This window comes from Pseudomonas sp. PDM18, assembly GCF_014852585.1.
Classification (GTDB): domain Bacteria; phylum Pseudomonadota; class Gammaproteobacteria; order Pseudomonadales; family Pseudomonadaceae; genus Pseudomonas.
In genome coordinates this window covers 170,386-226,879 of the sequence record NZ_JACVBX010000011.1, presented here as the reverse complement: position 1 = coordinate 226,879, position 56,494 = coordinate 170,386, and the positions used below count along the sequence as shown (strand labels likewise).

Here is a 56,494-nt window from a genome sequence, read left to right as displayed (position 1 = left end):
TCGCCTTCCGTGAAGGCGCGCTGGTGAAGAAAGGCGACCTGCTGTTCCAGATCGACCCGCGCCCGTTCCAGGCCGAGGTCCATCGCCTGGAAGCCCAGCTGCAACAGGCCCGCGCCAACCAGACCCGTACCGTCAACGAAGCCTCCCGCGGTGATCGCCTGCGCGCCACCAACGCCATTTCCGCGGAACTCGCCGACGCCCGCACCGCTGCCGCCACCGAGGCGAAAGCCGTGGTCGCCGCGACCCAGGCGGAACTGGACAACGCCCGCCTGAACCTGTCGTTCACCCAGGTTACCGCACCCATCGACGGCCGCGTCTCGCGCGCCGAAGTCACCGCCGGCAACCTGGTGAACAGCGGCGAAAGCGTGCTGACCACCCTGGTCTCCACTGACAAGGTCTACGCGTACTTCGACGCCGACGAGCGCGTCTACTTGAAGTACGTCGACCTGGCCCGCAAAGGTGGCCCGGACGCCCGCGGCACCAGCCCGGTGTACCTGGGCCTGACCGGCGAGGACGGCTTCCCCCACCAGGGCCGCCTGGACTTCCTCGACAACCAGGTCAACCCCAAGACCGGCACCATCCGTGGGCGCGCCGTGTTCGACAACGACGCCAACCAGTTCACCCCCGGCCTGTACGCCCGCATCAAGCTGGTCGGCAGCGGCACCTACCCCGCCGCGCTGATCAAGGACGAAGCGGTCGGCACGGACCTTGGCAAGAAGTTCGTGCTGGTGCTCGATAAAGACAGCAAGGTGCAATACCGCGGCATCGAGCTCGGCCCGAAACTCGAAGGCCTGCGCATCGTCCGCAGCGGCCTGGTGAAAGGTGACCGCATCGTGGTCAACGGCCTGCAACGGGTTCGCCCGGGCGCCCAGGTCGATGCCCAGGGTGTCGAGATGGCCAGCAAGGAAACCCTCGCCAACCTCGAGAGCCAGCGTCGCGCGCTGGAGAGCTTCGAGGCACCGAAGGTCGCCGAGAAATCGGCCAAGCCGGTTGCGCCGCGCGGCTGACCCCAACCCGTACGAGTTCTTCGAGGATCCTGCCGAGCGCAGGCCAGGCAAGGCGGAAGACGGTGGGGAAGCGCAGTTCACTGTAGTGAATGAGCATTCCGAACCGGCTTCCAACGCAGCCTGGGCAAGCGCAGGCGGATCGTCGACGAACTCTCCCTGAATTGATGTACCAGGTCCTTCTCCCACCAGGGCCTTGGGTGACCTTTGTCCCGGGTTTGGCGAACGATGCGTTCGCGACAGGAACCAGCCATGAACTTTTCGCAATTCTTCATCCAGCGGCCGATCTTCGCCGCCGTGCTCTCGCTGATCATCCTGATCGGCGGGGCCATCTCGCTGTTCCAGCTACCGATCAGCGAATACCCCGAGGTCGTGCCGCCCACCGTGGTGGTGCGCGCCAACTTCCCCGGCGCCAACCCCAAGGTGATCGGTGAGACCGTCGCCGCGCCGCTGGAGCAGGCCATCACCGGCGTCGAGAACATGCTCTACATGTCCTCGCAGTCCACTGCCGACGGCAAGATGACCCTGACCATCACCTTCGCCCTGGGCACCGACCTGGACAATGCGCAGGTGCAGGTGCAGAACCGCGTGACCCGTACGCAGCCCAAGCTGCCCGAGGAAGTCACGCGGATCGGCATCACCGTCGACAAGGCCTCGCCCGACTTGACCATGGTCGTGCACCTGACCTCGCCGGATAACCGCTACGACATGCTCTACCTGTCCAACTACGCCATCCTCAACATCAAGGATGAGCTGGCGCGCCTGGACGGCGTGGGCGACGTGCAGCTGTTCGGCATGGGCGACTATTCCCTGCGCGTCTGGCTGGACCCGAACAAGGTCGCCTCGCGCAACCTGACCGCCACCGATGTGGTCGCCGCGATCCGCGAGCAGAACCGCCAGGTCGCCGCCGGTTCGCTGGGCGCCCCGCCCTCGCCGAGCGACACCAGCTTCCAGCTGTCGATCAACACCCAGGGTCGCCTGGTCACCGAGGAAGAGTTCGAGAACATCATCATCCGCAGCGGCCCGGACGGCGAGATCACCCGCCTGAAGGACATCGCCCGCGTCGAACTCGGCTCCAGCCAGTACGCCCTGCGCTCGCTGCTGGACAACCAGCCGGCGGTCGCCATCCCGATCTTCCAGCGTCCCGGTTCCAACGCCATCGCCATCTCCAACCTGGTGCGCGAGAAGATGGCCGAGCTGAAGAAGGACTTCCCGCAGGGCGTGGACTACTCCATCGTCTATGACCCGACCATCTTCGTGCGCGGCTCCATCGAAGCGGTGGTGCACACCCTGTTCGAAGCCCTGATCCTGGTGGTGCTGGTGGTCGTGCTGTTCCTGCAGACCTGGCGCGCCTCGATCATCCCGCTGGCCGCCGTGCCGGTTTCGCTGATCGGCACCTTCGCGGTGATGCATGCCTTCGGCTTCTCGCTCAACGCGCTGTCGCTGTTCGGCCTGGTACTCGCCATCGGCATCGTGGTGGACGACGCCATCGTGGTGGTGGAGAACGTCGAGCGGAACATCGGGCTGGGCCTGACGCCTATCGAGGCGACCAAGCGCGCCATGAAGGAGGTGACCGGGCCGATCATCGCCACCGCGCTGGTGCTGTGCGCCGTGTTCATTCCCACCGCGTTCATCTCCGGCCTCACCGGGCAGTTCTACCGGCAGTTCGCCCTGACCATCGCAATATCGACGGTGATCTCCGCGTTCAACTCGCTGACCCTGTCGCCGGCGCTGTCTGCCGTGCTGCTCAAGGGACACCACGAGCCGAAGGACCGCTTCTCGGTGCTACTCGACAAGCTGCTGGGCGGCTGGCTGTTCCGTCCGTTCAACCGCTTCTTCGACCGCGCCAGCCACGGTTATGTCGGTACCGTCACCCGCGTGCTGCGTGGCAGTTCGATTGCGCTGATTCTCTACGCGGGACTGATCGGCCTGACCTACCTGGGCTTCTCCAGCACCCCGACCGGCTTCGTGCCGCAACAGGACAAGCAGTACCTGGTGGCCTTCGCACAACTGCCCGACGCCGCCACGCTGGATCGCACCGAAGCGGTGATCAAGCGCATGTCGGACATCGCCGGCAAGCACCCGGGCATCGAGCACACCGTGTCCTTCCCGGGCCTGTCGATCAACGGTTTCACCAACAGCCCCAACAGCGGCATCGTCTTCACCCCGCTCAAGGACTTCAGCGAGCGCAAAGGTCCGGGCATGTCGGCCAACGAGATCGCCGCCGAGCTGAACAAGCAGTTCGCGGATATCCAGGACGCCTACATCGCGATCTTCCCGCCGCCGCCGGTACAGGGGCTGGGGACCATCGGCGGCTTCCGCCTGCAGATCGAGGACCGCGGCAACGCCGGTTACGAGGAGCTCTACGCACAGACCCAGAACATCCTCAACAAGGCCCGTGCGCTGCCGGAGCTGAACCCGATGTCGGTGTTCACCAGCTACCAGGTGAACGTGCCGCAGGTGGATGCTGCCATCGACCGCGAGAAGGCCAAGACCCACGGGGTCGCGATCAGCGACATCTTCGACACCCTGCAGGTCTACCTGGGCTCGCTGTACGCGAACGACTTCAACCGCTTCGGCCGCACCTATCAGGTGAACGTTCAGGGCGAGCAGCAGTTCCGTCTTGAACCCGAACAGATCGGCCAGCTGAAGGTGCGCAACAACCTGGGTGAAATGGTCCCGCTGGCCACCTTCATCAAGATCAGCGACACCGCAGGTCCCGACCGCGTGATGCACTACAACGGCTTCATCACCGCCGAAATCAACGGCGCTGCCGCACCGGGCTACAGCTCCGGCCAGGCCGAGGCTGCCATCGAGCGCCTGCTCAAGCAGGAGCTGCCCAATGGCATGACCTACGAATGGACCGAGCTGACCTACCAGCAGATCCTCGCCGGCAACTCCGCGATCTACGTGTTCCCGCTCTGCGTGCTGCTCGCCTTCCTGGTGCTGGCCGCGCTGTACGAGAGCTGGGGCCTGCCGCTGGCGGTGATCCTGATCGTCCCGATGACCCTGCTGTCGGCCATCGCCGGCGTGATCCTGTCCGGTGGCGACAACAACATCTTCACCCAGATCGGCCTGATCGTACTGGTGGGCCTGGCGTGCAAGAACGCGATCCTCATCGTCGAGTTCGCCAAGGACAAGCAGGACGAAGGCATGGACCGCCTGAGCGCGGTACTGGAAGCCTGCCGCCTGCGTCTGCGGCCGATCCTGATGACTTCCATCGCCTTCATCATGGGCGTGGTGCCCCTGGTGCTGTCGTCCGGCGCCGGCGCCGAAATGCGCCATGCCATGGGTGTCGCAGTGTTCTCCGGGATGCTCGGCGTGACCTTCTTCGGCCTGTTGCTGACCCCGGTCTTCTATGTGCTGATCCGCCGCTTCATGGAAGCCCGTGAGGCGAAGAAACAGGAACGCGCCGCCCTGAGCCACACGACCAATAACGAGGCCCACCAGGCATGAGCGTCATGACCATCAATGCTGTGAGCAAGAGTGCCGTGAAACTGTTCGTCCCTTCCCTGCTCGCGCTGGCCCTCAGCGCGTGCATGGTCGGCCCCGACTACCAGAAGCCGGACACCGCGCCGGCCCAACTGGACAGCAACGCCCAGGCGCAGAACTACGACCGCACCCGCTTCGAAGACGCCTGGTGGAAACAGTTCGACGACCCAGTGCTGACCCAGCTGGTCGACCAGGCCCTGAAGGAAAACCGCGAGCTGCGCGTGGCCTATGCCCGCGTGCTGGCCTCGCGGGCGATCCGCGACGACGTGGCCAATGACCGCTTCCCCACGGTCACCAGCCGCGCCGAGGGCCAAGTCGGCAAGGGCCAGGTGCCCGGCCAGACCGAGGATCGGGTCAACCAGGAGCGCTATGACCTGGGCCTGGACATGATCTGGGAAGTCGACCTGTTTGGCCGCGTGCGTCGCCAGCTGGAATCCAGCGATGCGCAGAGCGAGGCCATAGTCGCCGACCTGCAGCAGCTGCAGGTCAGCCTGATCGCCGAGCTGGCCGATGCCTATGGGCAACTGCGTGGTGCGCAACTACGCGAGAGCATCGCCAAGAGCAACCTGGACAACCAGCGCGAGTCCCGCGACCTGACCATCCAGCTGCGTGACGCCGGCGTCGGCAGCGAACTGGACGTGCAACGCGCCGAAGCGCGCCTGGCTTCCACCGAAGCCAGCGTGCCGCAACTGCAGGCCGAGGAAGTACGCCAGCGCAACCGCATCGCCACCCTCCTCGGCCAGCGCCCGGACGCGCTGAGCGTGGACCTGTCGCCGAAGAAGCTGCCGGCGATCGCCAAGGCCTTGCCGATTGGCGACCCCAGCGAGCTGCTGCGCCGTCGGCCGGACGTCGCCTCCGCCGAACGCCGCCTGGCCGCAGCCACCGCGGACGTGGGCGTGGCCACCGCCGACCTGTTCCCGAAAGTCAGCCTCGGCGGCTTCCTCGGCTACACCGCCGGCCGCGGTTCGCAGATCGGCTCGTCTGCCGCCAGCGCCTGGGGCGTGGCCCCGAGCATCACCTGGGCGGCCTTCGACCTGGGCAGCGTGCGGGCCCGCCTGCGCGCCTCCAAGGCCGACGCCGACGGCGCCCTGGCGACCTACGAGCAGCAGGTCCTGCTGGCGCTGGAAGAGTCGTCGAACGCCTTCAGCGACTACGGCAAGCGCCAGCAACGCCTGGTATCGCTGGTGCGCCAGTCCGAAGCCAGCCGCAACGCCGCACAACAGGCCGGCCTGCAATACCGCGAAGGCACCGTGGACTTCCTCAACCTGCTGGACGCCGAACGCGAACAGCTGGCCGCCGAGGACGCCCAGGCCCTGGCGGAAGTCGACGTGTATCGCGGCATCGTGGCGATCTACAAGGCCCTTGGCGGCGGCTGGCAGCCGACGCCGGCAGCCTGATCGATCCTCCCCGGTCGGGAATCTCCCGACCTTCTAACCCTGCGGTCTGACGCTCCGGACCGCGGGGCTTTTTTATGCCTGCGACAAAGCGCTACGGCATCGTCACCACCTTCCTTTTGCACGAAGGCAGGATCATCAGCACACTGGCCCCAGAACCTGTCAGAAACCGGGATATCGATCAGCTTTTTCCGATAGCAATCGAAAATAAGCTGAAGCTGATTTGAATTCAGCATTCACTGACGTCAGAAATCAGGGAAATCCGCTCAGTGCATAACAACAAGGTCGAGAGAAGTCCGCCCACGTCCAACCATGCCGAGTTGTGCCAGCTTCTCCTGTGCGTCAGGCGCGGGGACGTCATCCATCCCCAACTCAAGTTACTGCTGGTGCACCTGGGATTTGCCGAACGGCGCGGCCTGCAACTCGCCCTCACGGCCAAGGGCCGGCTCCTGCTGGAGACCTGAACTTGGGCTGAACGCATCGGGCCGCTATGATCCGGACCGGCTTGCCAGGGATCAACGCAGTTCGGTCCTACTCTGGCCTAGACTTTCTATATCGGATCTTTCAGACAAGGACACGCCGTGGACGCCACTGCCCATTTCATCCCGCTGGACCCCACGTCCCTCTTCATCACCCTCGGCATCATCATCTTCGGCATGTTCATGCTGGGCATCGGCTTCACCATCCGCCATCGCCCGGTGGGCGTGTTCCTGATGTGGGTCGGCACGCTGAGCATGCTGTCGATCATCGCCTACCGGATCTACATCGCTACATCCGTGTAACGATGCAGGCAAAAAAATGGCGCCCTCGGGGCGCCATTTTCGTTTCATCCAGCCTCAGTGCTGCATCGCCCGCGCATAGCCCTTGGGCGAGAAGCGCAGGGTCACGCCCAGCATCAGCACCACCGACACCGCCAGCAGGACCCAGGAAGCCTGGAAGCTGCCGGTGCTATCGCGCAGCCAGCCGGTGACGTAGGGCACGATCCCGGTGACGATGAAGCCAATGCCCTGCACGAAGGCCGCCAGGCGCCCGGCCGCGCCGGCGTCAGCGAGGTGATCCAGGGTCAAGGTCAAGCTGAGGGCAAAGCAGGCACCCAGGCCGTAGCCGATCATCGCCACCCAGACGCCCGACAGGTGCAGCGGCGCGCAGATCAGCCCGACGAAGCCGGCGAGCTGGATCAGCAGGCACAGGCACAACCAGCCACGGCGATCCAACGAGCGGCGGATCAGCAGCGGGATGGTCAGCGCGGCGATCACCTGGAAGATGGTCATCAGGCCGATCAGCTGGCCGCTGGCCTGAGCCGTCCAGCCAAGCTGGCGGTAATACACCGGCAACCAGGCCACCATGCTGGTGTAGCCGCCGTTGATCAGGCCGAAGTACAGGGCCAGCAGCCAGGCGCGGCGGCTGCCGAAATAGTGTTGCACCTTCTGTTTGGGCGGCGCGGCCACCGGCGTTTCGCGCGGACGGGCGACGGACCACAGCAGCAGCCCGACAACGGCCAGCAGCAGCCAGGCGCCAAGCCCGTCCTGCCAGCGGTGGAAGTGCTCCGACACCACCGGCGCGAGCACCGCCGCACTGCCGCCGCCAGCCATCAACGATGCCGAGTACAGCCCCATGGCGGACGGCACCTTGTGCGGGAACCAGCGCTTGATTACACCCGGCACGAACGCCTGGATTACCGCCACGCCGCAGCCCGCCAGCACCGCGCTGGCGATCAGAGCGAAGCCGCTGTCCAACAGCAATCGCCAGAAGCAGGCCGCGCCGATGGCCAGCAGGCCGAGCACCATGCCCCGGCTCTCGCCCAGGCGCGGCCCGACCCACGGTAGGCCCAGGGCGAACAGGCCCATGCACAGCACCGGCAGCACCGTCAGCATCGACAGGCCCTGGAAGCCCAGGCCGGTGGCATCGTGGATTTCGGCCAGCAACGGGCCGATGGAGGTGAGGATCGGCCGCAGGTTGATGCCCAGTGCGACGATCACCAGCAGGCCGATCCAGCCGGCGTGGCTGCTCTGCCCCGCCGCTTCACCCTGGGCCGGCAGCGTCATGCCGCGGCTCACGAGCGCTGCTCCTGCCAATGGTTGTAAAGACCCTGTTCACCGCTCGGACGCAGCGCGCGCAGCGGGACCGACTGCCACTGCGGCGGCTGGGTCATCTGCTGGTAGACGGCGGCAGTCGACAGCCCGAAGGGCTCGCCATCGTCGTTGGAATAGGCGAAGTACGCGCCCTCCACCCCGCACAGGTGCATGGCCGCCAGGCACATCGGGCACGGGTGGCCGCTGGCGTAGATCACGCAGCCGTCCAGCCGCGACGTGCCCAGCACCGCCGAGGCACGGCGGATTGCCAGCAGTTCGGCGTGAGCGGTGGGATCGAAATCCACGTGAATGGAATTGGCGGCACGGGCGATCACCCGGCCGTCCTTGACCAGCACGGCGCCGAACGGGCGGCCGCCGGCCTCGATATTGTCGCGGGCCAGTTGCAAGGCCTCGCGCATGAAGACTTCGTGTGACATGGCAGTTTCCAGCGAATCGGTTCGATCAATGCGCGCCGGCTACTTCCAGCATCCTGGCGATGGTGGTCTGGTTGCGCTGGCGGGCGTGTTGCAGCGGCGTGACGCCGTCGTTGTCGGCCAGGTTCAGGTTCGCCCCGGCTTCTATGAGTTGTTTCACGATGGCCTGGTGACGCGGGCCGCCGTCGCTGAGCAGGATGGCTTCGAGCAGCCCGGTCCAACCCAGCTTGTTGACGTGATCGGGATCGACGCCGGCCTTGAGCAGGGCCGCCACCACCTCCACATGGCCGCGCTCGCAGGCCGGGATCAGCGCCGTGCCGCCGTAGCGGTTGGTGCTGCGCAGTTCGGCGCCATGGGCCAGGGTCAGCTGGAGGATGTCCAGGTGCCCCAACGCGCCGGCCAGCAGGTAGGCGCTGTCATGGATGCGGTTCTGCCGGTTGACGTCGGCGCCAGCGGCAATCAGCAGCCGCGCGACTTCCACGCGGTTGCGCACAGTGGCCAGCAGCAGCGGCGTATTGCCCTGCCCGTCGATCACATCCGCCGGTACGCCGCGTTTGAGCAGGGCCGCCACCTCGGCTTCGCGCCCGTCGCTGGCCGCGCTCAGCAGCGCGTCTGCGGCGGCGCGGCTGTGCACGTCCTCGGTCTGAACAGTTGGCATATCCATAGGCGCTCCCCCGTGATGGCTGTCGTGCCTCTAATCAATGCAGCCAGTATGACGAAGGGATGTTCTATGCTGAAATTAAATAGAAACATGACTTTCAGTGGGAATCTCAATGCTTGACCCCAACCTGCTGCGCAGCTTCGTGATGGTGGTGGACGCCGGCAACTTCACCCGAGCCGCTGAGTTGCTGCACCTCACCCAGTCCACCGTCAGCCAACAGATCCTGCGTCTGGAGCAAAGCCTGGGCTGCCGGCTGCTGGACCGCAGCCAGCGCCAGGTTTTGCCCACCGAACAGGGCGAGCGGCTGCTGGGCTACGCGCGGCGCATCCTCGAGCTCGGCTCGGAGGCGCGCGAGGCGCTGAGCAGCGAGCACAGCGAAGGCGTGCTGCGCCTGGGGATGCCGGAGGACTTCGCCGGCGAACGGATGATGCCGCTGCTGGCGGCCTTCAGCGCGGAACGCCCGAGGCTACGCCTGGAAGTCTCCAGCGGCCTGAGCCAGGAGCTGCTGCGCCAGTACCGCAGCGGCGAGCTGGACCTGGCGCTGGTCAAGCAATGGGGCGCGGACAGCGACTGCCTCGCTCACTGGCCTGAACCGCTGGCCTGGCAGGACAGCGCCGCCACACCCGCTGCCGGCCGTGACCCGCTTCCGCTGGTGGTCTTCCCGCTGGGAGCGCTGTATCGCCAGGAGATGATCCACGCCCTGGAAGCCAGCGGCCGGCGCTGGCGCATCAGCTACAGCAGCGCGAGCCTGGCAAGTCTTTCAGCGGCTGTTGCCGCAGGCATGGGCGTCAGCCTTCTGCCCCTGCGCGGCCGCCAAGAAGGCCACCGGGTGCTGACCGCCGAGGAAGGTTTCGCACCTATCGAGGGACTTGAGCTTGCGCTCTATGCACGCCCTGAACTGGGCAGCGCGGGGCGCAGCCTCTGCGAGCAGCTGCGCGCTCTGTGTGCGCAGCTGGCGACACCTACGCCGGAGCGTTGAGGCGTTCGAGGAACTGTTCAGCCGGCACCGGCTTGCCGAGCAGGAAGCCCTGCAGCGAGTCGCAACCCAGGCGGGTGAGGAAGCTCTGCTGGCCGGAAGTCTCCACCCCTTCGGCAACGATTCGCAGGTCCAGCGCCTGGCCCAGGGCGACGATCGCCGAGACGATGGCGGCGTCGTCGCTGTCCTGCTCCAGGTCGCGGACGAAGCCGCGGTCGATCTTCAGCTCGTTGGCCGGCAGGCGCTTGAGGTACAGCAGGCTGGAGTAACCGGTGCCGAAGTCATCGATGGACAGATCCACGCCCATCTCCGACAGCTTGCCGAGTATCTCCAGGCTGGAATCGGCGTCGCGCATGGCGGTGGTCTCGGTGATCTCCAGCGTCAGGCAGCGCGCCGGCAACTGGTGGCGCTGCAACGCGTCAGCCACCGACTGCACCAGAGCCGCATGGCAGAACTGCAGCGCCGAGAGGTTCACTGCCACGCGCCAGTTTTCATGGCCCTGCAGGTACCACTCGCGCATCTGCCGGCAGGCCTCGTCCAGCACCCAGTCGCCGATGGGGATGATCAGCCCGGTGCGCTCGGCCAGGGCGATGAAGGTGTCGGGCATCAGCAGGCCACGCTGCGGATGCTGCCAGCGCAGCAGCGCCTCGGCGCCAATGGGCTCACCGCTGGCGGCGAACTTGGGCTGGTAATGCAGGATGAACTCGCGGCGTTCCAGGGCTGCGCGCAGGTCGTGCAGCAACTGCAGGTGATTGCGCGCGTTGGTGTTCATCGACTGCTCGAAGAAGCTGTAGCCGTTCTTGCCATTGCCCTTGGCGTGATACATCGCCGCGTCGGCATTGCGCAGCAGTTCGTGCTGGCTGGCGCCGTCGCCGGGGTAGACGACGATTCCGATGCTGACGGCGATGCGCAATTCCTGCCCGGCGATCTGGAACGGCTGGGCCAGCAGGCTGATCTGCTGCCCGGCGACGGTCACCGCGTCCTCGGCTTCGGCCAGTTCGGCGAGTACCACGAACTCGTCGCCGCCGATGCGTGCCACGGTGTCTTCGCTGCGCAGGCTGTCGCGCAGGCGCTGGGCCACGGCCATGAGCAGCAGGTCGCCGACATGGTGGCCGAAGGCGTCGTTGACCGGTTTGAAGCCGTCGAGGTCGAGAAACATCAGCGCGAAGTGCCCGCCGCCGCGCTGCACTTTGCCGATCATCTGCTCGATGCGGTCCTCCAGCAGGATGCGGTTGGGCAGGCGCGTGAGATTGTCGTGCAGGGCGAGTTGGGTCAGTTCCTGGTTGGCCAGGGCCAGCGACGAGGTGAGCTGCGCGGTGCGCGACTCCATGCGGGCATCCAGCACCGAGGTGAGCAGTGCGATGCCGATCACCGCCAGGGTGACGATGATGATCAGCAGCGCCAGCCAGTCACTGTTCAGCCCACTGGGGGAGGCGCCACAGAAGCTGCCCTCGGGGAAACGCGCGGCCGCCATGCCAGTGTAGTGCATGCCGACTATGGCCACGCCCATCACCAGCGCCGCGCCGGCGCGGACCAGGCGCACGTAGGGCGTGTTCTGTCGCAGCTTGAAGGCGATCCACAGCGCTGCGCCGGAAGCCGCCACGGCGATCAGCAGGGACAGGCCGAACAGCGTCGGATCGTAGTCGATACCCGGCTGCATCAGCATCGCGTACATGCCCAGGTAGTGCATGCAGCTGATTCCGGCGCCCATGGCCAGCGCACCGCAGGCCAATTGCCAGAGCGGCAGGCGATCCTGGCTGACCAGCGCCAGGGCGAAGCCCGAGCTGAGCACGGCGATGGCTAGCGACAGCAGCGTCAGGGTGAGGTCGTAGCCCAGCGCGATGGGCAGGCTGAAGGCGAGCATGCCGATGAAGTGCATCGACCAAACGCCGATGCCCATGGCCACCCCGCCGCCGCCGATCCACAGCAGCACCGGCCAGCCGCGGGTGGTCGCGATGCGTCCGGCCAGGTCCAGGGCCGTGTAGGACGCCAGCATGGCGACGCACAGCGAAATCAGGACAAGGGCGGGATCGTAACTGCCGACAAGCATGGGGGCTCTCTGATGGACTCGCGCGGTCCCTGCGCGCAAAAGTCCGGGATTCTAGCGAAAACCCCTGCTCCGCAACTACTGGCCAGTGGCCCTGTTCGTCGCCAAGCTCTCTCCGCCGTTCTGTTTCAGGCAGCCCTGGGCCATCCAGGGGCAGCTCCGCGCCCAGAGAAAACTCTGCTCACGCGTTCCCTCCGGATCGTAATAGCTCAGCTGCAACCGTTCGGCGCTGAAGGCCAGACGCGTGAAACCGTGTTGCTCGACGGCGAACAGGGTGCCATCGGCCGATTCGGCCGGCCTGAGCCCGTCGAGGGTCTGGCCGCCGCCACCGGACACCAGCCACGCCGGTTCGCCGGGGCGAACCAGTACCTCCTGGTTGTGCTCGTGGCCGGACAGATAGAGGTCCACGCCACTGCGCTGCATGGCTGGCAGCAATTCCCGTAGCCGCTTGGCGTCTTCGCCGTGCTTGCCGCCACTGCTGCGTAGCGCGTGGTGCGCAACCACCATTTTCCAGATCGGCGCGGGGCCGGCGGCGAAAGCTGTCTGCAGGAAATCCGCCTGACCTTGGCGGCCGGCGGTATCGGCATTGGTATCCAGGAATACCACGCGCAGCAACGGGCGCCCCTCCACTTCGCCAAAGTCGCGAGTATAGAAAGGCGCCGGCATCTGCCAGCGCCCCGAACCCATGTGCTGGCGGGCATAATCCAGTTCGACGACGGATGAGTCCGGGTAATCGTGATTGCCCAGCACCGCATAGAACGGCACGTGACTGAGCCAGTGTCCGTGATAGACACGTTCGAACTTGAGCTGCCAGGCCGGGTCGTTGACTCCGCTCAGGGCCTTACCGTAGAAGTTGTCGCCCAGCAGCAGGACCATGTTCACCCCGCCCTCGCTTTCGGCAACCTGCTCCATGCCCTCGGCCACGCGCCATTGCTGCAGGTCGCCGCTGCCCTGGTCGCCCAACGCCAGCAGGGTAATTTGCGCGGGGTTCTGGCCCGACAAGGGGGTATACGGCGAAGGCGGAACCAGCACCATGAATCCGGCCAGACAGCCGACCACCAGGATCAGCACGACCAGCGCCAACAGCAGGTAACGGCGGCGCAAGCGGCGCGGAGAGGCAGGACGGGACGCAGGCAGGCGAGCGGACATGGCAACCCCCAGGGGAATACCGGGCGAGGGATGCAGTGAAGCACCGCAAAGGTTAATTCCGCGTTAACGAAATGTCGCCTATACATGCAGGCAACAAGCCTCCCCTGGACCTGCAATGCTCCGACCACGCCACCACTTTCTCCTCCTGTTCGTGCTGGGCGGCCTGCTGTTCTTCTTCGCGCTGGGCAATCATCAGTTGCAGGGTTCCACCGAGCCCAGGGTGGCGGGCATCGCGATGGAGATGCAGTTGGACGGCGACTGGGTAACGCCGTGTCTGAACGCTGTGCCATTTCTCGAGAAACCGCCGCTGAGCCTGTGGCTCGACGTCGTCGCTATCCGCCTGTTCGGCCCCACCACTTTTGCCGTCAGGCTGGCGTCGGCGTTCGCCGGGCTGTTCAGCGTGCTGCTGCTCTACAGCGCGCTCCGACGCATCGGCCGACCGGCGACTCTGGCGCTGCTTGCCGCACTCATGCTGATGACCCTGGCAAGCTTCTGGGCCAACGCCCGGCAGGTGGGCGAAGACGCACTGCTCACGTTGGGCGTGACCCTGGCACTGCTGTCCTTCCTGAAGACCTGGCTCTGGCCGCCGGGGCGCACGCAGGACTGGCTGGCGTTCGCCCTGGGGATTGTCATCTCCACCCTGAGCAAGGGTGTGCTGGGGCTGGCGCTGCCGGGGGTGGTGATCTTCGCCTGCCTGCTGTGGGACAGCCTGGCAAGGCGCCGGCTGGAAGTGTCCACCTGGCTGCGCCCCCTGCTTTGGACACTGCCGGGTCTGGTGCCGCTGCTGATCTGGCTGTTGTTTCTCTACCGCAACGGTGGCAGCGCGGCCCTGCAGGAAATCCTCTGGACCAACAGCGTCGGGCGCTTCAGCGGCTCGTTCAGCGAAGCGGGGCACTTCGAACCCTTCTACTACTACCTGGTGCGCCTGCCCCAGGCCTTCCTGCCGTGGAACATCCTGCTCTACCTCGGGCTCTGGCATTTCCGCAAGCGCCTGGCGAAGGACCGTTACCTGCTGTTTTTCATCCTGTGGCTGGCGGCGCAGTTCGTCCTGCTCACCCTCGCTTCCAGCAAGCGCATGGTCTACCTGATGGCGCTGGCTCCGGCAGCAGCGGTGATCGCCGCGGAATACGGCCACGCCCTGCTGACGCGCTGGCATTTCCGGGCCTCGCAATGGATGCGCCGCGCCGCGGTGTTACTGGTCCTACTGATACCCGCCTGCTACCTGGGTTATGCGATATGGATCGAACCCCGCGCCGACCAGCACGAATCCTTCCTGCCGCTAACCGAGCGGATTCGCCAGCACCAGATGGCCGGGCGCCAGGTGGCGCTGTTCCAGCCCAGCGAGCGCCTCGCCGGCGCCAGCGTGTTCTATAGCCGCAGCCTGCTCCCCGCGCTGCAGACCCACGAGGAGCTGATGAACTTCCTCGGCCAGCCAGACGAACACATCGCCCTGCTGGAAAGCAAGACCGTGCCGCTGGCGCCGCTGAGCGTGCTGCAGCACTTCCGCGTCGGCGAGCGCGACTACTACTTCGTCGGCCGGCAATAACCAGGAGATTGACTCAAGGCCGCCCCTGCCGGCTGGGAGCGGCTAACCTTGCTGCATCGCCGCACCCGCACAGGAGCCGCTTCCCTTGGCGAAGCAACCCTCGATCCTCACCCTGCCGTTCCGTCGCCTGGCCAATCCCTACACACGCTATCGCTATGCCGCCTGGATTCACTGCGTGCGCGTCGGCCTCGCGCTGCTCGCCTCGATGCTGCTGACCAGCGCTCTGAAATTACCCCACGGTCTCTGGGCTTCGGTGACGGTGCTGGTGGTGATGGGCGGGCTGGTGCACCAAGGGACGATTCGCGGCAAATCCTACGAGCGCGTGATGGGCACCCTGGTCGGCGCGGCGCTGGGCTTGTGCGTGATCGCGATCTACGACCAGACCCGTTCGCTCACCCTCACCTACCTGACCATGTCGGTGCTGGGTGCGGCCTCGGCCTTCTATGCGATCCGCAGGCCCGGCTACGTCGCGCTGCTGGCGGGTATAACCATGTGCATCGTCGCCGGCCCCGGTGAAACGGGTTTCACCGAAGGGCTGTGGCGCTCGGCCAACGTGCTGATCGGCGTCGCGGTGGCGCTGTTGTTCTCGCAGATCTACCCGCTGCGGGCGGTCTACGTCTGGCGCTACCTGCTCTCGGACAACCTGCGGGCCTGCGCGCGGATGTACGGACAGCTGTCGTCCAACCACGACTTCACGCCTGAGCATTTCGCCCGCCAACTGGAGGAACTGGACCACCGCCTGGTGGCATCCCGCGCTCATCTGGGGCCGGTATCGAAGGAGACTGCGATGCCGCTACGCGAGCTGGAGATTCTCCAGCGCATCCACCGCGCAATCATGGGCACCCTGGAATCGCTGATCGCCTCGCGGCAGTTCGCCGCCGAGGCCGGGGAGATAGAACCGGTGCCGGCCAGCCTCGACTCGCACCGGCAGATCATCGGCCGCCTGCTGCTGCAATCGGCCCACGCCCTGAAGTTCAGTCGCACCAGTAAGCTGGTACAGGCCTGCCAGGGCCTGGACAACCTGCCGGTACGGCCGCACAACCTCACCGACTCCTTCGAGAAGCAGGGTTTCTACTGGCTCACCCTGCGTCTGTATGAACAAGTGGAGATGCTCTCGGAAAAACTCGCCGCCACCTCCGAGCACTGGAACATCCAGAGCCGCGACCGGGCCTGAGCCCGGCCGCGCTGTTCTTACCAAGAGTCGATCAGGCCCCGAAGCCGCCGTCGATGGTCAGGCTGGCACCGGTGATGTAACCGGCTTCCGGACCCGCGAGGTAGGCGACAAAGGCGGCAATTTCTTCCGCCCTGCCATAACGACCCACCGCCATCAGGTCCATCAGGGAGGCCGCGAAGTCGCTGTCGGCCGGGTTCATGTCGGTGTCTACCGGGCCGGGCTGCACGTTGTTCACGGTGATGCCGCGCGGGCCGAGGTCACGGGCCAGCCCCTTGGTCAGGCCGACGATGGCCGACTTGCTCATGGCGTAGACGGCGCCGCCACCGAAGGGCATGCGGTCAGCGTTGGTGCTGCCGATGGTGATGATGCGTCCGCCCTGCCCCATGTGCCGCGCGGCGGCCTGGATGGCGACGAAGACGCTGCGCACGTTCACCGCCAGGGTGCGGTCGAGGTCTTCCAGGCTGAATTCTTCCACCGGGGCGATGGCCAGCACGCCGGCGTTGTTCACCAGGATGTCGATGCCGCCCAGGCGCTGAGCCGCGGTGTCGATGGCCTGCTGCACCGAAGCTGCATCGCCGCTGTCGGCCTTCAGGGCCAGGGCGCGGCCGCCAGCGGCCTCAATGCTGGCGGCGAGGTCTTCGGCCTTCTGCGCCGAACTGACGTAGGTGAAGGCCACGGCAGCGCCTTCGCGGGCCAGGCGCTGCACGATGGCGGCGCCGATGCCGCGGGAGCCGCCCTGTACGAAAGCGACTTTGCCGGCGAGGGATTGAGTGGTTTGCGTGGTGGTCATTTGATGTCTCCAGGAATCTAGTGGGGGAGTAAGTTCGACGGGGCCAGTTTCCCTCTCGGACTCGTCACTCGGTAGCCAGTAATCGCTATATTCAGTCGATACCAAACGTCCGGAATACCACCCATGGAAAGCCTGATCAGTATCGAATGCTTCGTCCGCAGCGCCGAGGCCGGCAGCTTTGCCGCCGCGGCGCGGCGCCTGGGCCTGACCCCGGCGGCCGTGAGCAAGAACGTGGCGCGGCTGGAGAACAACCTGGGCGTGCGGCTGTTCCAGCGTAGTACCCGCAGCCTGACACTGACCGAATCCGGCGAGCGATTTCTCGTCGAGGCCAGCGGCGGCCTGGCCAGCCTGCAGAGCGCCATCGCCAACCTGGCGAGCGCCGACGGCCAGCCCAGCGGCATGCTGAAGGTCAGCATGGGGCTGGTGTTCGGCCGCGACTACATCCTGCCGCTGCTGGGAGAATTCCTCGGGCGCTACCCGGCAATTCGCCCGGATTGGCACTTCGACAATCGCCAGGTCGACCTCATCGCCGAAGGCTTCGACGCGGCCATCGGTGGCGGCTTCGAGCTGCCGCCCGGCGTCGTGGCGCGCAAGCTGAGCCCCGCGCACCTGGTGCTGCTGGCCTCGCCGGCCTACCTCGACGGCCGTCCGGCAATCCGTTATCCGTCGGACCTGCCCAGCCACGATGGCATCCGCATCCGCTCGCCGCAGACTGGCCGCGTGCGCCCCTGGCCATTGACCAATCGCCAGCAGGCCCAGGCGCCGATCGCGCTGAAGGAGCGCATGACCTTCAGTGACCCGGAAGCCGCGTGCGTCGCCGCCCTCATGGATCTGGGCGTGACCCTGGTGAGCATGCAGCACGCCGTGCCCTACCTGGACAGCGGGCGCCTGGTGCGCGTGTTGCCGGAGTGGTACGTGAACGCCGGCAACACCGCGCTCTACTACGCCGCGCAGAAACTACTGCCGGCAAAGACGCGGGTATTCGTCGATTACGTCATCGAGCACTTCCGCAACCAAGGCCTGGAGCAGCGCTTCAGTGCGCTATGAAGCGCTACGACCTCAACCCTTGTTGCGGAAATTGAAATGAATCTTGCAGGTCGCCAGCAGGTCGACACTTAGCAAGCTACGCAGCCGCGAGACTTGCGCATCGAAAATCGAGGAGAACCTGGATGAAAAAGTATGCCCTGCTCCTGGCCATGGTGTTTTCCGTACCCGCCTTCGCTGATAGCGCACTGTGCGACGGCAACCTGCAGCAGATCACCGACTTCCTCAAGACCGCCAATCCCAACGCCACCGGCGTGAAGGTCAATGTGGTTCACGAGTATGTCGCCAAGGCCGAGGCGGCGAAGAAGGCCGGCGATTACAAGGAGTGCGTCAACCAGTCGAGCCAGGCGCTGCGCGTAATCAAGAAGCCCGCCAACCGCTGACCCGCACTGGAAACGAAAAAGCCCCGCCTAGGCGGGGCTTTTTCATGGGCGCTGGCTGGCGGAGGGCTCAGCCGCAGGAGACCTGCTTCACCACCTGGTTATCATCGACATCGATGTTCAGGCGCTGCGAGTTGTACTCCATGGTCACCGGCTGGTGTGGGGTGAGCACGCGGGCAACGCTGGCGCCGGCGTCGCGGCGAGCTTCCTCGGTCAGGGTCGGATTGACGACCTTGCCGATGATCGACTGCACCGCCTTGGCGTGACAGGTGCCGGTCATGGCCGACGAGTCGTCCGCGGCCGGCTGGGCGGCGTCGGACGAGGAATCCTTGGAACTGCAACCGGCAAGGGCGGCGACAGCGAGAAGCGACAGGAAAGTCACTCGATTGAAGGGCATGGAAAGTCTCCCTGATTCTTCATGGAAAAAACGCGAAAGGCGCCACCTTACCAGCCCGAAGGCTGCGGCAGCAGATGGATATATTGCAGGCTGATACACGCGATGCCCGTGGCAGAGCCGTACGGCGCCATTTACACAACCTTTACACCGGCGGCGTTACGATTCTTTCGAGGCCGATGTCTCATAGATACCTGGTTTCTCGCCGGGTTCCTCAGGAGGTGCATCATGCTTCACCGTCTCCCCCAGATCGCCCTGCTCTGCGCCGGCCTTGCCCTCGCCGGCCAGGCCGCGGCCAATAGCAACACCGATGCCGCCGCGATCGGCGCGGTGGTCGGCGCCGTTGTCGGGGGTGCAGTGGTCGCCGGCTCGCAACCCGCGCCGGCGCCTTATTACGCTCCGCCGCCACCGGTCGCCTATTACCCGCCGCCACCGGTGTACTACCAGCCGGCGCCGGTCTACCAGCCCGTATATCAACCGGTGTATCAGCCAGTCTACCGACCGGTCGTGGTGGTGCCCGGCCCGCGCTACTACGGCCCGCCCCGCTATTATGGTCCGCCGCGCTATTACGGCCCCGGCTACTACGGCCCGCCGGGGCACTACCGTCACTGGTAAGTACTGCTACAGACCAAAGACCCCGCCTCGTAGCGGGGTCTTTTCGTTCAGGCCGGCAAACGAATACTCCCGGCCAGTTCCTCGAACAGCGTCACCACCGCCCGCAACGCCCGGCAGTCCGGCCGGGTCAGCAACCAGAGATGGATGCTGCAGCCGGGCAGCTCCGGCTCCAGCACCTGCAACCCGTCGTCCGGGCGCAGCAGGAACGCCGGCAGCGCCGCCAGCCCCAGGCCCGCTCGGCACAGATCGAGGACCGACAGCATGCTGTTGCAGCGATACGCCGGCAGTACCGTCGGGAACACCTGGCGGCGCCAGGCAACGCTGGAGTGGTCGGGCAGAAAGTCATCCGGTGCGATCCAGCTCATATCCTGCCAGGGACGGTCGCCCTGCTCAGCCAGGTAATCGCGGTGGGCACAGAGGACGTAGTGCACCTCTCCCAGCTTGCGTCCCACAAGATGCTCCGGCGGCGCGTTGGTCAGGCGCAGGGCAATGTCGGCGTCGCGGCGGCTGAGGTTGGCGAAGGCGTTGGAGGTGGTCAGCTCCAGGTTCAACGCCGGGTAGCGCTTCATGAAGCGCGCCAGGGCTGGGAGCAGCAACCCCTGCAGCACGGTATCGGAACAGGTCAGGCGCACGGTGCCGCTGAGCACATCGTGGCCCTGCTCCAAGCCAAGGCGCGCCGCCTCAAGCGCCTGTTCGGCCAGTTCCGCCTGAGTCGCCAGTTGCTGCGCGGTGGCGGTGGCCAGGTAGCCATTGCGGCCCTTCTCGAACAGCGCGGTGCCCAATGCCTTTTCCAGCCGGCGCACAGCGCGGAAAACGGTGGAGACGTCTACCTCGAGCAATTCCGAGGCGCGCGCAAGGCTGCCCCCACGCACCAGCGCCAGCACCAGAGCGAGATCGGCGTATTCCAGACGGTATTGCATCGACGCACTCCAAGGTTGCGCAACCGCCCATTTTCGATTGCACCTGCGCAACTATAAATTGCCTCCCATGGGCCCGCCAATGGGCCACGACGCCAGGGGAACACAGGATGGGAAAACGTCGTAAAGCACTGCGCATAGGCCTGATCGGCGACCGTGACAGTCGCGTCACTGCCCACTGGGCAATTCCCCTGGCCCTGCAGCAATCGCTGCTGCCGCATTCGGGCACCCTGCGCCTGGACTGGCTGGACACTCCGCGCCTCGCCCAAGGCTTGGATCTGGAGGTTTATTCCGGCTTCTGGTGCATCCCCGGCAGCCCTTACCTCAACACCGAAGGCGCGCTGCAGGCGATCACCTTCGCCCGCGAAAACCAGGTGCCCTTCCTCGGCACTTGCGGCGGCTTCCAGCACGCCCTGCTGGAGCACGCCCGCAACGTCCTCGGCTGGAGCGACGCGGCCCATTCCGAGCTGGATCCCCAAGCGGCGCGCCCGGTGGTGCATGCCCTGCCCTGTTCGCTGGTGGAAGTCAGCGAGACCATCCGCCTCATCGCCGGCTCGCACCTGGCGGCGATTTATGGCCTGCCGGAAATCCGCGAAGGCTATCACTGCCGGTACGGGGTCAACCCGGAACTTCAGGACGATCTGTTCGGCGGCTCGCTGCGCGCCTGCGCCCATGGCGAGGACGGCAACATCCGCGCACTGGAAGCGAGCGATCATCCGTTCTTCGTCGCCACGCTGTTCCAGCCCGAGCGCAAGGCGCTGGCCGGAATCGCTGTGCCGCTGGCCGAAGCGCTCCTGTCCGCCGCTTTCCGCCATCAATCCAGCCAAGAGCCCAGCCGCCTCAGGAGCCCCGCATGATCGCCCGCACACCTCAACCGCCCTACTACGCGGTGACCTTCACGTCCCTGCGTACCGAGCTGGACGAAGGCTACGGCGCCACCGCCGAACGCATGCTCGAGCTGGCCACGCAGCAGGACGGTTTCCTCGGCGTCGAGTCGGCTCGCGGCTCCGACGGCTTAGGGCTGACCGTGTCCTACTGGCGCGACGAATCCGCCATCCGCCAGTGGAAGCAGCAGACCGAGCACCGCATGGCCCAGCAGGCCGGCCGTCGCGACTGGTACAGCGTCTTCCGCGTACGCATCAGCCGCGTCGAGCGTGAATACGGTTTCGAACGCTGAGCGACCCGTTCTGGCCCAGACACGACATGCCGGGTTCGATGCCCGGCGCACATCGTCTAGGCTGGTCCCATTCAGCAAAGGGGGACCGACGCATGCACCGACAAGCCAGTGAACTGCAGGCCGCCTACCTGGGCGAAGTCCGCGGCGAAAACTTCTTCCTCGGCCTGGCCGAGCAACTGCCGGAGGGGGCGTCATCGATGCTCCTGCTGGCGCGACTGGAGCGCCAGACCGGCCTGCGCATGGCGCGCCTGTTGCAGCGTCACGGCCTGCCGCTGGGCGACACAGCCCACGCCGCAAAGCAAGGCCGCCAGCGCGCAATGGACTGGCTGGGGCTGGACTGGCCACAGACCCTGGAGAAGCTCGAAATGCTGGTGGAGCCCTATGTACAGCGCTACGACAGCCTGGCTGACGAGGGCGACGACGATGACCGCGACATCCTTGAGGATCTCGCCGAGCATGAACATGCTTTGCTGCAGTTCACCCGCCTGGCCCGCGAGGGTGAGATGAACGCGGCCCAAGCCAGCATCACGCGATTACTGAGCGTACCGGCCTGAACCTGACAGGGAGCACGTCCATGCCACTATCGCCTTTCCACCTGGCCATTCCGGTCTACGACCTGTCCCTGGCGCGCCGCTTCTACCGCGAAGTCTTGGGCCTCCGCGAAGGCCGCAGCAGCACCCAGTGGGTGGACTTCGACTTCTTCGGCCACCAATTGGTGATCCATGAGCACCCGCGCACCGCCAGCCAGGAGGCGGCGCACACCAACCCGGTGGACGGCCACGATGTGCCAGTACCGCATTTCGGCGTGGTGCTGCCCTGGGAAGACTGGGAGCGGCTTGCGCAGCGCCTGCGCGCACGCAACATGCATTTCGTTATCGAGCCCCACGTGCGTTTTCAGGGGCAGGTGGGCGAGCAGGCCACGCTGTTTCTCTTCGATCCCTGTGGCAATGCCCTGGAGTTCAAGGCCTTCAAGGATATCGGCCAGCTGTTCGCGCGCTGAGCCTTCGCTTTCGGTGCGTGGCCAGATGACCAGTCATCCACCGTGGAATCACCCTTCACTCCATGCGGAATCATCCTACATAGCATTTCTCTAGCCATTCCTACGATGGCGCCCGTCTTCCCTGCTCACCCTGAGGTGACTCGACGTGCGCCCTTCCCGCTTGATTCCCTTCTGCCTCCTCTGCACCCTGGCGGCGCCCATTGCGCTAGCCGATAAGCTGGACGCCCCGGATTGGCGTCGCAGCGAGGCCTCGGCCATCGACCGGAGCTTCTTCCCCGCCGCCAGCTCCACTGCACGCCAAGCAGGTGCGCGTCGCAACTCGGAATCCGTGCAGGTCTCCCGCCTGGGCGAGCGTTCGAGCACGCTCGCCCGGCTGCGCCATGAAGACCGACGGCGCTTCAGTCCGGTGGACACCTCACGCATCGTTGCTCGCGCCCACGAACTGATCGGCACACCCTATCGCTGGGGCGGCCAGACCGAGGAAGACGGTTTCGATTGCAGCGGCCTGTTGGTCTATCTCTACCGCAGCATCGCCGATCGCAAGTTACCGAGAACCACCGCCTCGATGATTGCCCAGCGCCACAATCAGGTGGACCGTGACGAACTGCAGCCCGGCGACGCCGTGTTCTTCAACCACAACGGCGAGGGAGCCACCAGCCATGTGGGCTTGTACATCGGCGGCGACCGCTTCATTCACGCGCCCAGCACCGGCAAAACCATCCGCATCGACTCCCTCGACAACAGCTACTGGCAGCGCAGCTACACCACGGCGCGCAGGTTCAGCGGCTGAGCGGATGCGGTTCCACGAGCGAGTCACAGCTCACCGCTCAATCAGAAAATGCCTACCGGCTTTTGCATCTTTCCCACGTCAATTCTTGCAACGAGATTTCTAAGATAGCGCCCCGTTCCATTGTCCCGTTTCCCAGATGTCCCCCAAATGCATCCCCTGATCATCCTGAGCACCGCACTGCTGCTCACTCTTTCCGTTATGGCGGTCGAAGCCCGCGAGACGAAGAGCCCCACCGCCCACAAAGCCAGTGCAAAGCCTGCGCGTGCCTCACAAGGCAAAGCGGCCAATCGAAACATCGTTCACCAGCATCCGAATGCCAAGCGAGCGCCCCGCGCCAACCTGCATAAGATCAAGCCGGGCAGCAACTCCCGCGTAGTTTCCCGCGCCCGGGAGCTCATCGGCATCCCCTATCGATTCGGCGGCACCACGGTGGCCAGCGGTTTCGATTGCAGCGGCCTGCTGGTCTACCTGTTCCGCACCGAGGCGGGCATGAAGCTGCCGCGCACCACCGGCGAGATGATCGACAGCGACAGCCTGCGCATCCACCGTGACGAGCTCAAACCCGGCGATGCCGTGTTCTTCAACCGCAACGGCCGCGGCAACATCAGCCACGTCGGGCTCTATATTGGCAATAACCAGTTTATCCATGCCCCCAGCAGCGGCGGCCGCATACGCCAGGACTCCCTGGACAATCGCTATTGGGATCGCAGCTTCACTACCGCACGCCGTTTCAACGGCTGACATCCATCCGCAAGAGGCTCGCGATGCCCGGCATCCTGGTCGAGATCGTCCGCTACACCGAAGAGTGCTTTCCCGGTTGGGCCGAGTGCCGGCTGATCGACTCCGACGGCCGCGACTGGCGCTTCCTGAAGAAGCGCTCGGCGGTCATTCACGGCCCGGACGACGGTCGCCTGCCCGCCAGCGGGCGTATTGCCTGCGAAGTGCTGGAACGCTTAGACGGCACGGTGCTGGTCAGCACCGTAAAGCCGCGCGGCATTCGCTCACTGGACGGCGAGAATCGCTTCCGCATTCCCGTGAGCGCGCTGCACGAAGACTGACCCTGCGTCAGTCCCGCTGCGCCTGCCCTTCCTCGGCGATTTTCGCCGCATCCCAACCGCCGCCCAGAGCCGCAATCAACTGCACGCTGGCGGTCAGGCGGCTGCCGGTCAAGGTCAGCAGCGTGCGCTCGTTGGACAGCGCGCTGGTCTGGGTGGTGACCACGTTGCTGTAGTCGATGGTACCGGCCTTGTACTGGTTGGTGGTCAGGCGCAGCGCCTCGCGGGCGGAGTCCAGCGCTTCCTGCTGCACGCCGCTTTCCTCTTCCAGCACCTTGAGCTGGACCATGTAGTCCTCCACCTCGCGGAAGCTTTCCAGCACGGTCTGCCGGTAGCTCGCCACGGTCTGGTCGTAGCTCGCCTCGGCCTGCTCGACCTGGGAGGCGATCAGCCCGCCGTCGAACAGGGTCATGGCGAACTGCGGGCCGATGGACCAGTAGCGGTTGGGCGTCTCGATCCAGTTCTGGAAACTGCCGCTGCGGTAGCCGCCGGCGGCGGTGAGGGTCAGGTCGGGGAACCACGCAGCCTTGGCCACGCCGATCTTGGCGTTGGCGGAAATCACCTGGCGCTCGGCGGAGGCCACGTCGGGGCGGCGCTGCAGCAATTCCGACGGCAACAGCGTCGGCACATTCGGCAGGTTCGGCACGCCGTCCACGGCCGCCAGGGAGAACTGCGCCGGCGGCACGCCGACCAGCACGGCAATGGCATGCTCCAGCTGCGCACGTTGGTACTTCAGGTCGATGGCCTGGGCCTCGGTGCTTTTCAGCTGGGTACGTGCCTGGGCGACATCGGCTTTGGTCACGATGCCGGCGTTGTACTGATTCTCGGTGAGCTTGAGCGAGCGCTGGTAGGCCGTGACCGTGTCGTTGAGCAGCTTGATCTGCTGGTCCATCACGCGCAGTTGCAGGTAGTTCTGGGTCAACTGCGATTGCAGGGAAAGCCGCGAGTTAGCCAGGTCCGCCGCGCTGGCGTCCATGCTCGCGTTGTCGGCTTCCAGCTGGCGGCGCAGCTTGCCCCACAGGTCCAGCTCCCAGCTCACACCGAGGCTCGCCGAATAGCTGTTGCTGATCGAACTGCTGCCGCCGCCACTGCTGACGGTGGAGCCGTCGGGCAGGCGCACGCTGCCGCCGCTGCCGGTGCCTTGCCCGGAGCGAGTCTTGCCGACATCGGCGCTGATCGTGGGGAAGAAGGAAGAACGCGCACCTTTGGCCAGCGCCTGAGCCTGGCGATAGGACGCGAGCGACTGCGCCAGGGTCTGGTTGGCAGCCACCAGGCGGGTCTGCAGGTCGTTCAGCGTGGCGTCACCGTAAAGCTCCCACCAGGCACCATGGTTTAATCCGTCCTGCGGCTTCGCCAGTTGCCAGCCCTCGCCCTCCTTGAAGCTGGCGGGCACCGTCAGCTCGGGGCGCTGATAGTCCGGGCCGATGGCGCAACCGGCCAGGGCCACGGCCAACGCCAAGGGAAGAAGTGAACGGGAACGGATCATACGGGTGTCTCCAGGGCGCCGTCGGTGCGCACGCCGCGCTTCTTGTTGACCCAATGGCGCAGACGGTCTAGGTAGAGGTAGACGACGGGGGTGGTGTACAGAGTCAGCAACTGGCTGCCGATCAGGCCGCCGACGATGGTCATGCCCAGCGGGCGACGCAGCGCGGCGTCGCCGCCGATGCCGAAGATCAATGGCAGTGCGCCGAGGATGGCGGCCAGGGTGGTCATCATGATCGGGCGGAAGCGCTTCATCGCCGCTTCCAGGATCGCGTCCCGAGGTGACAGGCCCAGGGTGCGTTCGGCGTCCAGGGCGAAGTCAATCATCATGATGGCGTTCTTCTTCACGATGCCGATCAGCAGGATCACCCCGATCAGCGCGATCAGCGACAGCTCGGTGCGGAACAGCATCAGCGTGAGCAGCGCGCCGACGCCCGCCGAGGGCAGCGTCGAGAGAATCGTCAGCGGATGCACGTAGCTCTCGTAGAGGATGCCCAGCACGATGTAGACCGATACCAGCGCCAGCAAGATCAGCCAGGGCATGTCGTTCTGCGTGTCCTGCACCGCACCGGCGTTGCCTTCGAAGGTGGCCTGGATTTCCATCGGCAGGTGGATCGGTTCCACCGCCGCCAGGATCGCATCGCGGGCAGGGCCGATCTGCGCGCCCTGGGCCAGGTTGAAGGAGAAGGTGGTGGCGGCGAACTGGCCCTGGTGGTTGACCTCCAGCGGCGCGCGGCTCGGCTCGATGTGGGTGAAGGCCGAGAGCGGGATGCGCTGGCCTTCGCTGTTGATTACGTAGACCTGGCGCAGCTCCTCGGGCGTCTCCTGATACGGCTGGGCGACTTCCATCACCACGTGGTACTGGTTCAGCGGGTTGAAGATGGTCGACACCTGGCGCTGGCCGTAGGAGTTGTTCAGCACCGCGTCCACCTCGGCGACGTTCACCCCCAGGCTCGCCGCGCGGTCGCGGTCGATCACCAGGCGGCTCTGCACGCCCTTGTCCTGCGCATCGCTGTTCACATCGACGATCTGCGGCACCTTGTTCATCGCCGCCTCGACCTTGGGCGCCCATTCGCGCAGCAGGGTGAGGTCGTCGCTGCGCAGGGTGAAGTCGTACTGCGCATTACCCTGGCGGCCGCCGATGCGCACGTCCTGGCCGGCGACCAGGAACAGGTTGGCGCCGGGCACCTCCGCCAGCTTTTTGCGCAAGCGGTTGACGATGGTCTCGGCGGAGTCGCGTTCGGTGATGTCCTTCAGGGTGACGAAGAAGGAGCCGGTGTTGCTCGACTGCCACTTGCCGCCGCCGACAAAGCCCACCACGTTCTCCACGCCTGGGTCTTCGGAAAGGATCCGGCGGAACTGCGCCATCTTCTTGTCCAGCGCCTGGAACGAGATGCTCTGGTCGGCCACCGCGAAGCCGCGCAGGCGCCCGGAGTCCTGCTGCGGCAGGAAGCCCTTGGGCACCACCACGAACAGGTACAGGTTCAGCGCGATGCAGCCGAGCATGATCATCACCATCAGCCGTGAGTGCTCCAGTGCCCAGCTCAGGCTGGCGCGGTAGCGCTGCATGAAGGCAACGAAATAGCGGTTGCTCTGGCGCTCCACCGAGGCCTTCTTCGGCCCGCGCTCAACCGGCTTGAGCAGGCGCGCGCAGAGCATCGGCGTCAGCGTCAGGGAGACCACCAGCGACACCAGGATGGCCGCCGCCAGGGTCACCGAGAACTCACGGAACAGCCGCCCGGTGATGCCGCCCATGAGCAGCAGCGGGATGAACACCGCCACCAGCGACAGGGTCATCGACAGCACGGTGAAACTCACTTCCCGCGCGCCGCGGATCGCTGCCTGGATCGGCGGGTCGCCTTCCTCGATGCGCCGGGCGATGTTCTCTACCACCACGATGGCGTCGTCCACCACGAAGCCAGTGGCGATGATCAGCGCCATCAGCGACAGGTTGTTCAGCGAGAAGCCGCACAGGTACATGACCGCGAAGGTGCCCACCAGCGACACCGGCACCGCGAGGCTGGGGATCAGCGTGGCGCGGCCGTTGCGCAGGAACAGGTAGACCACCAGGATCACCAGCACCACGGAGATGATCAGGGTCAGCTCGGCTTCTTCCAGGGAGGAGCGGATCGACGGGCTGCGGTCGTCCATCACCGACAGCTTCACCTGCGGGCCGAGCACGTCCTGGATGATCGGCAGCTGCTCGTGGATGGCGTCGGTGGCTTCGATGATGTTGGCACCGGGCTGTCGGGTGATGATCAGCAGCACTGCCGGCAGGTCGTCGGAGAAGCCAGCGTTACGCACATCCTCCACCGAGTCGGTGACCTTGGCCACGTCGCGCAGGCGCACCGCTGCGCCAGTGTCGGCGTTGTAGTGGACGATCAGCGGGGCGTACTCGCTGGCCTTGCGCAGCTGGTCGTTGGAGTCCACCTGCCAGTGCCGCTCGCCGAACTCCAGCGAGCCCTTGGGGCCGTCGGCGTTGGTGTTGTTGATGGCGTTGCGCACCGTGTCCAGGGAAATGCCGTACTGGCTGAGCTGGTCCGGATTGACATCGACGCGCACCGCCGGCAGCGAGGAGCCGCCGATGCTCACCTGCCCTACCCCCTTCACCTGCGCCAGCTTGGGCGAGACGATGGTCGAGGCCAGGTCGTACATCTGCCCGCGGGTGTAGGTATCCGAGGTCAGGGTGAGGATCATGATCGGCATGTCCGACGGGTTCGCCTTGCGGTACGTCGGATTGTTCGGCATGCCCGAGGGCAGCAGGCTCATGGCCGCATTGATCGCCGATTGCACCTCGCGCGCGGCGCCGTCGATGTCCTTGGACAGGTCGAACTGGATGATGATGGTGGTGTTGCCCAGGGAGCTGCTGGAGGTCATGTCGGTGACCCCGGCGATGCGACCCAGCGAGCGCTCCAGCGGTGTTGCCACCGTGGAGGCCATGGTTTCCGGGCTGGCGCCGGGCAAGGAGGCCTGCACCAGGATGGTCGGGAAATCGACGTTGGGCAGCGGAGCCACCGGCAGCAAACTGAACGACAGTGCGCCGGCCAGCATCAGCGCCAGGGTCAGCAGGCAGGTGGCGACCGGGCGCAGGATGAACAGGCGCGACAGGCCGCCCATCAGCCACGCTCCGCCGGGTCGATGCTGTTCACGTCAAGGCCGTGGCGCTGACGCCAGTTGGCCCAGCGCGTGGCCAGACGGTCGAAGTACAGGTAGATCACTGGCGTGGTGAACAGCGTCAGCAACTGGCTGACCAGCAGGCCGCCGACCATGGTGACGCCCAGCGGCTGGCGCAGCTCGGCGCCGGCGCCACCGGCGAGCATCAGCGGCAGCGCGCCGAGCAGTGCGGCCATGGTGGTCATCAGGATCGGCCGGAAGCGCAGCAGGCACGCCTGGTAGATCGCCTCATGGGGCGGCTTGCCTTCGTTGCGTTCGGCGTCCAGGGCGAAGTCGATCATCATGATCGCGTTCTTCTTCACGATGCCGATCAGCAGGATGATGCCGATGATCGCCACGATGCCGATGTCCTGCCCCGAGAGCATCAGCGCCAGCAGCGCGCCCACGCCCGCAGAGGGTAGCGTGGAGAGGATGGTCACCGGGTGGATGAAGCTCTCGTAGAGGATGCCCAGCACGATGTACATGGTGACGATAGACGCCAGCACCAGCAGCAGGGTGTTGGACAGCGAAGCCTCGAAGGCCTGCGCCGCACCGCGGAAGCTGCCCTGCAGGCTGACGGGCATTTCCATCTGCGCCTCGACGTCGCGGATCGCCTGCACCGCCTCGCCGAGGGCGACGCCCTTGGCCAGGTTGAAGGAGATGGTCGCGGCCGGGAACTGGGCGATGTGGTTGACCGCCAGCAGGGTGTGGCGCTCCTCCACCTTCGCCAGGCTCGACAGGCGCACCTGGGTGCCGTCGCTGGACGGCACGTAGAGGTTCTCCAGCGACTGCGGGCCGATCTGGAATTCCGGCGCCACTTCCAGCACCACGCGGTACTGCGTGGCCTGGGTGAAGATGGTGGAGATCAGTCGCTGGCCGAAGGCGTTGTACAGCACGCTGTCGATGCTCGACAGGCTCACGCCCAGGCGCGAGGCGGTATCGCGGTCGATGTTGATGTAGGCCTGCAGGCCCTTGTCCTGCCAGTCGGTGGCCACGTCGGCCAGCTCCGGCAGTTGTTGCAGGCGGTCCACCAGGCGCGGCACCCAGTCGGCGAGGACATCCGGGTCGGCGTCCTGCAGGGTGAACTGGTACTGCGTGCGGGCGATACGGTCCTCGATGGTCAGGTCCTGCACCGGCTGCATGTACAACTTGATGCCGGCGATCTGGTCCAGCTCCGGCTGCAGGCGATGGATCACCTCGCTGGCGGTCACGTCACGCTCGGCGTGGGGCTTGAGGTTGATCAGCAGGCGCCCGGTGTTGAGGGTGGCGTTGGTGCCGTCGACGCCGATGAACGAGGACAGGCTGTCCACCGCCGGGTCCTTCAGCACGATCTTCGCCAGGTCCTGCTGGCGGCTGGCCATGGACTGGAAGGAGATCGACTGCGGCGCCTCGGCGATGCCCTGGATCACCCCGGTGTCCTGCACCGGGAAGAAGCCCTTGGGCATGAAGATGTACAGCAGCGCGGTGAGCACCACGGTGGCGATGGCCACCAGCAGGGTCAGCGGCTGATGGCGCAGCACCACACGCAAGGCGGCGGCGTAGCGCTCGATCATGTTGTCGATGAAGCGCCCGGCGGCGCGGGCGAAGCGCCCCTCCTTCTCCGGCTCGACGTGGCGCAGCAGCTTGGCGCTGAGCATCGGCGTCAGGGTCAGGGAAACAAAGCCGGAGATCAGGATCGCCACCGCCAGGGTGATGGCGAATTCGCGGAACAATCGCCCGGCCACATCGCCCATGAACAGCAGCGGGATCAGCACGGCGATCAGCGAGAAGGTCAGCGAGATGATGGTGAAGCCGATCTGTTTCGAGCCCTTGAGCGACGCTTCCAGCGGCTCGTCGCCCTGCTCCAGGTAACGCGCGATGTTCTCCACCATGACGATGGCGTCGTCCACCACGAAGCCGGTGGCGATGGTCAGCGCCATCAGCGTCAGGTTGTTGATCGAGAAGCCGGCGAGGTACATCACGCCGAAGGTGCCGATCAGCGACAGCGGCACGGCGAAGCTGGGGATCAGCGTCGCGGAAATATTGCGCAGGAACAGGAAGGTGACCATCACCACTAGGCAGACGGCGAGGAACAGCTCGAACTGCACGTCCGCCACGGAGGCGCGGATGGTCGTGGTGCGGTCGGTGAGCACCGTCACTTCCAGGCTGCCGGGCAGTGTCGCCTGCAGCTGCGGGAGCATCTTCTTGATGCTGTCGACCACCTCGATGACGTTGGCGCCCGGCTGGCGCTGGATGTTCAGCACCACGGCCGGCGAGGTGTTGGCCCAGGCGGCCAGGCGCACGTTCTCGGCGTCGTCTTCCACGCTGGCCACGTCGCGCACGCGCAGCGGCGAGCCGTTCTTGTAGGCGATGATCAGGTCGCGGTAGGCGTCGGCGGACTTGAGCTGGTCGTTGGCGTCCAGGGTCGAGGAGCGGGTCGGGCCGTCGAAGCTGCCCTTGGGGCCGTTGAGGTTGTTGTTGGTGACGGTGGTCTGCAGGTCTTCCAGGCTCAGGCCGGCGGCCGCGAGGGCGCCGGGGTTGGCGCGGATGCGCACGGCCGGGCGCTGGCCGCCGCTGATGCTGACCAGGCCGACGCCGGAAATCTGCGAAATCTTCTGCGCAAGGCGCGTGTCGACCAGGTCCTGGATCTGCGGCAGCGGCATGTCCGGAGACATCACCGCCAGGGTGAGGATCGGCGCGTCCGCCGGGTTCACCTTGCTGTACACCGGCTGGTTCGGCAGGTCCTTGGGCAGCAGGCTCTGCGCGGTGTTGATCGCCGCCTGGACTTCCTGCTCGGCCACATCAAGGTTGATCTGCAGGCTGAACTGCAGGGTGATCACCGAGGCGCCACCAGAGCTGGTGGAGGACATCTCGTTGAGGCCGGGAATCTGCCCCAGCTGGTTCTCCAGCGGCGCGGTCACCGAGGAAGTCATGATGTCCGGGCTGGCGCCGGGGTACAGGGTCACCACCTGGATGGTCGGGTAGTCCACTTCCGGCAGCGCCGAGATCGGCAGGAAGCGGTAGGCGATGATCCCCGACAGCAGGATCGCCACCATCAGGAGCGTGGTGGCGACCGGCCGCAGGATGAACAGGCGGGACGGGTTCATTCGCTCTTACCGCTGTCCTGGACCGGGGTGTCCGAACCGAACGGCTTGGCGGTGGACTTGTCGCCCTCTTCTGTGGCGGCCGCGCGGGCCTTCTCGTCGGAGGTCGCGATGTTCATGCGGGTGCCGTCGCGCAGGCGGTCGGTGCCTTCGACGACGACACGGTCGCCTTCCTTCAGGCCCTCGGTGACCACCACGCGCTCGCTCTCGCTGGTGCCCAGGGTGACCAGCTGGCGCTTGGCCTTGCTCTCCTCGCCCACCAGGTACACGTAGGTGCCGTCGTTGCCGCGTTGCACGGCGTTGGCCGGAATGGTCAGCACGCCCGGCAGGGTCTCGGCGAGCAGGCGTACGTTGACGAACTGGTTGGGGAACAGCCTGTGGTCGTCGTTCTCGAATCCGGCCTTGAGCTTGACGGTACCGGTGGTGGTGTCGATCTGGTTGTCCAGGGTCTTCAGCACGCCGGTGGCCAGGGTCTGGTTCTGGTTGCGGTCCAGCGCCTCGACCGGCACCGGCTTGCCGCTGTAAAGCTCGCGGGCGATGGTGCCCAGTTGCTGCTGCGGCAGGCTGAACACCACGGAGATCGGCTTGACCTGGGTGATCACCACCAGCGGCGTGGTGTCGCCGGAGGTGACCAGGTTGCCCACGTCCACCTGACGCAGACCGACGCGGCCGGAGATGGGCGCGCGCACCTGGGTGAATTCGAGGTTGAGCTTGGCGTCAGCGACCTGGCCCTGGTTGGTCTTCAGGGTGCCTTCGTACTGGCGGACCTGGGCTTCCTGGGTGTCCAGGGTCTGCTTGGCGATGGAATCCTCGGCGTACAGGCCCTTGTAGCGGGCCAGGTCGATCTGCGCGTTCTTCAGCTGCGCCTGGTTCTGCAGCAGCGTGCCCTGGGCCTGGTCCAGCGCGGCCTGGAACGGACGCGGGTCGATCACCGCGAGGACGTCGCCGGCCTTCACTTCCTGGCCTTCCTGGAACGGCACCTTGACCAGCTGACCGCTGACCCGCGCGCGAACATTGACGGTGTTGTAGGCCGTCACCGTGCCTAGCGCATGGTAGTGCACCGGCAGGTCGCCCTTGAGCACCGGCGCGACGCTGACGGTCACCGCCGTGCCGCCCTGCCCCGCGGCCATCTGCCCCGGCCCCGGTCGCCCGCCGCGCCCGCCCTGGGCTGCCGGCGTTCCCGAAGACGTCGAGTGCAGCCACATGATCAGCCCGACCACGGCGGCGAACAGCAGCGCGGTGATGAGCCAGGGGCGCAGGGTACGAAGTTTCGAGGGCGATCCGTTGCTTGCAGTCATGGGACTCTGTCTTTTGAAAAGGGGGTTTGGCGCAAGGAAGTGAGAATACCGAGGCTGAACGATAAGCACAGCATGGCCGCAGGCAAAGTCTCTTTACCCGCTATTTACCTTTGATTTACCGGGAGTTACGAATTACCGGGGCATTGCGACCCGGAAATGGCGCGGGAGGTTCCGCGCCATTGGGGCCAGTCCTGATGGACCGGCCCGATCCTTCCATCAGGCCAGGGCGGCGATGGCGGCGGCGTAGTTCGGCTCGTCGGCGATCTCGCCTACCAGCTCGCTGTGCAGCACCTTGTTCTGCTCGTCCAGCACCACGACAGCGCGGGCAGCCAGGCCGGCCAGCGGGCCGTCGGCGATGGCTACGCCGTAGTTGGCGAGGAACTCGCGGCCACGCAGGGTGGACAGGTTCACCACGTTCTCCAGGCCTTCGGCGCCGCAGAAGCGCGCCTGGGCGAACGGCAGGTCGGCGGAAACGCACAGTACGACAGTGTTGGCCAGCTTGCTGGCTTCAGCGTTGAACTTGCGCACGGAGGTGGCGCAGGTCGGGGTGTCGACGCTGGGGAAGATGTTCAGCACCTTGCGCTTGCCGGCGTAGGTTTCCAGGGTGACGTCGGACAGGTTGCCGGCGACCAGCGACAGGGCCGGAGCCTGCTCGCCTTTCTGCGGCAGCTTGCCGTCGACGGAAACCGGGTTGCCCTTGAGGGTAACTTGAGCCATTGCTTGGGTCCTTCTGTGAGGGATGGCGGCGCTGGCGGGTTGCCAGCGCCGCAGGAGGATTCGGGGCCGTCGCAGATGCTAGCACGACTTTCCCGAGCTTAACGCTCGGGCATGCATCCGCTCGCTCCTCCTGCCCACGCCCGGCTCAGACGAACGGCTGGTCCTGGAACCCGCGCGGCAGGCGCTGGCTGCCCGGCATGGCGACCAGGCGTTTCTCCCAGAAGCTGCGCCAGTCGTTGTGCACGGCTTCGGCACGGGCCTTGCGCTGGGCGCGGCGGGCGGCGTTGCGCGCATCGCGGCGGGCTTCCTTGTAGACCTCGGTGTTGCGGCAGCTGCGGCATTTCACCCGGTTCAGCTCGGTGGTGGATTCCAGGTGCTTGCCCGCATGCCCGCAGGCCAGGTGCCCCTTGACCTTGTAGTGAGTGACCATCGCAGATTCTCCCTGTCCGGCGAGCGCACCCTCGCCGCTTGGCGGTGCCACAGTCGGGCAATCGGTGCGTACCTGGTGACTGCGACGCTCAGGGAGTTGGACGAGCCGCCGCGCTGGCAGGTTCGAAATTTCTGTCGCGCCGGCTCACTCCTGCAGATGGCAGACGCAACACAGCTTGTTGCCATCCAGGTCGCGTACGTAGGCGCCGTAGTAGGTCGGTGAGTAGTTCAGGCGCAGGCCGGGCGGCCCCTCGTCGACGCCGCCCAGTTGCACGGCGCGGGCATGGAAGCTGTCGACCTGGTGCCGTGTACGCGCCTCGAAGGCCACCAGGCTGCCATTGCCGATGCTGGCCGGCTGGCCGTCGATGGGTTGGTACACGCAGAACACCACGTCGCTGTCCGGGTGGGCGAAGATCGCCCGCTCAGGCTCATGGCGATGCGCCTTGAGGACAATCCACAGCGTGCCGAGCACCCTGCCGTAGAAGTCGATGGCACGCGGGAGGTCGTTGGTGCCAACCGTGATGTGGCTGAACATGCCGCGCCCTCCTCTGCCTGTGGGAATCAGTTGCCGGCGTGAGCGCGCTCGATGGCGGCCATGTCCAGCTTCTTCATGCCCATCACTGCCTGCAGCGTGCGGCTGGCCTTCTCCGGGTTCGGATCGGCGACCATGTCGCCGACGTGGCGCGGGCAGATCTGCCAGGACACCCCGTAGCGGTCCTTCAGCCAGCCGCAGATTTGCGCTTCCTCCGGACCACCGGCGCCAAGTTTGTCCCAGAAGTGGTCGATCTCCTTCTGGCTGTCGCACATCACCTGCAACGACAGGGCCTCGGTGAAATTGAAGGCCGGGCCGCCGTTAAGGGCGATGAAGGTCTGGCCGTCCAACACGAACTCCACCGTCAGCACCGAGCCGGGTTCGCCACCGTGGCGGTCCTTCTCGGCCTCGGGGTAATAGGCGGCCTGGACGATCCTCGAGTTGGGAAAGATGGCGACATAGAACTGGGCTGCTTCCTCGGCCTTGCCGTCGAACCACAGGCAGGGGGTGACGCGTTGCAGGCTGGACATGGTGAATCTCCTGATTTTCGCGCGGTCGGCTTGACCGGGCATGCAGCTTGGTCGCCTGGGCGACGGCGGAATCGACAAGTCTAGGCCGACTTTCGCGCTTTACCGGACGACCGGTCGAGCGGCATGCCGGGGCTGGCCGCGAGCAACGCAAATGAAAAAGGCACCCGTAGGTGCCTTTGCTGACCAACTGCCAGATCAGCGCGCCACGGCCCTGGCCCGAGCCTGGTGCAGCTTCTTGTAGCTTTCGATCAGGCGCAGGTGCTTGTCGAGGCCTTCGAGCTTCGTGCTGGTCGGCGTCAGCCCGTAGAAGCGCACGCTACCGCCCAGCGAACCCAACACCGCGTCCATACGCTCGTTGCCAAACATGCGGCGGAAGTTGGCCTCGAAGTCGGCCATTTCCAGTTCCTCGTCCAGGTGCACTTCCAGCGCCGCGCTGAGCGCCTGGTAGAACAGCCCGCGCTCGACGGTGTTGTCGTTGTACTGGAGGAACATCTCCACCTGTTCCTTGGCGGTTTCGAAGCGTTTCACCGCGAGGTTGATCAGCAGCTTGAGCTCGAGGATGGTTAGCTGGCCCCAGACGGTGTTGTCGTCGAACTCGATGCCGATCAGCGTGGTGATGTCGGTGTACTCGTCCACCTCGCAGGCTTCCAGGCGCTTGAGCAGCGACTTGAGGCGGACGATGTTGAGGCTGTGCAGGTTGAGGATGTCGGCGCGGAACGCCAGCGCCTTGTTGGTGTTGTCCCAGATGAGGTCTTCCACCGGGTAGATTTCCGAATAACCCGGCACCAGGATGCGGCAGGCGGTGGCGCCCAGGTGCTCGTACACGGCCATGTAGACCTCCTTGCCCTGCTCCTCGAGGATGCCGAACAGGGTCTGCGCTTCCTGCACGTTGGAATCGTCACCGTGGCCGGAGAAGTCCCACTCGACGAAGTCGTAATCGGCCTTGGAGCTGAAGAAGCGCCACGAGACCACGCCGCTGGAGTCGATGAAGTGCTCGACGAAGTTGTTCGGCTCGGTCAGCGCCTGGCTTTCGAAGGTCGGCCGCGGCAGGTCGTTGAGGCCTTCGAAGCTGCGGCCCTGAAGCAGCTCGGTGAGGCTCCGCTCCAGTGCCACTTCGAAGCTCGGGTGCGCGCCGAAGGAGGCGAACACGCCGCCGGTGCGCGGGTTCATCAGGGTCACGCACATCACCGGGAATTCGCCGCCCAGCGACGCATCCTTGACCAGCACCGGGAAGCCCTGTTCTTCCAGGCCCTTGATGCCGGCGGCGATGCCGGGATACTTGGCCAGCACCTCCTGCGGCACGTCCGGCAGCGCCAGTTCGCCTTCGAGGATTTCGCGCTTCACCGCGCGTTCGAAGATTTCCGACAGGCACTGCACCTGTGCCTCGGCCAGGGTGTTGCCGGCACTCATCCCGTTTGACAGGTAGAGGTTCTCGATCAGGTTGGACGGGAAGTACACCGTCTCGCCGTCGGATTGGCGCACGAACGGCAGCGAACAAATGCCGCGCTCGGTGTTGCCCGAGTTGGTGTCGTAGAGGTGCGAGCCGCGCAGCTCACCGTCCGGGTTGTAGATCTCCAGACAGTACTCGTCGAGGATTTCCTCCGGCAGCGCGTCCTTCGCGCCCGGCTTGAACCAGCGCTCGTCGGGGTAATGCACGAACGGCGCGTTGGCTATCTCCTCGCCCCAGTACTGGTCGTTGTAGAAGAAGTTGCAGTTCAGGCGCTCGATGAACTCGCCCAGCGCCGAGGCCAGCGCGCTTTCCTTGGTGGCGCCCTTGCCGTTGGTGAAGCACATCGGCGACTGCGCGTCGCGGATGTGCAGCGACCAGACATTGGGCACGATGTTGCGCCACGAGGCGATCTCGATCTTCATGCCCAGGCCGGCGAGGATTTCCGACATGTTGGCGATGGTCTGTTCCAGCGGCAGGTCCTTGCCCTGGATATAGGTGCTCGCGCCGGCGGCGGTGCTCGGCATCAGCAGCGCCTGGGCGTCGGCGTCGAGGTTCTCGACTTGCTCGATGATGAAGTCCGGACCGGTCTGCACCACCTTCTTCACCGTGCAGCGATCGATGGAGCGCAGGATGCCCTGGCGGTCCTTTTCGGAGATGTCCGCCGGCAGCTCCACCTGGATCTTGAAGATCTGCTTGTAGCGGTTCTCCGGGTCGACGATGTTGTTCTGCGACAGGCGGATATTGTCCGTGGGGATGTCGCGGGTCTGGCAGTAGAGCTTGACGAAGTAAGCCGCGCACAACGCCGACGAGGCCAGGAAATAGTCGAACGGCCCCGGTGCCGAACCGTCGCCCTTGTAGCGGATGGGCTGGTCGGCAATCACCGTGAAGTCGTCGAACTTGGCTTCGAGTCGGAGGTTGTCGAGAAAATTGACCTTGATTTCCATGCGGGCATCACCACGAAAAAGTAGCGCGAAAAAGTAGAAAGCGAACGGGCCGGCATTATCCGGACAAAAGCGCCTCGGGGATATCCCGACGTGCCCGGCGCTGGTCGGGAAGCCCTGCTCTGGCGACACAGGCCCGGACGACGCCCGGTCGGGCGCGGGCAGCCGGCGCGGCCGCCCTTGGGGTAAGATGCGCGGCTTTTGCGCCGCCCAGGCGCTCGTCCACGAGGAATCCACCGTGCTCACCTCCCAGGTCATCATCATCGGCGCCGGCGCCGCGGGACTGATGTGCGCCATGAGCGCCGCCGCGCGCGGTCGTCAGGTCCTGCTGATCGACCACGCCAACAAGGCCGGCAAGAAGATCCTCATGTCCGGTGGCGGGCGCTGCAACTTCACCAATATGTATTGCGAGCCGGTCAACTTCCTTTCGCAGAATCCGCACTTCTGCAAGTCCGCGCTGGCACGTTTCACCCAGTGGGACTTCATCGCCCTGGTGGCCAAGCACGGCGTGCCCTATCACGAGAAGAAGCTCGGCCAGCTGTTCTGCGATAACAAGTCCAGCGACATCCTCGGCCTGCTGCTGGACGAGTGCGAGCAGGCCGGCGTCGACCTGCGCCTGGACACCTCGGTGAGCGAGATCGCCCGTCTCGACGAAGGCGGCTACCAGTTACAGAGCAGCCTCGGCCCGGTGCGCTGCGAATCCCTGGTGATCGCCACCGGCGGCCTGTCCATCCCGACCCTCGGCGCCACCGGCTTCGGCTACCAGATCGCCCGCCAGTTCGGCCACAGCGTGCTGCCGACCCGCGCCGGCCTGGTGCCCTTCACCATTACCGATCCGCAGCTCAAGGCCCTGTGCACCGAGCTGTCCGGCACCTCGGTGGAGGACTGCCGGGTAAGCTGCAACGGCCAGAGCTTTGTCGAGAACATCCTGTTCACCCACCGCGGCCTCAGCGGCCCGGCGATCCTGCAGATTTCCTCCTATTGGCAGCCCGGCGACACCATCAGCATCGACCTGCTGCCGCGCATCGACCTGCCCGTCTGGCTTGTCGAACAGCAGCGCGAGCGCCCCAACAGCGAGCTGAAGACGCTGCTGGGCGAGCTGTTCACCAAGAAGATGGCCGGTCTACTGGCCGAGCAATGGTTCGTCTCCAAACCGATGAAGCAGTACACGCCATCCGAGCTCAAGGCGATCGCCGAGCGCCTGGGCGACTGGCAACTGGTACCGGCCGGTACCGAGGGCTATCGCACGGCGGAAGTCACTCTGGGCGGCGTCGACACCCGCGAGGTATCGTCCAAGACCCTGGAATCGCTGAAGTCCCCCGGACTGTACTTCGTCGGCGAAGTGCTGGACGTCACCGGTCACTTGGGCGGCTTCAACTTCCAGTGGGCCTGGGCCTCAGGCTACGCGGCAGCGCAGTTCGTCTAGGCCCTGCTCCAGAGTTTCCCCGTAGGAGCGAGCTTGCTCGCGAACCGCCCAGCACTCCATTCAGGACCGTAGGGCGCATAACCCGAAACGGGTTATCCGCCGATTGCCCCGCGGCGGGTAACGCTGGCGCGTTGTGCGCCCTACGAGCCCGACTTCAGCCGTTACGGGCTCCCGGCAGCAAAAGATGCATGGCTGTCCGGATTCGCTCCCTCGCCCTCGTTGTCCTTCGGGGGCCGCGGATTTCCAATGACATGGAGCGCGACGCAGCCCGCGTCGCACCTTGGAATCCAGCCCCGGAGCCCGCCATGAGCCTCGACCTGAACGGCGTCAAAGTCCCCGACAGTACCCTCGCCAAGGCCATCACCGAGATGGTCCGCGACAACGCCACCCCGCTGCTCTTCCATCATTCCTCTCGCGTCTACTACTGGGGCGCACTGACCGGCGCGCGCAAGGAGTTGAAGTACGACGCCGAGCTGCTCTACGCCGGCGCGATGTTCCACGACATGGGCCTGATGCCACGCTACTGCAGCCAGTGCGAACGCTTCGAGGTGGATGGCGCCGACTGCGCGGCAGAGTTCCTGCGCAGCCACGGCATCGCCGAAAGCGATATCGACACGGTATGGACCGCCATCGCGCTGCACACCACGCCCGGAATCCCGCAACACATGAAACCGGAGATCGCGCTGGTCACCGCCGGGGTGGAAATGGATGTGCTGGGTATCGCCTACCCGCACTTCCCCGACGCCCAGCGTGACGCCGTGGTCGCCGCCCACCCGCGCGGCGGGCAGTTCAAGCAGGACATCCTGCAAGCCTTCTACGACGGCATCAAAGCCAAGCCGGAAACCACCTTCGGCAACGTCAAGGCCGACGTGCTGGCAATGAAGGATGCGGACTTCGTGCGCGGCAACTTCTGCGAAGTGATCCTGAATTCGGACTGGGCCAGCTAATCCCTGGCGTTTACGGGCGTGCCCAGCACTCCGGGCTCCCCCAGCAACTGCGCCAGCCACTGCATGAACGCCCGTACCCGCTGCGGCAGGCGGCGGTGGGCATAGAGCAGGGAAATTTCCATGGGCGGCAGCGGGATGTGCTCAAGTACCGCCACCAGCCGCCCCGCTTCCAAGTCATCCAGCACGCCATGGATCGGCACCTGGATGATCCCCAGTCCACCCATGGCCGCGCTTTCGTAGGCCTCGGCGTTGTTCACCGACAGTGCCCCGCCCATCGGCACGTAGCGCACCTCTTCGTTGTGCAGGTACTCGAAGCCCGGAGGCCGCGCGCCCAACACCGTCACGTAGTGGATCAGCTGGTGCTCGGCGAGGTCGTCCAGTGACTGCGGCACACCGTGCTTGGCGAGGTAGGACGGACTGGCGCAGGTTACCTGCGGGAACTGCCCGAGGCTGCGCGCCACCACCGACGGATCGTTCACCGAACCGACCCGCACCACGCAGTCGAAGCCCTCACGTACCAGGTCGACGCGGCGGTCGGTGCAGCTCACCTCCAGCTCCAGGGCCGGGTGCCGCGCGAGGAATTCGCCCAGGCGCGGCATCACCAGCTTGCGCGCCATCACTGTCGGCATGTCCACCCGCAGGCGGCCACCAAGGGCTTCGTCTTCCTGGCGGAACAGGCCGTGCAACTCGTCCAACTGGGCCAGCATGTCCTTGCTGCGCTCGTAGAGCACCAGCCCGTCCTGGGTCGCGGTGACACGCCGCGTGGTGCGCTGCAGCAGGCGCGTGCCGAGCAGCTCCTCCAGCGCCTGGATGTGCTCGGAGACGGTGGAGCGCGGCAGGCCGAGCTGCTCGCCGGCCTGGGTGAAGCTGGCCAGCTCAGTGACGCGGACGAAGGTGCGCAGCAGGTCGGGGCGGATCATGGGCGGCTCACTCACTGTTCGGCATTACCGGCCAGTATTTCCGATTCTTGCCGGTTTATCACCAACCAATCGAACAATAAGCTTTCCCACAATCCCACCTGTTCTCCAACCCGCACAGGAGCTTTACCATGACCCGCAAGATCGCTCTCATCACCGGCGCCAGCCGTGGCCTTGGCCGCAACGCCGCCCTGCACCTCGCCGCTGCCGGCGTCGACATCATCGGTACTTTCCGCAGCCAGGCTGACGAAGCCCGCGCCGTCGCCGCCGAGATCGAGCAGCACGGCGGCCGCGCCGTGATGCTGCCCCTGGACGTGGCGGACAGCGCCAGCTTCGCTGCCTTCGCCGAGCAGATCCGCGCCACCCTGGGCGAAACCTTCGGCCGCCAGCACTTCGATTTCCTGGTGAACAACGCCGGCATCGGCCTGCATGCCAGCTTCGCCGAGACCACCGAGGAGCAGTTCGACCAGCTGATGAACATCCAGCTTAAGGGCCCGTTCTTCCTGACCCAGAAGCTGCTGCCGCTGATTGCCGACGGCGGCCGCATCCTTAATGTTTCCAGCGGCCTGACGCGCTTCTCGCTGCCCGGCTACGCCGCCTACGCCACCATGAAGGGCGCCATGGAAACCCTGACCAAGTACCAGGCGAAGGAACTGGGCGCGCGCGGCATCGCGGTGAACATCCTCGCTCCCGGCGCCATCGAGACCGACTTCGGCGGCGGTGTGGTGCGCGACAACGCTCAGCTGAACCAGCAGATCGCCAGCAACACCGCCCTGGGCCGCGTCGGCCTGCCGGACGACATCGGCGCAGTGATCGCCGTCCTGCTCTCCGACGGAGGCCGCTGGATCAACGGCCAACGCGTGGAGGCCTCGGGCGGGATGTTCCTCTGATCCGCACCAAGGTGTGACCTTGGCGTAGGAGCGGGCTCCGTCCGGAATCGGTCCGCTCTTACCTGAATATCGTGCCGAGGCTTGCCCTCTCCCCCTTCAGGGAGTCGGAAATCCGAGGTACAGACTTTCAGAGGAAGACATTTGCTCCTACCTGTGTCGCCAGTCCGCGGCGCGTCTGGCTCGCGGACTCTCTCAAAATCCGCAATAAGTCTTTACCGCAAAAAAACCTGCAACATTCTGTAACGACCCCTAGTCTAAAAACGCGCGTGGAAAAGACGAACCGCAGATCTCGCCGTCGACGGCTGATCCGCAGGGCGCCCCTGAGGCGACTTCGCACCCCGCTCCACTCATCCGGCACAGGCCGGGAGTGCAGACCACCGTGAACCGACCCGGCGATATGCGTCCCTGCCTCCTCGACAACGAGCGAACCGCTATTGCCTCAGGAGCCGAAATGACCGAACACCCCAAGGGCTTCACCCGGCGCCAGCTGTTGAAGTCGTCCGCCGCGTCCCTGGCCGTCGGTGCTGCCAGCGCCCAGGCCGCCACCGTGATCGGCACGCCGAAATGGCTGCCCTTCGACCACAACGGCCCGCTGCACTACGACAGCCCCGGCTGGCAATTCTTCACCGCCGAGGAGGCCAAGGAAGTCGAGGCGATCGTCGAGCAACTGATTCCCGCCGACGAGCTGAGCGTCAGCGGCAAGGACGCCGGCTGCGCGGTGTTCATCGACCGCCAGCTGGTGAGCGACTACGGCGACTCTGGCCGCCTGTACATGACCGGTCCCTTCACCCCCGGTACGCCCGCGCAGGCCGACCAGTCGCCACTGGTGCCGCGCGAGCGTTACCGCATCGGCCTCGCCGCACTGGGCAAGTATTGCCAGGCGCAGTTCCAGAAGCCCTTCAGCGCCCTGCCCGGCGAGCAGCGCAACCAGGTGCTCACCGACCTCGAGAAAGGCTCCATCAGCCTTGAAGGGATCGACGCCAGGATGTTCTTCCAGCAGGTCCTGAGCAACACCATGGAAGGCTTCTTCGCCGACCCGATCTACGGCGGCAACCGCGACATGGTGTCGTGGAAGATGCTCGGTTTCCCCGGCGCGCGTTACGACTACCGCGACTACATCGCGCTGCACAACCAGAAGCTGGACCTCGTGCCGCTCTCGATCATCGGCAGCTCCGCCTGGAACAAGAAGGGTTGAATCGCATGACCAGGAAACTACCTACCACCGACGTCGTGGTCGTCGGACTCGGCTGGGCGGGTTCGATCATCGCCCACGAACTCGCCGATACCGGGCTCAACGTCATCGGCTTCGAGCGCGGCCCCTGGCGCGACACGGCAAGCGACTTCAACCTCGCCTCCGCCGCCGACGAACTGCGTTACAACCGCCGCCAGGAACTGATGCTGCGCACCCGCCAGAACACCTGCACCATGCGCAACAAGGAAGCAGAAACCGCCCTGCCGATGCGCGTATGGGGCTCCTTCCACCCCGGCAACGGCACCGGCGGCGCGGGCAACCACTGGGCCGGCATCACCTTCCGCTTCCAGCCCGAGGAATTCCGCCTGGCCAGCCACCTGCAGGAGCGCTACGGCAAGGAAGTACCCGAAGAGCTGACCCTGCAGGACTGGGGCACCACCTGGGAAGAGATGGAGCCGCATTACGACGCCTTCGAGCGGCTGGCCGGCGTTTCCGGCAAAGCCGGCAACCTGGGCGGCAATATCGTCGAAGGCGGCAACCCCTTCGAAGGCCCGCGCTCGCGCGAATACCCCAATCCCCCCACCGCGCAGACCTACGCTCCGACCCTGTTCGCCGAGGCGGCGCGCAACCTGGGCTACAAGCCCTTCCCGGTGCCCTCTGCGCTGGCTTCCCAGGCCTACACCAACCAGCTGGGCGTGACCATGGGGCCCTGCACGTTCTGCGGTTTCTGCACCAACTACGGTTGCGCCAATTATTCCAAGGCCAGCGCCATCGTCAATGTCATGCCCGCGCTGATCCGCAAGCCCAACTTCACGGCGCGGACCAACTCCGAGGTGCTCAAGGTCACGCTGGATAGCACCGGCACCCGCGCCACCGGCATCATCTATGTCGACTCCAGCGGCGAGGAATGGGAACAGCCGGCGGATATCGTGGTGGTCGCCGCGTTCATCTTCGAAAACGTGCGCCTGATGCTGCTCTCCGGCATCGGCGAGCCCTACAACCCGATCGCCAACACCGGCACCACCGGGCGCAACTTCGCCTACCAGACCGCCAACAGCGTGCAGATGTTCTTCAAGGACAAGAACTTCAATCCCTTCATCGGCGGCGGCGCCATCGGCATGGGCATCGACGAGTTCAACAACGACAATTTCGACCACTCCGGGTTGGGCTTCGTTGGAGGCGGCAGCACCCGCGTGACGCCGATCGGCGCCGCCCCCATCGACTCGCGACCGACCCCGCCCGGAACTCCCGCCTGGGGTTCGCAGTGGAAGAAGGCCACGGTGGAGAACTACCTGAGCACCATGTCCATCGGCTGCGAAGCCAGCAGCTACACCACGCGCGGCAACTACCTGTCGCTGGACCCGAATTACAACGATCCCCATGGCCGACCGCTGCTACGCATCACCTTCGACTTTCCCGAGAACGACCTGCGCATGGCGCAGTACTGCACCGACAAGGTGGCCGAGATCGCCCGCAGCATGAACCCGCAGCAGATAATCCCCGCCCCGCGCAAAGGCCCCTGGTCCAATATTTCCTACCAGTCCTCGCACATCGTCGGCGGCTTCATCATGGGGGCCGATCCGAAGAACAGCTCGGTGAACAAGCACCTGCAGGTGTGGGGCGTGCCCAATCTGTTCGTGGTCGGCTCCTCGGCCTTTCCGCAGAACCCCGGCTACAACCCCACTGGCACGGTCGGCGCGCTGGCCTTCAAGGCAGCCGACGCGATCCGCCGGCTCTACCTCAAGCGCCCCGGGGAGATGATCAGCGTATGAAGACTCTCCTTCGCATCGGCACCCTCGCGCTGCTCGGCCTGAACCTGCAGCAGGCCTGCGCCGGAACAGGCGCGGACTCCTACAACCTGGTGGAAAAAGGCCGCTACCTCGCCGTGCTCGGCGACTGCACAGCCTGCCACACCGTGCCCGGCCAGGCGCCCTTTGCCGGTGGAGTGGCCATCGATACGCCGTTTGGCAAGCTGGTGGGCGCCAACATCACGCCGGATGCAGAAACCGGACTGGGCCGCTGGAGCTTCGACGACTTCCAGGCGGTGATGTCCACCGGCCACGGACGAAACGGCAAACGCCTTTACGGCGCCATGCCCTACACCGCATACACCAAGGTACGGCGCGAGGACAACCTGGCGCTCTGGGCCTACCTGCAAACCCTGGAGCCGGTGCGCAACCCGGTGGAAACCAACCAGCTGCCCTTCCCCTTCAGCGTGCGCACCAGCCTGATCGGCTGGAACTGGCTGAACTTCACCCAAGGCGAGTTCGTGCCCTCGCCAGACAAATCGCCGCAGTGGAACCGCGGCGCATACCTGGTGGAAGGCCTGGGCCACTGCGGTACCTGCCACACGCCGAAGAACCTGATCGGCGGCGACGATAACGACCGCTTCCTCGCTGGCGCCAACCTGCAGGGCTGGGTCGCCCCGGACATCACCGCCAACCCGCACAGCGGCATCGGCCAGTGGAGCACCGAGGACATCGTCCAGTACCTGAAGACCGGCGCCAACCGCTTCGATATCGCCTCCGGCCCCATGGCTGAAGCGGTGGAGTACTCCACGCAGCACTGGCAGGACGAAGACCTGCTGGCGGTGGCCGTGTACCTCAAGGATGGCGCGACAGATGAATCAGCACCGGCACCAGTGGCTGCCACCGACGCGGCGATGGTCGCGGGCAAGGCGATCTATGCCGACCGCTGTTCGGCTTGCCATGTAAGCAACGGGGCCGGAGTGAAGAACCTGTTCCCGACCCTCGCTGCCGCGCCGCTGGTCAACAACGACGATCCAACCTCGCTGATCCACGTAGTACTGGCCGGCAGCCGAGCGGGCGGCACCGATGCCGCACCCACCTCACCCGCCATGCCGGCGTTCGCCTGGAACCTCGACGACGAGCACGTCGCCAATGTACTGACCTACGTGCGCAACACCTGGGGCAACGCCGCACCAGCGGTGACCGCCAGCCAGGTGGCGGATTTGCGCAAGGAGCTGGCGCAGTAGGTGGGACTCGCCCCGAAGTGGCAGCGTAGGGCGGATAGCGCTGGCGCGTTATCCGCCCTACGCATGTTGGAGCGGCGCGCGCTACGGTCAGGGAGCTCGAAATCGCTGGCACGCGGCTTCAGATAAGGACAGTTGCTCCTGCGAATCCTGCTCGCCGGGTGCTCACTTCAACCGACGCTCGGCGGCGATTTCCGGCAGGTCGGTGCGACGCAGGTAGGTGAGCAGCGCCTCGTTGAGGTTCAGGCGGTCGTGGATGTTCTGCTCGGCAAGGATCTGCAGGCACTCGCGGCTCAAGGTCATCACCATGCCGTTCTTCTGCGCCCAGACGAACTCGCAGGCAGGGCGGATGCTGTCCTCGGCCACGTCCATGCCGAAGGAATCCTCGCTGAAACGCACGATGTACTTGCCGGTCTTGAGGTTGAAGCCGACGAAACCGGACAGCCCGTCGGCAGCGTTGCAGATATCGTTGGAAGTGATGGCCATGCTGCCCCCTGGATTTGTTCTGTTATGGATTCGCACGCAGGAGGTCCCCGCTTCTGTGAGCGGGTGAATTTCGAATTCTGACAGCCTTGCCGGCGCCTGCTCAGGGGCCAGTTGTCGCACCCGGTACTGTTGCCTGACCAACACTTGCCCAGCAGCTATGCGCCGTGCGGAACACCCGCCGCTGTCCCGGCCAAACGCCAAGCTGCTGATCCTGCGTGAATTTCCCCGCGTGGCACGGCTTTCGCTCTGCACACCCTGCGGCACCTTCGCCGCTGTGCAGCCCCGAGGAGCCCGAGCCATGAGCCAACAACCGATCCGCTTCACCTACTGGGTCCCCAACGTCAGTGGCGGCCTGGTGGTCAGCAAGATCGAGCAGCGCACCCACTGGGACATCGACTACAACCGCCAGCTCGCGCGCATCGCCGAGGACGCGGGGTTCGACTACGCGCTAACGCAGATTCGCTTCACCGCCGGCTACGGCGCCGAGTACCAGCACGAGTCGGTGGCCTTCAGCCACGCCCTCCTGGGCGCCACGGAAAAGCTCAAGGTGATCGCCGCCATCCTCCCCGGCCCCTGGACGCCCGCGCTGGCGGCCAAGCAACTGGCGACCATCGACCAGGCGCATCGCAGTGAACATCGTCAGCGGCTGGTTCAAGGGAGAGTTCCAGGCCATCGGCGAACCCTGGCTGGAGCATGACGAGCGCTACCGCCGCTCGGAGGAATTCATCCGCGCCCTGAAGGGCATCTGGACCCAGGACAACTTCAGCTTCCACGGCGACTTCTACCGCTTCCACGACTACAACCTGAAGCCCAGGCCGCTGCAGCGCCCGCACCCGGAAATCTTCCAGGGCGGTAGCTCGCGGGCCGCGCGTGACATGGCTTCACGAGTCTCCGACTGGTACTTCACCAACGGCAACAGCGTGGAAGGGATCAAGGCACAGGTGGACGACATCCGCGAAAAGGCCGCGGCCAACGGTCACTCGGTGAAGATCGGGGTGAACGCCTTCGTCATCGCCCGCGATACCGAGGAGGAAGCCCGCGCAGTGCTCGCCGAGATCATCGATAAGGCCGACCCGGAAGCGGTGAATGCCTTCGGCCATGCCGCCAAGCAGGCTGGCGCCGCCTCGCCGGAAGGCGAAGGCAACTGGGCGAAGTCCAGCTTCGAGGACCTGGTGCAGTACAACGATGGATTCAAGACCAACCTGATCGGCACGCCGCAGCAGATCGCCGAGCGCATCGTCGCGCTCAAGGCGGTGGGCGTGGACCTGGTGCTGGCGGGCTTCCTGCACTTTCAGGAAGAGGTGCGCTACTTCGGCGAGAAGGTGCTACCACTGGTGCGCGAGTTGGAGCAGAAGAAGGCACGGCGGACCGAGGCGGCCTGAGGCGTCAGGTGCCACGCCGTTCGCGCGCAAGCTCTCCTACCGTTCCCGGAATATCCGGTGCGCTTTTCGTAGGAGCGAGCTTGCTAGCGAACGCTTTTACGTCAGCCCCGCAGGGCGCATAACGCCTACGGCGTTATCCGCCCTACAGGCAAGCACCTGTGATCAGGCGCCCTGTGTCAGGTGCCGGGCAATCGCCGTGCGCAGCGGCGGCAGGTTCTGCGCCAGGCGCAGGCCGGCGTTGCGCAGCAGGCGTACCGGCGGACGTGGGTCGGTGTACATGCCGACGATCAGCCGAGTGGCCTGGTACAGCGGCCAAGTCGCTAGACGGTGGGCCATGGCATAGCGACGTAGCGGCCAAACGCCGCCGATATCGCCGCCACGGCGATGGGTCGAGAGGATTTCGTTGGCCAGCCGCCGCTGGCTCTGCAGGCCAAAGTTGAAGCCGTGCGCGGTGACCGGGTGCATGCCGACAGCGGCATCGCCGATCAGTGCGCTGCGCGGGCCGACGAAGCGATCCGAATACACGCCCACCAGCGGGTAGCTGTGGCGCGGGCCGAGCAACTGCATGCCGCCCAGGCGACGGTCGAAGCGGCGCTCCATTTCGTGGGCGAAAGCCTTCTCGTCCAGCTCCAGAAGCGGCGCCATCTCGCGCTGCGGCAAGGTCAGCACCACCGAAGAGCGGTCACCGTTGATCGGCAGCAGTGCCAGGGTCTGGCCGTAGCCGAACCATTCCCAGGCGATGTTGTGGTGCGGTTTATCGTGGGCCATGCGGCAGACCATCATGGTCTTGCCGAAGTCCTCCATGTGCGCGCCGATGCCAAGCATGCGGCGGGTCTCGGAGAAGCGGCTGTCGGCCGCCACCAACAGGCGCGCATGGACGCGGCTGTCGTCGTCCAGGGTCAGCGACACACCGTCCTGCTGCACCTGCAGCGTACGCAGCGCGCGGCCGCAGACCAACGAGACGTCCGGGCAGTCGTGCACCGCGTCGAAGGCAGCGCGGCGGATCATCTGGTTGGACACGAAGTAGCCCAACTGCTCGGCGCCGGCTTGCTCGGCCTCGATGCGCAGGGTGAACAGCGAGGGGCCATTGAGCACCTGGGCATCGCGTAGCGGCGAGACTTCCTGCGGGTCGATCCGCGACCACATGCCCAGCCGCTGGAGCTCGGCCCGGGAAGCGTGGGTCAGCGCAATCTCCCTGCCGTCCTCGGCGGGCTCGGCCACGGCGGCCAGCGGCTGGCGGTCGATCAGCAGGATCGACAGGCCGTTGCCCGACAGTGAGCGGGCCAGGCAAAGCCCGGCAGGGCCGGCACCGACGATGGCGATGTCCACGTGCATGGAAGACTCCTTTCGCGAGGGATGGGCGGTCCCGGAGTCTAGGCTGGCCACTGGCCGGTTTCGTTGCCGTGGATCAGTGGCCCGCGGCGAATACCTCCAAATAGACGGGCCTGAACGGACCGGCCTAGATGGACAGCCGCACGCCTCGCTGCGGATCAATCGCCGTCGCGCCCCGGCGCTTGTTCACCACCAGTTCGCCGATCTCGATCAGCCGCGTGCGCGTGACGTTGCGGCTCAGGCCGAGCAGATTGGCGGTGTGCACCTGGTTGCAGTGGCAGAAGCGATAGGCTGCGCGCAGCAACGCATCCTCCACCCGCGCATGCAGATTGCCGCCCTGCTCCTCGAACAGCCGCTGGAAGGCCTGCTGGAGAATCTGCTCCGCGCCAAGAGACTCCAGCCGTGGCTCCTCGCTGCGTTCGATGCGCAGGTTGGACAGGTGCAGGTCCTCCGCGCGCACCACGCCATCGCGGCAGATCAGCAGCGTGTGGTGGATGACGTTTTCCAGCTCGCGGATGTTCCCCGGCCACGAATAGCTGCGCAGCTTCTGCGCGGCTTCCGCACTCAGTTGGCTCTGCCCGTAGCCCAGGCGCCGGCTGTACTCGGTGATGAAATGGCGGGTCAGCGGCAGGATGTCGCCGGGCCGTTCGCGCAGCGGCGACAGCTCCAGGCTGACCACGTTGAGGCGGTAGTAAAGATCCTCGCGGAAATGACCGGCATTGATCGCCTTTTCCAACTGCACGTTGGTGGCCGCCAGCACCCGCACGTTGATCGGGATGCTCTTGCGTGAGCCCAGGCGCACCACTTCGCGCTCCTGCAGGACGCGCAGCAGCTTGACCTGGATCGGCATCGGCAGGTCACCGATCTCATCGAGGAACAGCGTGCCGCCGTCGGCCTCCTCGAACCAACCGGCCTTGGCCGCCAGCGCGCCGGTGAAGGCGCCCTTCTCGTGGCCGAACAGCTCAGCCTCCACCAGGGATTCGGAGAATGCCCCACAGTTCACCGCCACGAACGGCCCGCCGCGCCGCGCGCTGAGGTTGTGGATGTGGCGCGCCACCAGCTCCTTGCCGGTGCCGGTCTCGCCGATGATCAGCACGCTGGCCTCGCTGGGCGCGACCTGCTGCAAATGATCGAGCAGCGCCTGGGATTTCGGGTCCTCGAAGACCTGGGCGGTAGCACGGATGGAGGTGGCCAGCGCGGGGGACTTGGGCAGGGTCAGCAGACCCTCGGGTGTGGTCGCATTCATGAGTAGAAAGTCGGTTGCGGCAGTTGCTGGTTCAGCGCCCAGTCGCCCAGTTCGCGGACCTTGTAGTCCACCGGGTCGTGCAGCGTCTGTGTGCGCAGGTTGCGCCAGTAGCGGTCGATGCGCAGCGCCGCATGGGTGGAGCGCGCGCCGGTGACTTCGAACAGGCGGTTGCAGATCTCCAGTCCGTTGCGGGTCGCCGCGACCTTGGCGGTGGCAATGGCCACGGCCAGACGCCCACGCTCCTCGGCGTCCAGTGCAGCCCCTCTGCTCCAGGCCTCGTCGAGCAGTTGCGCAGCACGGCGCACCAGCAGGCGCGTGCTTTCCAGGCCGACCCAGAACTCGCCGTAGTGCGCGAGCACGTAGGGGTCTTCTCCCACCGTCGCAGCGCTGGAACGGAACCATGGGCGGGCTTCCTTGAGCGTGTACTGCCGCGCCTCTTCGAATGCACCTTCGGCGATGCCGAGGAAGACATGGGTAAAGATCAGCTGGGCGATCAGCGGGCGCAGGCAGGCGAAAGGCGTGCTCAGCGGGCCAGGGTCGAGCAACAGCTCGCTCTCCTCCACCCGCACCCGCTCGAAGGTGGCGCTGCCGCTGTCGGTCTGGCGCTGGCCCATGTTGTCCCAGTCGTGGGCCAGGCTGATGCCGCTGCGCGCGGTGGGGATGGCGGCGATCAGCAGCTTGCCGCCCTCGCCGTCCAGCGCCGAGGCGATGAGCATCTGCGAATCCAGCGCGCCGGAGCAGAAGCTCTTGCGCCCGGAAAACTCACGCCAACCGGCGAAGGTGCGCGACACCGTGCGAGTATCCAGCGGGTTGAGTGCGTTGCCCCAGAACCATTGGTTGCGCGCGGTCAGCTCAAACCATGGCTGCCACTGCTCGGGGCGGGAAAACAGGCGCACGGTGGCCAGCATCAGATGCTGGAAACCGAATACGTGGGCGATGGAGCTGTCGACCACGGCGAACTGACGGACGATATCCAGCGTGGTGCTCCAGTCGGCGCCCAGGCCGCCATATTCGCTGGGGATGATCAGCGACAGCAGGCCGCTCTGGCGCAGCGCGTCGCGCTCGGTCTTCGGCGTGCCGCCACGGATGTCGCGCTCGGCGGCGGTTTCGGCGAAGCCCGCGGCCAGGCGCTGGGCTATCTGCCCAGGTGTCTGTGCGTCGAGATGCGTCTTGGCATTCACGCGCTCTTCCTCTTGAGTCTGTTCAGGGCAAGCCGGGCCCATGCCCGGCAAGTCGGGGCGCGGTGCGCCGGTTCAGCCGGCTTTACGTCCGGGCAACACGTCGTTGGCGATCATTTCGCCGAAGGGCCCGGTGAGGTTGGTCACCCCGCGCCCGGCCAGGCTCGCATAGGGCTCGGGCAGCAACGGGAACACCAGTTCGGCGAAGCGGTAGGCCTCTTCCAGATGCGGGTAGCCGGAGAAGATGAAGCTGTCTATCCCCAGGTCCGCGTACTCCTTGATGCGCTCGGCAACCTGCTGCGGATCGCCCACCAGCGCGGTGCCGGCGCCGCCACGCACCAGGCCGACGCCGGCCCAGAGGTTGGGGTAGATTTCCAGCTGGTCGCGGCGCCCGCCGTGCAGCGCGGCCATCCGCCGCTGGCCTTCGGAGTCGAAGCGGGCGAAGGATTTCTGCGCGTTGGCGATGGTCTCGTCGGAGATGTTGGCGATCAGCTTGTCGGCGGCCTGCCAGGCCTCTTCAGCGGTTTCGCGGACGATCACGTGCAGGCGGATGCCGAACTTCACGCTGCGACCCTGCTTCGCGGCCCTCTCGCGCACGTCGGCGATCTTCTGAGCGACCGCCTGCGGCGGCTCGCCCCAGGTCAGGTAGACGTCCACCTGCTCGGCAGCCAGGTCGTGGGCTTCGGCCGAGGAACCACCGAAATACAGTGGCGGATAGGGCTTCTGGATCGGCGGATAGAGCGCCTTGGCGTTCTCCACCTGCAGGTGCTTGCCGGCGAAGTCCACCGATTCGCCCTGCAGCACGCGGCGCCAGATGCGCAGGAATTCGTCGGTGACTTCATAGCGCTCGGCGTGGCTGAGGTGGATGCCATCGCCACGGTTTTCATCCGGGTCACCCCCGGTGACCACATTGATCAGCAGCCGGCCGCCGGAGAGGCGATCCAGGGTCGCGGCCATGCGCGCGGACACGGTCGGCGAAATGATGCCAGGACGAATCGCCACCAGATAGCGCAGGCGCTCGGTCAGCGGCGCCAAGGCCGAGGCTACGACCCAGGAGTCCTCGCAGGAACGGCCGGTGGGAATCAGTACGCCGTAGTAGCCGAGGGAATCGGCGGCCTGGGCGATCTGCTTCAGATAAGGCAGCGACACCGGGCGTGCGCCCTCGCTGGTGCCGAGGAAGTGGCCATCGCCGTGGGTGGGCAGGAACCAGAACACGTTCATCGCGGGCTCCTCAGGCGGTCTTGCGCAATTGCGGGCGGGCGAACAGCGGCGCGGCGCGCTCGGCGGCCAGCTGGATGCGGGCGCGCAGGGTATCGCTGGTGATCTGGTAGTTGGCGAAATCCGCTTCGCTGGCATACACGCCGATCGGCAGCGTGATCGACTGGAAGAAGCTGAACAGCGGGCGCAGCTGGTGGTCGAGAACCAACGCGTGGCGCTCGCTGCCGCCGGTGGCCGCGAGCAGCACCGGGGTGTCGATCAGGGCGTTCATGTCTACCAGGTCGAACAGGTGCTTAAGCAGGCCTGGATAGGAGCCGCGGTAGACCGGCGAGGCAACCACCAGCAGGTCGGCGGTCTCGATCTCGCGCAGGGTGGCTTCCAGCTCGGCAGAGAGCTCCTGGCGCGACAGCGCAGCACCCAGCGGGCGGGCGATGTCGGCCAGTTCGATGATCTGGGCTTGCACCGGAAGCTGTCCGCCGAGGGCGTCGAGCACGGCCTGGGTGAGCACCAGGGTGCGCGAGGGGCGATAGGTGCCGCCGGAGACGGCGACCACTTTGATGGGGCTGGTCATGGGTTTTCCCTGTTGACTGTTGCGCTAGGTACAGAAGCCTTGAGCAAGGGCCGTACCAACAGGGAAATGTATGATTTTCGGGCACTTCAGCCGGTTTTTCCGGCGTTTCATGTCACTCAGGCAACAACGCTGCTGATCGACTGTTGCTTGGGCAACAGTCTGTGATCAGTGCACAGCCAGCTCGCGCAGACCGTGGGAGATGTCCAGCCCTTCCAGTTCCGCCACGTATTCATCCGTGGTGAGCAGGCCGATACAGGGAGTCGCGCCGCGCTGCCGCAGCTGCCCGGCGGCCAGCTTGCGTGCCAGCGCCACCGCCGCCATGCAGGGGATGTTCGGGCCATGGTCCTGCTGCGCGAGGATTTCCCAACACAGCGCCAGCGGTTTGCCTTCACCATCGATGCCCTGCAGGTGGACGAACATGCCGCTGCGCCCGTCGCCCAACGGCTCCATCGCCACGGCCATGCGATGCAGACCGGCGCCCAGGCGCGCGGCATCCTTCACCAGTCCCGCACGCACCAGCCACGACAGGCCCCAGGTGCCGAACTGGGTGAGCTTCAGGCCGAGACCGGCGGAGAAACGCACGTCCCGCACGCCGGGGTAGCGCTGCGGGAACAGGTCGAGGTCCGGTACATCACAGTGGGCCAGCCAGCGTTTGCCCAGTGGGGCGGGAAAACGGTGGTGATTAAGTCCTTGCCAGCCATGCACGTCCTGCCAGCGGCCCTGGCGCCACTGGCGCAATGGCTTGCCACAATAGCCCAGCACCGCGGAGACCGTGGCCTGGCCGGGAATCTTCGCCGATGAGCTGATGCCGTGATGGATGCTGTCCAGGCGCTGGAAGCGTGGCAGCAGTTCGTCGATCACCGAGGCGGCCAGCGCGGGTACCGAGCTGGCGCCGCTGCACACCAGCACCCCGGCGCTGCGCGCGGCGCGGTCGAGTTCCTGGATGCCGCAGACGAACTGGCGGGCGTCGGCCAGGTCGATGTAGTGCGCGCGGGCGCCGATGGCGGCGCGGGCAACGCGGTAGTCCTGGCCCTGGAAAGGTCCTGCGGTGGAAATCACCAGGTCGACCTTCAGTTCATTGAGGCGACCGGCCAGCGTCGGCTGGTTCATGTCCAGGCATACCGGCTCGCCGCCCACCTGCGCGGCGAGTTCATTGGCGCGGCGCTGGTCGCGCCCGCCCACCAGCACGCGGACGCCGTCGATGCCGCTCAGGCGGCGGACGATCAGGCTGCCGAAGTTGCCGTAACCGCCGAGCACCAGCACGCGAAATTTCCGTTCCATTCCCACTGACCCTGTAACTCCCTGACTGCTGCTGGCGGGGCCAGCTCCTTTATCCCGGCTTGGCACCGCCGTAGCGGGGCAGATTGTCCTCCAGCGGCCACCAATTGGCGCGGGAATCGACGTAGTAATGCGCTTCGAGCTTTGTCCGCAAAGGCTCGTCCAGGGTTCCCGCACGCACGCGCAATGTTTCCGGCAGCGCATCACGAGCGCTGTAGATCGGTGAGCCGCAGGTGCTGCAGAAGACCCGTTTCTTTTCCGGCGTGGCACGGTGCTCGGCCAGCGCTGACTCACCGCTGAGCAGGCGGAACGCCGAGCGCTGCACCGGGATATTGGTGGCGAACGGCCCGCCCTGCGCCTTGCGGCACTGACTGCAATGGCAGACCTGGATCGGCGCCAGCTCACCGCTGATTTCGTAGCGCACCGCGCCGCACAGACAACCGCCCGAATGCATGCCCTGCCCCCTCTTCCGGTTTCACGGAGCGAAGGAGTCTAGATCAGGCTTGGTTACCTGCACCACCGTGCCGAGGAGTGGTTGTTGAGTTTTCTCGGCCCCGATCTCACCGCGTGCGGCCTTATGGATGCCAGCACCACCACACCCGTAGGGCGGATAACGTCTCAGGCGTCATTCGCCCTACGCTGGCAGCTCGTCTTCGCTGCCCCAACCCAGCGGATAGAGCAGCTCTTCCTTGTAGCCCGCCCACACCCGCACTGCCGCCGGGAAGCTCGCGTCCAGCCCGGCGTCACCACTGTCCACTAGCAGCGGCCGGCCCTCGAGGGTGCCGAGCTTGCGCTTGGTGGCAATCACCCGCAGTCGCTCGATGCCGATGGCGCGCAGCACGCGCGGGCTGATCTGCTGGTTGCCGCGCCCAAGAATGTGGCCCTGACCACCGATGGCAGTCACCAGCAGGAAGGCCGGGTGCCCGTCCACCAGCTCGAACAGCTGCGCCTCGGTGACGTCGCGGGCGATCACTTCGCCGTTCTCGATCACATCCACGCCCAGCAGGGTGGTGTCCAGGTGCAGGTCGGCAGCCAGCCCGTGCAGCGTCGAGCCGGGGCCGAAGACGTAACGCACATCGTCCTCCCAGCTGTCCTCCAGCCAGGCGGCGAGATCGGCGAGCACCAGCTCCTCGGTCTCCATGCCGGCCTGCTTCACGTGCTGCATGAAGTGGCCTTCCTCGGGCACCGTCAGTTCGGCGTACCAGCGCGCGGCGACGCGTCCCTCACGCAGCGCGGCTTCGTCGAGATCGCGCACTTCACCCTGGGTCAGGCGCACCAGCCCGCCATCCACCAGCCGCCGCGCCAGCTCCCCGGCCGCGCGCGGGCTGATGGTGTAGACCCCGGAATGGATCTTCACCCCGGCGGGAATGCCCAGCACCGGCTGGCCTTCGCGGGCCACCTCGGCCACATCCCGCGCGGTGCCGTCGCCACCGGCAAAGAGAATCAGCGCCACGCCGGCCTCCTGCAGCGCCTGCACGGCGTGACGGGTATCCGCCGCGCTGCTCTGCTCTTTCTCCAGCGCCCCAACCAGGCGATGGGCGAAGCCCATGTCCGCCAGCAGGTCGGCGCCCATCGGGCCGGGAAAGGTGAGGAACTCCAGGCGCTCGCGCACCGGCAGCAGGTGCTCCAGGGCAACCCGCGTGCGTTCCGCCGCCCGTGGTTCGGCGCCGCGGGCCAGGGCCAGCGCGGCCACGCCATCGCTGCCCTTGAGCG

General features: G+C 65.9%; 51 protein-coding genes and 1 pseudogene (2 of these 52 running past the window's edge). 25 read left to right on the top strand and 27 right to left on the bottom strand.

Going from position 1 to position 56,494, the window contains the following annotated elements; all coding sequences use genetic code 11:
• From mexE to IB274_RS21890, 5 genes are all read left to right on the top strand, one after another.
• Positions 1-1,007 carry the 3' portion of a multidrug efflux RND transporter periplasmic adaptor subunit MexE gene (gene mexE, locus IB274_RS21910; RefSeq protein ID WP_192434729.1) on the top strand. The gene continues 229 nt to the left of window position 1, outside the view, so the window shows 1,007 of its 1,236 coding nt (coding positions 230-1,236); its start codon lies beyond the left edge, outside the window; its stop codon occupies positions 1,005-1,007.
• Positions 1,008-1,256: 249 nt separating this feature from the next.
• On the top strand, positions 1,257-4,460 hold the full coding sequence (locus tag IB274_RS21905; protein ID WP_192434727.1) for an efflux RND transporter permease subunit: 3,204 nt from the start codon (positions 1,257-1,259) through the stop codon (positions 4,458-4,460).
• 5 nt (positions 4,461-4,465) lie between these two features.
• Positions 4,466-5,893: an efflux transporter outer membrane subunit gene (locus IB274_RS21900; protein ID WP_192434725.1), complete on the top strand. Its 1,428-nt coding sequence runs from the start codon at positions 4,466-4,468 to the stop codon at positions 5,891-5,893.
• Positions 5,894-6,159: 266 nt separating this feature from the next.
• The gene (locus tag IB274_RS21895; RefSeq protein WP_192434723.1) at positions 6,160-6,354 is read left to right on the top strand and encodes a hypothetical protein; all 195 of its coding nucleotides are present in this window, start codon (positions 6,160-6,162) and stop codon (positions 6,352-6,354) included.
• A 117-nt stretch (positions 6,355-6,471) separates the two neighbouring features.
• Positions 6,472-6,672: a hypothetical protein gene (locus IB274_RS21890; RefSeq protein ID WP_192434813.1), complete on the top strand. Its 201-nt coding sequence runs from the start codon at positions 6,472-6,474 to the stop codon at positions 6,670-6,672.
• Positions 6,673-6,726: 54 nt separating this feature from the next.
• Here the strand turns inward: IB274_RS21890 and IB274_RS21885 are convergent, their stop codons facing one another.
• From IB274_RS21885 to IB274_RS21875, 3 genes are read right to left on the bottom strand one after another with little or no spacing between them, the layout of a single operon-like run.
• Positions 6,727-7,935, bottom strand: coding sequence for a CynX/NimT family MFS transporter (locus IB274_RS21885; RefSeq protein WP_192434807.1), 1,209 nt, complete (start codon positions 7,933-7,935; stop codon positions 6,727-6,729).
• 8 nt (positions 7,936-7,943) lie between these two features.
• Positions 7,944-8,399, bottom strand: coding sequence for a nucleoside deaminase (locus IB274_RS21880; protein WP_192434721.1), 456 nt, complete (start codon positions 8,397-8,399; stop codon positions 7,944-7,946).
• 25 nt (positions 8,400-8,424) lie between these two features.
• Positions 8,425-9,060 carry an ankyrin repeat domain-containing protein gene (locus IB274_RS21875; protein WP_192434720.1) on the bottom strand — a complete coding sequence of 212 codons (636 nt, stop codon included), beginning with the start codon at positions 9,058-9,060 and terminating at the stop codon, positions 8,425-8,427.
• 109 nt (positions 9,061-9,169) lie between these two features.
• Between IB274_RS21875 and IB274_RS21870 the strand changes: the two genes are divergently transcribed.
• Positions 9,170-10,036 carry a LysR substrate-binding domain-containing protein gene (locus IB274_RS21870; RefSeq protein WP_192434719.1) on the top strand — a complete coding sequence of 289 codons (867 nt, stop codon included), beginning with the start codon at positions 9,170-9,172 and terminating at the stop codon, positions 10,034-10,036.
• Here the strand turns inward: IB274_RS21870 and IB274_RS21865 are convergent.
• Together IB274_RS21865 and IB274_RS21860 are read right to left on the bottom strand one after the other, a co-directional pair.
• Positions 10,020-12,083, bottom strand: a complete 2,064-nt coding sequence (locus IB274_RS21865) for a putative bifunctional diguanylate cyclase/phosphodiesterase (RefSeq protein WP_192434717.1) — start codon at positions 12,081-12,083, stop codon at positions 10,020-10,022. The two genes, IB274_RS21870 and IB274_RS21865, sit on opposite strands and share 17 nt — an antisense overlap.
• A 75-nt stretch (positions 12,084-12,158) precedes the next feature.
• Positions 12,159-13,229, bottom strand: coding sequence for a metallophosphoesterase (locus IB274_RS21860; RefSeq protein ID WP_225614967.1), 1,071 nt, complete (start codon positions 13,227-13,229; stop codon positions 12,159-12,161).
• Positions 13,230-13,344: 115 nt separating this feature from the next.
• Between IB274_RS21860 and IB274_RS21855 the strand changes: the two genes are divergently transcribed.
• Both IB274_RS21855 and IB274_RS21850 read left to right on the top strand, forming a co-directional pair.
• Positions 13,345-14,775 (top strand): ArnT family glycosyltransferase, encoded by a 1,431-nt coding sequence (locus tag IB274_RS21855; protein ID WP_192434715.1) that lies wholly within the window; start codon positions 13,345-13,347, stop codon positions 14,773-14,775.
• An 85-nt stretch (positions 14,776-14,860) separates the two neighbouring features.
• A complete protein-coding gene (locus tag IB274_RS21850) occupies positions 14,861-15,949 on the top strand; it encodes an FUSC family protein (RefSeq protein WP_192434713.1) in 1,089 nt (362 codons plus the stop codon).
• Between the two features lie 31 nt (positions 15,950-15,980).
• Here IB274_RS21850 and IB274_RS21845 read toward each other — a convergent pair whose 3' ends face one another.
• The gene (locus IB274_RS21845; RefSeq protein WP_192434711.1) at positions 15,981-16,739 is read right to left on the bottom strand and encodes a 3-oxoacyl-ACP reductase family protein; all 759 of its coding nucleotides are present in this window, start codon (positions 16,737-16,739) and stop codon (positions 15,981-15,983) included.
• A 123-nt stretch (positions 16,740-16,862) separates the two neighbouring features.
• On the opposite strand from IB274_RS21845, the gene IB274_RS21840 reads away from it, so the two are divergent.
• Positions 16,863-17,786 carry a LysR family transcriptional regulator gene (locus IB274_RS21840; RefSeq protein ID WP_192434709.1) on the top strand — a complete coding sequence of 308 codons (924 nt, stop codon included), beginning with the start codon at positions 16,863-16,865 and terminating at the stop codon, positions 17,784-17,786.
• A 122-nt stretch (positions 17,787-17,908) separates the two neighbouring features.
• Positions 17,909-18,166 carry a hypothetical protein gene (locus IB274_RS21835; protein ID WP_192434707.1) on the top strand — a complete coding sequence of 86 codons (258 nt, stop codon included), beginning with the start codon at positions 17,909-17,911 and terminating at the stop codon, positions 18,164-18,166.
• Between the two features lie 67 nt (positions 18,167-18,233).
• Here IB274_RS21835 and IB274_RS21830 read toward each other — a convergent pair whose 3' ends face one another.
• Positions 18,234-18,560 (bottom strand): I78 family peptidase inhibitor, encoded by a 327-nt coding sequence (locus IB274_RS21830; RefSeq protein ID WP_192434705.1) that lies wholly within the window; start codon positions 18,558-18,560, stop codon positions 18,234-18,236.
• A gap of 225 nt (positions 18,561-18,785) precedes the next feature.
• Between IB274_RS21830 and IB274_RS21825 the strand changes: the two genes are divergently transcribed.
• On the top strand, positions 18,786-19,172 hold the full coding sequence (locus tag IB274_RS21825) for a hypothetical protein (RefSeq protein ID WP_081516786.1): 387 nt from the start codon (positions 18,786-18,788) through the stop codon (positions 19,170-19,172).
• A gap of 47 nt (positions 19,173-19,219) precedes the next feature.
• Here IB274_RS21825 and IB274_RS21820 read toward each other — a convergent pair whose 3' ends face one another.
• Entirely contained in the window at positions 19,220-20,092 is an 873-nt protein-coding gene (locus IB274_RS21820) for a LysR family transcriptional regulator (RefSeq protein ID WP_192434703.1), read from the bottom strand.
• Positions 20,093-20,199: 107 nt separating this feature from the next.
• Between IB274_RS21820 and IB274_RS21815 the strand changes: the two genes are divergently transcribed.
• The 7 genes from IB274_RS21815 to IB274_RS21785 all read left to right on the top strand — a co-directional run bounded on the left by IB274_RS21815 (position 20,200) and on the right by IB274_RS21785 (position 24,114).
• Entirely contained in the window at positions 20,200-20,946 is a 747-nt protein-coding gene (locus IB274_RS21815) for a CTP synthase (RefSeq protein WP_192434701.1), read from the top strand.
• A complete protein-coding gene (locus IB274_RS21810; protein WP_192434699.1) occupies positions 20,943-21,266 on the top strand; it encodes an antibiotic biosynthesis monooxygenase family protein in 324 nt (107 codons plus the stop codon). Before IB274_RS21815 ends, IB274_RS21810 begins: the two co-directional genes overlap by 4 nt.
• A gap of 92 nt (positions 21,267-21,358) precedes the next feature.
• Positions 21,359-21,820, top strand: a complete 462-nt coding sequence (locus tag IB274_RS21805; RefSeq protein ID WP_192434697.1) for a hypothetical protein — start codon at positions 21,359-21,361, stop codon at positions 21,818-21,820.
• Between the two features lie 20 nt (positions 21,821-21,840).
• Complete coding sequence (locus IB274_RS21800; RefSeq protein ID WP_192434695.1) at positions 21,841-22,266, top strand: VOC family protein; 426 nt, start codon at positions 21,841-21,843, stop codon at positions 22,264-22,266.
• A gap of 145 nt (positions 22,267-22,411) precedes the next feature.
• Positions 22,412-23,056, top strand: coding sequence for a C40 family peptidase (locus IB274_RS21795; RefSeq protein ID WP_192434693.1), 645 nt, complete (start codon positions 22,412-22,414; stop codon positions 23,054-23,056).
• 147 nt (positions 23,057-23,203) lie between these two features.
• Positions 23,204-23,797 carry a C40 family peptidase gene (locus IB274_RS21790; protein ID WP_192434691.1) on the top strand — a complete coding sequence of 198 codons (594 nt, stop codon included), beginning with the start codon at positions 23,204-23,206 and terminating at the stop codon, positions 23,795-23,797.
• Between the two features lie 23 nt (positions 23,798-23,820).
• A complete protein-coding gene (locus tag IB274_RS21785; protein ID WP_192434689.1) occupies positions 23,821-24,114 on the top strand; it encodes a hypothetical protein in 294 nt (97 codons plus the stop codon).
• Between the two features lie 7 nt (positions 24,115-24,121).
• Here IB274_RS21785 and IB274_RS21780 read toward each other — a convergent pair whose 3' ends face one another.
• The 9 genes from IB274_RS21780 to IB274_RS21740 all read right to left on the bottom strand — a co-directional run bounded on the left by IB274_RS21780 (position 24,122) and on the right by IB274_RS21740 (position 37,729).
• Positions 24,122-25,597 carry an efflux transporter outer membrane subunit gene (locus tag IB274_RS21780; protein ID WP_192434687.1) on the bottom strand — a complete coding sequence of 492 codons (1,476 nt, stop codon included), beginning with the start codon at positions 25,595-25,597 and terminating at the stop codon, positions 24,122-24,124.
• Positions 25,594-28,710 (bottom strand): multidrug efflux RND transporter permease subunit, encoded by a 3,117-nt coding sequence (locus IB274_RS21775; protein ID WP_192434686.1) that lies wholly within the window; start codon positions 28,708-28,710, stop codon positions 25,594-25,596. The genes IB274_RS21780 and IB274_RS21775 overlap by 4 nt, the downstream gene beginning before the upstream one ends.
• Positions 28,710-31,832: an MdtB/MuxB family multidrug efflux RND transporter permease subunit gene (locus IB274_RS21770; RefSeq protein ID WP_192434684.1), complete on the bottom strand. Its 3,123-nt coding sequence runs from the start codon at positions 31,830-31,832 to the stop codon at positions 28,710-28,712. Before IB274_RS21770 ends, IB274_RS21775 begins: the two co-directional genes overlap by 1 nt.
• Positions 31,829-33,127: an MdtA/MuxA family multidrug efflux RND transporter periplasmic adaptor subunit gene (locus IB274_RS21765; protein ID WP_192434682.1), complete on the bottom strand. Its 1,299-nt coding sequence runs from the start codon at positions 33,125-33,127 to the stop codon at positions 31,829-31,831. Before IB274_RS21765 ends, IB274_RS21770 begins: the two co-directional genes overlap by 4 nt.
• Positions 33,128-33,343: 216 nt before the next feature.
• Entirely contained in the window at positions 33,344-33,844 is a 501-nt protein-coding gene (tpx, locus tag IB274_RS21760) for a thiol peroxidase (RefSeq protein WP_081516774.1), read from the bottom strand.
• A 145-nt stretch (positions 33,845-33,989) separates the two neighbouring features.
• Positions 33,990-34,274 carry a hypothetical protein gene (locus tag IB274_RS21755; protein ID WP_081516773.1) on the bottom strand — a complete coding sequence of 95 codons (285 nt, stop codon included), beginning with the start codon at positions 34,272-34,274 and terminating at the stop codon, positions 33,990-33,992.
• 144 nt (positions 34,275-34,418) lie between these two features.
• Entirely contained in the window at positions 34,419-34,808 is a 390-nt protein-coding gene (locus IB274_RS21750) for a VOC family protein (RefSeq protein WP_192434680.1), read from the bottom strand.
• A 26-nt stretch (positions 34,809-34,834) separates the two neighbouring features.
• Positions 34,835-35,335, bottom strand: a complete 501-nt coding sequence (locus IB274_RS21745; protein ID WP_192434678.1) for a VOC family protein — start codon at positions 35,333-35,335, stop codon at positions 34,835-34,837.
• 195 nt (positions 35,336-35,530) lie between these two features.
• Entirely contained in the window at positions 35,531-37,729 is a 2,199-nt protein-coding gene (locus tag IB274_RS21740; protein ID WP_192434676.1) for an OsmC domain/YcaO domain-containing protein, read from the bottom strand.
• Between the two features lie 187 nt (positions 37,730-37,916).
• Here IB274_RS21740 and IB274_RS21735 point away from each other — a divergent pair, with 187 nt between their 5' ends.
• Both IB274_RS21735 and IB274_RS21730 read left to right on the top strand, forming a co-directional pair.
• Positions 37,917-39,152 carry an NAD(P)/FAD-dependent oxidoreductase gene (locus IB274_RS21735; protein WP_225614966.1) on the top strand — a complete coding sequence of 412 codons (1,236 nt, stop codon included), beginning with the start codon at positions 37,917-37,919 and terminating at the stop codon, positions 39,150-39,152.
• 305 nt (positions 39,153-39,457) lie between these two features.
• Positions 39,458-40,099 carry an HD domain-containing protein gene (locus IB274_RS21730; protein ID WP_192434672.1) on the top strand — a complete coding sequence of 214 codons (642 nt, stop codon included), beginning with the start codon at positions 39,458-39,460 and terminating at the stop codon, positions 40,097-40,099.
• Here the strand turns inward: IB274_RS21730 and IB274_RS21725 are convergent.
• On the bottom strand, positions 40,096-41,019 hold the full coding sequence (locus IB274_RS21725; protein ID WP_192434670.1) for a LysR family transcriptional regulator: 924 nt from the start codon (positions 41,017-41,019) through the stop codon (positions 40,096-40,098). The two genes, IB274_RS21730 and IB274_RS21725, sit on opposite strands and share 4 nt — an antisense overlap.
• A 128-nt stretch (positions 41,020-41,147) precedes the next feature.
• Between IB274_RS21725 and IB274_RS21720 the strand changes: the two genes are divergently transcribed.
• From IB274_RS21720 to IB274_RS21705, 4 genes are all read left to right on the top strand, one after another.
• On the top strand, positions 41,148-41,906 hold the full coding sequence (locus IB274_RS21720) for an SDR family NAD(P)-dependent oxidoreductase (RefSeq protein ID WP_192434668.1): 759 nt from the start codon (positions 41,148-41,150) through the stop codon (positions 41,904-41,906).
• Between the two features lie 451 nt (positions 41,907-42,357).
• The gene (locus IB274_RS21715) at positions 42,358-43,101 is read left to right on the top strand and encodes a gluconate 2-dehydrogenase subunit 3 family protein (protein WP_192434666.1); all 744 of its coding nucleotides are present in this window, start codon (positions 42,358-42,360) and stop codon (positions 43,099-43,101) included.
• Positions 43,102-43,106: 5 nt separating this feature from the next.
• Positions 43,107-44,870, top strand: coding sequence for a GMC family oxidoreductase (locus IB274_RS21710; protein ID WP_192434664.1), 1,764 nt, complete (start codon positions 43,107-43,109; stop codon positions 44,868-44,870).
• Complete coding sequence (locus IB274_RS21705) at positions 44,867-46,093, top strand: cytochrome c (RefSeq protein WP_192434662.1); 1,227 nt, start codon at positions 44,867-44,869, stop codon at positions 46,091-46,093. Before IB274_RS21710 ends, IB274_RS21705 begins: the two co-directional genes overlap by 4 nt.
• A 162-nt stretch (positions 46,094-46,255) precedes the next feature.
• Here IB274_RS21705 and IB274_RS21700 read toward each other — a convergent pair whose 3' ends face one another.
• Entirely contained in the window at positions 46,256-46,576 is a 321-nt protein-coding gene (locus IB274_RS21700) for a DUF2025 family protein (protein ID WP_192434660.1), read from the bottom strand.
• Between the two features lie 298 nt (positions 46,577-46,874).
• Here IB274_RS21700 and sfnG point away from each other — a divergent pair.
• A pseudogene (gene sfnG, locus IB274_RS21695) lies at positions 46,875-47,958 on the top strand (dimethylsulfone monooxygenase SfnG).
• A 162-nt stretch (positions 47,959-48,120) separates the two neighbouring features.
• Here sfnG and ubiM read toward each other — a convergent pair.
• From ubiM to IB274_RS21655, 8 genes are all read right to left on the bottom strand, one after another.
• Positions 48,121-49,293 (bottom strand): 5-demethoxyubiquinol-8 5-hydroxylase UbiM, encoded by a 1,173-nt coding sequence (gene ubiM / locus IB274_RS21690; RefSeq protein ID WP_192434658.1) that lies wholly within the window; start codon positions 49,291-49,293, stop codon positions 48,121-48,123.
• Positions 49,294-49,417: 124 nt separating this feature from the next.
• On the bottom strand, positions 49,418-50,536 hold the full coding sequence (locus IB274_RS21685; RefSeq protein WP_192434656.1) for a sigma-54 interaction domain-containing protein: 1,119 nt from the start codon (positions 50,534-50,536) through the stop codon (positions 49,418-49,420).
• On the bottom strand, positions 50,533-51,717 hold the full coding sequence (locus IB274_RS21680; protein WP_192434654.1) for an acyl-CoA dehydrogenase family protein: 1,185 nt from the start codon (positions 51,715-51,717) through the stop codon (positions 50,533-50,535). Before IB274_RS21680 ends, IB274_RS21685 begins: the two co-directional genes overlap by 4 nt.
• Positions 51,718-51,789: 72 nt before the next feature.
• Entirely contained in the window at positions 51,790-52,935 is a 1,146-nt protein-coding gene (gene ssuD / locus IB274_RS21675; protein ID WP_192434652.1) for an FMNH2-dependent alkanesulfonate monooxygenase, read from the bottom strand.
• A gap of 10 nt (positions 52,936-52,945) precedes the next feature.
• Positions 52,946-53,503 (bottom strand): FMN reductase, encoded by a 558-nt coding sequence (gene msuE / locus IB274_RS21670; RefSeq protein WP_192434650.1) that lies wholly within the window; start codon positions 53,501-53,503, stop codon positions 52,946-52,948.
• Between the two features lie 165 nt (positions 53,504-53,668).
• Positions 53,669-54,784 (bottom strand): saccharopine dehydrogenase family protein, encoded by a 1,116-nt coding sequence (locus tag IB274_RS21665; RefSeq protein WP_192434648.1) that lies wholly within the window; start codon positions 54,782-54,784, stop codon positions 53,669-53,671.
• A gap of 49 nt (positions 54,785-54,833) precedes the next feature.
• The gene (locus IB274_RS21660; RefSeq protein WP_192434646.1) at positions 54,834-55,235 is read right to left on the bottom strand and encodes a GFA family protein; all 402 of its coding nucleotides are present in this window, start codon (positions 55,233-55,235) and stop codon (positions 54,834-54,836) included.
• A gap of 180 nt (positions 55,236-55,415) precedes the next feature.
• Positions 55,416-56,494, bottom strand: partial view of an ATP-NAD kinase family protein gene (locus IB274_RS21655; protein ID WP_192211237.1) — the 3' portion only. It continues 61 nt past the right edge of the window; 1,079 of the gene's 1,140 nt are visible here — the last part of the coding sequence; its start codon lies beyond the right edge, outside the window; its stop codon occupies positions 55,416-55,418.

Excerpts from the sequence above, each read along its gene's own strand:
- IB274_RS21905 (WP_192434727.1), top strand. The coding sequence starts at position 1,257 with ATGAACTTTTCGCAATTCTTCATCCAGCGGCCGATCTTCGCCGCCGTG.
- IB274_RS21900 (WP_192434725.1), top strand. The coding sequence starts at position 4,466 with ATGACCATCAATGCTGTGAGCAAGAGTGCCGTGAAACTGTTCGTCCCT.
- IB274_RS21885 (WP_192434807.1), bottom strand. The coding sequence starts at position 7,935 with ATGACGCTGCCGGCCCAGGGTGAAGCGGCGGGGCAGAGCAGCCACGCC.
- IB274_RS21880 (WP_192434721.1), bottom strand. The coding sequence starts at position 8,399 with ATGTCACACGAAGTCTTCATGCGCGAGGCCTTGCAACTGGCCCGCGAC.
- IB274_RS21875 (WP_192434720.1), bottom strand. The coding sequence starts at position 9,060 with ATGGATATGCCAACTGTTCAGACCGAGGACGTGCACAGCCGCGCCGCC.
- IB274_RS21870 (WP_192434719.1), top strand. The coding sequence starts at position 9,170 with ATGCTTGACCCCAACCTGCTGCGCAGCTTCGTGATGGTGGTGGACGCC.
- IB274_RS21865 (WP_192434717.1), bottom strand. The coding sequence starts at position 12,083 with ATGCTTGTCGGCAGTTACGATCCCGCCCTTGTCCTGATTTCGCTGTGC.
- IB274_RS21860 (WP_225614967.1), bottom strand. The coding sequence starts at position 13,229 with ATGTCCGCTCGCCTGCCTGCGTCCCGTCCTGCCTCTCCGCGCCGCTTG.
- IB274_RS21855 (WP_192434715.1), top strand. The coding sequence starts at position 13,345 with ATGCTCCGACCACGCCACCACTTTCTCCTCCTGTTCGTGCTGGGCGGC.
- IB274_RS21845 (WP_192434711.1), bottom strand. The coding sequence starts at position 16,739 with ATGACCACCACGCAAACCACTCAATCCCTCGCCGGCAAAGTCGCTTTC.
- IB274_RS21840 (WP_192434709.1), top strand. The coding sequence starts at position 16,863 with ATGGAAAGCCTGATCAGTATCGAATGCTTCGTCCGCAGCGCCGAGGCC.
- IB274_RS21835 (WP_192434707.1), top strand. The coding sequence starts at position 17,909 with ATGAAAAAGTATGCCCTGCTCCTGGCCATGGTGTTTTCCGTACCCGCC.
- IB274_RS21830 (WP_192434705.1), bottom strand. The coding sequence starts at position 18,560 with ATGCCCTTCAATCGAGTGACTTTCCTGTCGCTTCTCGCTGTCGCCGCC.
- IB274_RS21825 (WP_081516786.1), top strand. The coding sequence starts at position 18,786 with ATGCTTCACCGTCTCCCCCAGATCGCCCTGCTCTGCGCCGGCCTTGCC.
- IB274_RS21820 (WP_192434703.1), bottom strand. The coding sequence starts at position 20,092 with ATGCAATACCGTCTGGAATACGCCGATCTCGCTCTGGTGCTGGCGCTG.
- IB274_RS21815 (WP_192434701.1), top strand. The coding sequence starts at position 20,200 with ATGGGAAAACGTCGTAAAGCACTGCGCATAGGCCTGATCGGCGACCGT.
- IB274_RS21810 (WP_192434699.1), top strand. The coding sequence starts at position 20,943 with ATGATCGCCCGCACACCTCAACCGCCCTACTACGCGGTGACCTTCACG.
- IB274_RS21805 (WP_192434697.1), top strand. The coding sequence starts at position 21,359 with ATGCACCGACAAGCCAGTGAACTGCAGGCCGCCTACCTGGGCGAAGTC.
- IB274_RS21800 (WP_192434695.1), top strand. The coding sequence starts at position 21,841 with ATGCCACTATCGCCTTTCCACCTGGCCATTCCGGTCTACGACCTGTCC.
- IB274_RS21790 (WP_192434691.1), top strand. The coding sequence starts at position 23,204 with ATGCATCCCCTGATCATCCTGAGCACCGCACTGCTGCTCACTCTTTCC.
- IB274_RS21785 (WP_192434689.1), top strand. The coding sequence starts at position 23,821 with ATGCCCGGCATCCTGGTCGAGATCGTCCGCTACACCGAAGAGTGCTTT.
- IB274_RS21780 (WP_192434687.1), bottom strand. The coding sequence starts at position 25,597 with ATGATCCGTTCCCGTTCACTTCTTCCCTTGGCGTTGGCCGTGGCCCTG.
- IB274_RS21775 (WP_192434686.1), bottom strand. The coding sequence starts at position 28,710 with ATGGGCGGCCTGTCGCGCCTGTTCATCCTGCGCCCGGTCGCCACCTGC.
- IB274_RS21770 (WP_192434684.1), bottom strand. The coding sequence starts at position 31,832 with ATGAACCCGTCCCGCCTGTTCATCCTGCGGCCGGTCGCCACCACGCTC.
- IB274_RS21765 (WP_192434682.1), bottom strand. The coding sequence starts at position 33,127 with ATGACTGCAAGCAACGGATCGCCCTCGAAACTTCGTACCCTGCGCCCC.
- tpx (WP_081516774.1), bottom strand. The coding sequence starts at position 33,844 with ATGGCTCAAGTTACCCTCAAGGGCAACCCGGTTTCCGTCGACGGCAAG.
- IB274_RS21755 (WP_081516773.1), bottom strand. The coding sequence starts at position 34,274 with ATGGTCACTCACTACAAGGTCAAGGGGCACCTGGCCTGCGGGCATGCG.
- IB274_RS21750 (WP_192434680.1), bottom strand. The coding sequence starts at position 34,808 with ATGTTCAGCCACATCACGGTTGGCACCAACGACCTCCCGCGTGCCATC.
- IB274_RS21745 (WP_192434678.1), bottom strand. The coding sequence starts at position 35,335 with ATGTCCAGCCTGCAACGCGTCACCCCCTGCCTGTGGTTCGACGGCAAG.
- IB274_RS21740 (WP_192434676.1), bottom strand. The coding sequence starts at position 37,729 with ATGGAAATCAAGGTCAATTTTCTCGACAACCTCCGACTCGAAGCCAAG.
- IB274_RS21735 (WP_225614966.1), top strand. The coding sequence starts at position 37,917 with ATGCGCGGCTTTTGCGCCGCCCAGGCGCTCGTCCACGAGGAATCCACC.
- IB274_RS21730 (WP_192434672.1), top strand. The coding sequence starts at position 39,458 with ATGAGCCTCGACCTGAACGGCGTCAAAGTCCCCGACAGTACCCTCGCC.
- IB274_RS21725 (WP_192434670.1), bottom strand. The coding sequence starts at position 41,019 with ATGATCCGCCCCGACCTGCTGCGCACCTTCGTCCGCGTCACTGAGCTG.
- IB274_RS21720 (WP_192434668.1), top strand. The coding sequence starts at position 41,148 with ATGACCCGCAAGATCGCTCTCATCACCGGCGCCAGCCGTGGCCTTGGC.
- IB274_RS21715 (WP_192434666.1), top strand. The coding sequence starts at position 42,358 with ATGACCGAACACCCCAAGGGCTTCACCCGGCGCCAGCTGTTGAAGTCG.
- IB274_RS21710 (WP_192434664.1), top strand. The coding sequence starts at position 43,107 with ATGACCAGGAAACTACCTACCACCGACGTCGTGGTCGTCGGACTCGGC.
- IB274_RS21705 (WP_192434662.1), top strand. The coding sequence starts at position 44,867 with ATGAAGACTCTCCTTCGCATCGGCACCCTCGCGCTGCTCGGCCTGAAC.
- IB274_RS21700 (WP_192434660.1), bottom strand. The coding sequence starts at position 46,576 with ATGGCCATCACTTCCAACGATATCTGCAACGCTGCCGACGGGCTGTCC.
- ubiM (WP_192434658.1), bottom strand. The coding sequence starts at position 49,293 with ATGCACGTGGACATCGCCATCGTCGGTGCCGGCCCTGCCGGGCTTTGC.
- IB274_RS21685 (WP_192434656.1), bottom strand. The coding sequence starts at position 50,536 with ATGAATGCGACCACACCCGAGGGTCTGCTGACCCTGCCCAAGTCCCCC.
- ssuD (WP_192434652.1), bottom strand. The coding sequence starts at position 52,935 with ATGAACGTGTTCTGGTTCCTGCCCACCCACGGCGATGGCCACTTCCTC.
- msuE (WP_192434650.1), bottom strand. The coding sequence starts at position 53,503 with ATGACCAGCCCCATCAAAGTGGTCGCCGTCTCCGGCGGCACCTATCGC.
- IB274_RS21665 (WP_192434648.1), bottom strand. The coding sequence starts at position 54,784 with ATGGAACGGAAATTTCGCGTGCTGGTGCTCGGCGGTTACGGCAACTTC.
- IB274_RS21660 (WP_192434646.1), bottom strand. The coding sequence starts at position 55,235 with ATGCATTCGGGCGGTTGTCTGTGCGGCGCGGTGCGCTACGAAATCAGC.